Annotated in this window: 48 protein-coding genes and 1 pseudogene (1 of these 49 only partly in view); 24 read left to right on the top strand and 25 right to left on the bottom strand. The window is 65.8% G+C overall.

The window, feature by feature from the left end; genetic code table 11:
• Nucleotides 1-120: 120 nt before the first annotated feature.
• From dndE to dndB, 4 genes are read right to left on the bottom strand one after another with little or no spacing between them, the layout of a single operon-like run.
• Nucleotides 121-498: a DNA sulfur modification protein DndE gene (gene dndE / locus ABZ880_RS16940; RefSeq protein WP_361262701.1), complete on the bottom strand. Its 378-nt coding sequence runs from the start codon at nt 496-498 to the stop codon at nt 121-123.
• Nucleotides 488-2,485, bottom strand: coding sequence for a DNA sulfur modification protein DndD (gene dndD / locus ABZ880_RS16935; protein ID WP_361262698.1), 1,998 nt, complete (start codon nt 2,483-2,485; stop codon nt 488-490). The genes dndE and dndD overlap by 11 nt, the downstream gene beginning before the upstream one ends.
• Nucleotides 2,472-3,989 carry a DNA phosphorothioation system sulfurtransferase DndC gene (gene dndC / locus ABZ880_RS16930; protein WP_361262695.1) on the bottom strand — a complete coding sequence of 506 codons (1,518 nt, stop codon included), beginning with the start codon at nt 3,987-3,989 and terminating at the stop codon, nt 2,472-2,474. The genes dndD and dndC overlap by 14 nt, the downstream gene beginning before the upstream one ends.
• Nucleotides 3,986-5,116, bottom strand: a complete 1,131-nt coding sequence (gene dndB / locus ABZ880_RS16925; RefSeq protein WP_361262692.1) for a DNA sulfur modification protein DndB — start codon at nt 5,114-5,116, stop codon at nt 3,986-3,988. Before dndB ends, dndC begins: the two co-directional genes overlap by 4 nt.
• 83 nt (nt 5,117-5,199) lie before the next feature.
• Here dndB and dndA point away from each other — a divergent pair, with 83 nt between their 5' ends.
• The gene (gene dndA, locus ABZ880_RS16920; protein ID WP_361262689.1) at nt 5,200-6,342 is read left to right on the top strand and encodes a cysteine desulfurase DndA; all 1,143 of its coding nucleotides are present in this window, start codon (nt 5,200-5,202) and stop codon (nt 6,340-6,342) included.
• Here the strand turns inward: dndA and ABZ880_RS16915 are convergent.
• The 4 genes from ABZ880_RS16915 to ABZ880_RS16900 form a co-directional block, all read right to left on the bottom strand.
• Entirely contained in the window at nt 6,334-7,785 is a 1,452-nt protein-coding gene (locus ABZ880_RS16915; RefSeq protein ID WP_361262686.1) for a DNA phosphorothioation-associated putative methyltransferase, read from the bottom strand. The two genes, dndA and ABZ880_RS16915, sit on opposite strands and share 9 nt — an antisense overlap.
• A gap of 201 nt (nt 7,786-7,986) precedes the next feature.
• Nucleotides 7,987-10,227 (bottom strand): hypothetical protein, encoded by a 2,241-nt coding sequence (locus tag ABZ880_RS16910; RefSeq protein WP_361262684.1) that lies wholly within the window; start codon nt 10,225-10,227, stop codon nt 7,987-7,989.
• A gap of 239 nt (nt 10,228-10,466) precedes the next feature.
• A complete protein-coding gene (locus ABZ880_RS16905) occupies nt 10,467-10,979 on the bottom strand; it encodes an NUDIX hydrolase (RefSeq protein ID WP_361262681.1) in 513 nt (170 codons plus the stop codon).
• Nucleotides 10,976-12,277, bottom strand: a complete 1,302-nt coding sequence (locus ABZ880_RS16900; protein ID WP_361262678.1) for a helix-turn-helix transcriptional regulator — start codon at nt 12,275-12,277, stop codon at nt 10,976-10,978. The genes ABZ880_RS16905 and ABZ880_RS16900 overlap by 4 nt, the downstream gene beginning before the upstream one ends.
• A gap of 198 nt (nt 12,278-12,475) precedes the next feature.
• On the opposite strand from ABZ880_RS16900, the gene ABZ880_RS16895 reads away from it, so the two are divergent.
• The 5 genes from ABZ880_RS16895 (at nt 12,476) to ABZ880_RS16875 (ending at nt 16,177) form a co-directional block, all read left to right on the top strand.
• The gene (locus ABZ880_RS16895; protein WP_361262675.1) at nt 12,476-13,051 is read left to right on the top strand and encodes an ATP-binding protein; all 576 of its coding nucleotides are present in this window, start codon (nt 12,476-12,478) and stop codon (nt 13,049-13,051) included.
• Between the two features lie 138 nt (nt 13,052-13,189).
• Nucleotides 13,190-13,375: a hypothetical protein gene (locus tag ABZ880_RS16890; protein WP_361262672.1), complete on the top strand. Its 186-nt coding sequence runs from the start codon at nt 13,190-13,192 to the stop codon at nt 13,373-13,375.
• A gap of 11 nt (nt 13,376-13,386) precedes the next feature.
• Nucleotides 13,387-14,601, top strand: coding sequence for a cupin domain-containing protein (locus ABZ880_RS16885; protein WP_361262669.1), 1,215 nt, complete (start codon nt 13,387-13,389; stop codon nt 14,599-14,601).
• Nucleotides 14,598-15,320, top strand: a complete 723-nt coding sequence (locus ABZ880_RS16880) for an aldo/keto reductase (protein ID WP_361262665.1) — start codon at nt 14,598-14,600, stop codon at nt 15,318-15,320. The genes ABZ880_RS16885 and ABZ880_RS16880 overlap by 4 nt, the downstream gene beginning before the upstream one ends.
• Nucleotides 15,321-15,343: 23 nt before the next feature.
• On the top strand, nt 15,344-16,177 hold the full coding sequence (locus ABZ880_RS16875) for an aminoglycoside phosphotransferase (protein WP_361262662.1): 834 nt from the start codon (nt 15,344-15,346) through the stop codon (nt 16,175-16,177).
• A 197-nt stretch (nt 16,178-16,374) separates the two neighbouring features.
• Here the strand turns inward: ABZ880_RS16875 and ABZ880_RS16870 are convergent, their stop codons facing one another.
• A complete protein-coding gene (locus ABZ880_RS16870) occupies nt 16,375-16,929 on the bottom strand; it encodes a histidine phosphatase family protein (protein WP_361262659.1) in 555 nt (184 codons plus the stop codon).
• A 711-nt stretch (nt 16,930-17,640) separates the two neighbouring features.
• Between ABZ880_RS16870 and gltX the strand changes: the two genes are divergently transcribed.
• Nucleotides 17,641-19,008, top strand: a complete 1,368-nt coding sequence (gene gltX / locus ABZ880_RS16865) for a glutamate--tRNA ligase (RefSeq protein ID WP_361262745.1) — start codon at nt 17,641-17,643, stop codon at nt 19,006-19,008.
• 49 nt (nt 19,009-19,057) lie between these two features.
• Here gltX and ABZ880_RS16860 read toward each other — a convergent pair whose 3' ends face one another.
• The 9 genes from ABZ880_RS16860 to ABZ880_RS16820 form a co-directional block, all read right to left on the bottom strand.
• On the bottom strand, nt 19,058-19,582 hold the full coding sequence (locus ABZ880_RS16860) for an NUDIX domain-containing protein (protein WP_361262742.1): 525 nt from the start codon (nt 19,580-19,582) through the stop codon (nt 19,058-19,060).
• Nucleotides 19,583-19,595: 13 nt separating this feature from the next.
• Nucleotides 19,596-20,657, bottom strand: a complete 1,062-nt coding sequence (gene add / locus ABZ880_RS16855) for an adenosine deaminase (protein WP_361262656.1) — start codon at nt 20,655-20,657, stop codon at nt 19,596-19,598.
• Between the two features lie 72 nt (nt 20,658-20,729).
• Nucleotides 20,730-22,010, bottom strand: coding sequence for a nucleotide sugar dehydrogenase (locus tag ABZ880_RS16850; RefSeq protein WP_361262653.1), 1,281 nt, complete (start codon nt 22,008-22,010; stop codon nt 20,730-20,732).
• Between the two features lie 2 nt (nt 22,011-22,012).
• Nucleotides 22,013-22,477 carry an NUDIX pyrophosphatase gene (locus tag ABZ880_RS16845; RefSeq protein WP_361262651.1) on the bottom strand — a complete coding sequence of 155 codons (465 nt, stop codon included), beginning with the start codon at nt 22,475-22,477 and terminating at the stop codon, nt 22,013-22,015.
• A 14-nt stretch (nt 22,478-22,491) separates the two neighbouring features.
• Nucleotides 22,492-23,754 (bottom strand): DegT/DnrJ/EryC1/StrS family aminotransferase, encoded by a 1,263-nt coding sequence (locus tag ABZ880_RS16840; protein ID WP_361262648.1) that lies wholly within the window; start codon nt 23,752-23,754, stop codon nt 22,492-22,494.
• A complete protein-coding gene (locus ABZ880_RS16835) occupies nt 23,751-24,701 on the bottom strand; it encodes a phosphotransferase (RefSeq protein ID WP_361262645.1) in 951 nt (316 codons plus the stop codon). Before ABZ880_RS16835 ends, ABZ880_RS16840 begins: the two co-directional genes overlap by 4 nt.
• 8 nt (nt 24,702-24,709) lie before the next feature.
• Nucleotides 24,710-26,404, bottom strand: a complete 1,695-nt coding sequence (locus ABZ880_RS16830; RefSeq protein ID WP_361262641.1) for a carbamoyltransferase C-terminal domain-containing protein — start codon at nt 26,402-26,404, stop codon at nt 24,710-24,712.
• Between the two features lie 5 nt (nt 26,405-26,409).
• Nucleotides 26,410-27,492: a hypothetical protein gene (locus tag ABZ880_RS16825; protein ID WP_361262639.1), complete on the bottom strand. Its 1,083-nt coding sequence runs from the start codon at nt 27,490-27,492 to the stop codon at nt 26,410-26,412.
• Nucleotides 27,493-27,497: 5 nt separating this feature from the next.
• Nucleotides 27,498-28,787, bottom strand: a complete 1,290-nt coding sequence (locus tag ABZ880_RS16820; protein ID WP_361262636.1) for a radical SAM protein — start codon at nt 28,785-28,787, stop codon at nt 27,498-27,500.
• Nucleotides 28,788-30,281: 1,494 nt separating this feature from the next.
• Here ABZ880_RS16820 and ABZ880_RS16815 point away from each other — a divergent pair.
• Nucleotides 30,282-31,514: an XRE family transcriptional regulator gene (locus ABZ880_RS16815; protein WP_361262633.1), complete on the top strand. Its 1,233-nt coding sequence runs from the start codon at nt 30,282-30,284 to the stop codon at nt 31,512-31,514.
• Between the two features lie 64 nt (nt 31,515-31,578).
• On the opposite strand, the pseudogene ABZ880_RS16810 reads toward ABZ880_RS16815, so the two are convergent.
• From ABZ880_RS16810 to ABZ880_RS16785, 6 genes and pseudogenes are all read right to left on the bottom strand, one after another.
• Nucleotides 31,579-31,719, bottom strand: a pseudogene (locus tag ABZ880_RS16810) (GNAT family N-acetyltransferase); the annotation flags it as partial.
• 766 nt (nt 31,720-32,485) lie between these two features.
• Nucleotides 32,486-33,040, bottom strand: a complete 555-nt coding sequence (locus ABZ880_RS16805) for a flavoprotein (protein WP_361262630.1) — start codon at nt 33,038-33,040, stop codon at nt 32,486-32,488.
• Nucleotides 33,041-33,045: 5 nt separating this feature from the next.
• The gene (locus tag ABZ880_RS16800; protein ID WP_361262628.1) at nt 33,046-34,278 is read right to left on the bottom strand and encodes a helix-turn-helix transcriptional regulator; all 1,233 of its coding nucleotides are present in this window, start codon (nt 34,276-34,278) and stop codon (nt 33,046-33,048) included.
• Between the two features lie 264 nt (nt 34,279-34,542).
• Nucleotides 34,543-35,277, bottom strand: coding sequence for a haloacid dehalogenase-like hydrolase (locus ABZ880_RS16795; protein ID WP_361262739.1), 735 nt, complete (start codon nt 35,275-35,277; stop codon nt 34,543-34,545).
• Between the two features lie 93 nt (nt 35,278-35,370).
• Nucleotides 35,371-36,072 (bottom strand): 2'-5' RNA ligase family protein, encoded by a 702-nt coding sequence (locus ABZ880_RS16790; RefSeq protein WP_361262625.1) that lies wholly within the window; start codon nt 36,070-36,072, stop codon nt 35,371-35,373.
• A gap of 22 nt (nt 36,073-36,094) precedes the next feature.
• Entirely contained in the window at nt 36,095-37,393 is a 1,299-nt protein-coding gene (locus ABZ880_RS16785) for a helix-turn-helix transcriptional regulator (protein WP_361262622.1), read from the bottom strand.
• A 466-nt stretch (nt 37,394-37,859) separates the two neighbouring features.
• Between ABZ880_RS16785 and ABZ880_RS16780 the strand changes: the two genes are divergently transcribed.
• The 6 genes from ABZ880_RS16780 (at nt 37,860) to ABZ880_RS16755 (ending at nt 43,862) form a co-directional block, all read left to right on the top strand.
• Nucleotides 37,860-38,054, top strand: coding sequence for a hypothetical protein (locus ABZ880_RS16780; RefSeq protein WP_361262736.1), 195 nt, complete (start codon nt 37,860-37,862; stop codon nt 38,052-38,054).
• Nucleotides 38,055-38,280: 226 nt separating this feature from the next.
• Nucleotides 38,281-39,297, top strand: a complete 1,017-nt coding sequence (locus ABZ880_RS16775) for a hypothetical protein (protein WP_361262619.1) — start codon at nt 38,281-38,283, stop codon at nt 39,295-39,297.
• An 83-nt stretch (nt 39,298-39,380) separates the two neighbouring features.
• On the top strand, nt 39,381-40,916 hold the full coding sequence (locus tag ABZ880_RS16770) for an amino acid permease (protein WP_361262616.1): 1,536 nt from the start codon (nt 39,381-39,383) through the stop codon (nt 40,914-40,916).
• A 95-nt stretch (nt 40,917-41,011) separates the two neighbouring features.
• Nucleotides 41,012-42,355 carry a glutamine synthetase family protein gene (locus ABZ880_RS16765; RefSeq protein WP_361262613.1) on the top strand — a complete coding sequence of 448 codons (1,344 nt, stop codon included), beginning with the start codon at nt 41,012-41,014 and terminating at the stop codon, nt 42,353-42,355.
• A gap of 110 nt (nt 42,356-42,465) precedes the next feature.
• Nucleotides 42,466-42,810: a LuxR C-terminal-related transcriptional regulator gene (locus tag ABZ880_RS16760; protein ID WP_361262610.1), complete on the top strand. Its 345-nt coding sequence runs from the start codon at nt 42,466-42,468 to the stop codon at nt 42,808-42,810.
• Nucleotides 42,807-43,862, top strand: a complete 1,056-nt coding sequence (locus ABZ880_RS16755) for a phosphotransferase (protein ID WP_361262607.1) — start codon at nt 42,807-42,809, stop codon at nt 43,860-43,862. Before ABZ880_RS16760 ends, ABZ880_RS16755 begins: the two co-directional genes overlap by 4 nt.
• Before the next feature lie 138 nt (nt 43,863-44,000).
• Here the strand turns inward: ABZ880_RS16755 and ABZ880_RS16750 are convergent, their stop codons facing one another.
• On the bottom strand, nt 44,001-44,477 hold the full coding sequence (locus tag ABZ880_RS16750) for an SAM-dependent methyltransferase (protein WP_361262604.1): 477 nt from the start codon (nt 44,475-44,477) through the stop codon (nt 44,001-44,003).
• 387 nt (nt 44,478-44,864) lie between these two features.
• Here ABZ880_RS16750 and ABZ880_RS16745 point away from each other — a divergent pair, with 387 nt between their 5' ends.
• The 10 genes from ABZ880_RS16745 to ABZ880_RS16700 form a co-directional block, all read left to right on the top strand.
• Entirely contained in the window at nt 44,865-46,754 is a 1,890-nt protein-coding gene (locus ABZ880_RS16745; protein WP_361262601.1) for an ABC transporter ATP-binding protein, read from the top strand.
• Between the two features lie 44 nt (nt 46,755-46,798).
• Nucleotides 46,799-47,374: an NUDIX domain-containing protein gene (locus tag ABZ880_RS16740; RefSeq protein ID WP_361262599.1), complete on the top strand. Its 576-nt coding sequence runs from the start codon at nt 46,799-46,801 to the stop codon at nt 47,372-47,374.
• 324 nt (nt 47,375-47,698) lie between these two features.
• A complete protein-coding gene (locus ABZ880_RS16735; protein WP_361262596.1) occupies nt 47,699-48,073 on the top strand; it encodes a hypothetical protein in 375 nt (124 codons plus the stop codon).
• On the top strand, nt 48,063-48,494 hold the full coding sequence (locus ABZ880_RS16730; protein WP_361262593.1) for a DUF6093 family protein: 432 nt from the start codon (nt 48,063-48,065) through the stop codon (nt 48,492-48,494). Before ABZ880_RS16735 ends, ABZ880_RS16730 begins: the two co-directional genes overlap by 11 nt.
• Nucleotides 48,494-48,922 (top strand): HK97 gp10 family phage protein, encoded by a 429-nt coding sequence (locus tag ABZ880_RS16725; protein WP_361262590.1) that lies wholly within the window; start codon nt 48,494-48,496, stop codon nt 48,920-48,922. Before ABZ880_RS16730 ends, ABZ880_RS16725 begins: the two co-directional genes overlap by 1 nt.
• Nucleotides 48,919-49,362: a hypothetical protein gene (locus ABZ880_RS16720; protein WP_361262587.1), complete on the top strand. Its 444-nt coding sequence runs from the start codon at nt 48,919-48,921 to the stop codon at nt 49,360-49,362. Before ABZ880_RS16725 ends, ABZ880_RS16720 begins: the two co-directional genes overlap by 4 nt.
• Nucleotides 49,363-49,493: 131 nt before the next feature.
• Nucleotides 49,494-50,129 (top strand): hypothetical protein, encoded by a 636-nt coding sequence (locus tag ABZ880_RS16715; RefSeq protein WP_361262584.1) that lies wholly within the window; start codon nt 49,494-49,496, stop codon nt 50,127-50,129.
• 2 nt (nt 50,130-50,131) lie between these two features.
• Complete coding sequence (locus ABZ880_RS16710) at nt 50,132-50,686, top strand: hypothetical protein (protein ID WP_361262581.1); 555 nt, start codon at nt 50,132-50,134, stop codon at nt 50,684-50,686.
• The gene (locus ABZ880_RS16705) at nt 50,629-51,027 is read left to right on the top strand and encodes a hypothetical protein (protein WP_360822697.1); all 399 of its coding nucleotides are present in this window, start codon (nt 50,629-50,631) and stop codon (nt 51,025-51,027) included. The genes ABZ880_RS16710 and ABZ880_RS16705 overlap by 58 nt, the downstream gene beginning before the upstream one ends.
• Nucleotides 51,028-51,060: 33 nt before the next feature.
• Nucleotides 51,061-51,794: the start of a phage tail tape measure protein gene (locus ABZ880_RS16700; protein WP_361262579.1), read on the top strand. The gene runs 3,535 nt beyond the window's last position; 734 of the gene's 4,269 nt are visible here — the first part of the coding sequence; it begins with the start codon at nt 51,061-51,063; its stop codon lies beyond the right edge, outside the window.

Raw genomic sequence — 51,794 nt, 5'->3', positions numbered from 1 at the left:
CCTCCCGTATCTCCCCCCCCACCACCCCTCTGTTGGTCTCCTGGTGCTCGGGCCCAGCCGGCCTCCCCGGTGCGGGGCCGGGGCCCCCCCGCTGTCCCCCCCGCCAGCCCCTTGTCCGCGCTAAGCGACTGCGAGCGAAACGAAGTCGCTGATACTCCTCAGATCGCGCCGCCCGTGGAGAAAGCCGATGCCGCGGTGGATGTGGACGATCAACGTTCGGGAGACGACCTCGTCCGTGGGCTCTTCGTCGTCTGCGAGGCAGCGTTGCTTGAGAAGGGCGAGGTATACGTCCCCGTACGCCCCGGCGAACGTCTTCCAGCTCATCTCGACGTTCGAGTCAGTGACGATCTCCTTCACCAGCGGAGTCGAGTCGTCCTGCAGAGACAGTGCGAGAGCCCAGCGGCACAGGACATTCCAGTGTGTGATGCCGGTATGCCGCTTAAGCCAGACGAGTTGATCCTTGGCCGTCTGCGAGAGGCGGATGGTCTCAAGCGACATGTGCGGCTCCCTCGGTCCACCAGTAGCCGGGTTCGACGGTAGTGGTGAAGGTCTTGTCGTCATGGACGAGCGTGTAGGTGTGAGAGAGATACGGCTTGAGGCGCCCCAGCAACTTCTCGTCGATCTCCTCGTCTGTGGACAGCAGCAGCACCTGACGTCCGGCCTCGGGGAAGTAGCGGTCCACCAGGTGCTCCCGGTGCTTGCTGTCCAGGCGGCCCAGTGGGGTGTCGATGATGCTGGGCAGACGGTTGCCTGCCGTCTTAGCCAGGCCCCACAGGAGAGAGACGGCAAGCAGCTGGCGTTCGCCAGCACTCAGTCGACCAGGGTCGATGGCCTCGCCATCCGGGCCCGTGAGGACGAGCGCGAACTTGTCCTCTGTGTCGATGGTGATATCACGGATCAGACCTTGCTTGCGCATGAGCGTGTTGAAGCTCTGCAACACAGCGACTTCGACGTTCTCGATGTGATGGGCGAGGAGATCCACGCCGAGCTGCTCTAGGGTGCCGCGCGCCTTGCCCGAGTACTTGACCACTCGTTCGAGCCATTTGGAGCGCCACTCCGCCGTGTGGCGAGAACTGTGGGCGCGCTTAAGCTCTTCTTTCAGCCGTCCGCAGCGAGCAACAGCTTCATCGTGAAGGCTCTCGTTCCGCTCGAATTCCGCCCGCGCGACAGCCAGCCGCTCGATCGCGATCTTTCGATCTTCAACGAGCCCACCGATGAACTCGTCGTCAGGCACAGCATCGACCTGCTGCTGGGCGACTTCGAGATCCTCGGCGAAGTCAGCAGCCTCCTTCATGAGTTCCTGCGCCCGATCGGCGGATGTGGCCAGAGCCTGCTCCAGTGCCGACAACTGCAGCAAGGCGTCATGGGGCAGGTCGAGGTTGTGTTCCAAATCCGCGGCAGCTGCACGCTTCTTGCGATCACTCGTCAGCTTCCGTTTCAGCACGGAGCGGGCACTCGCGGGCAGCTCGTCAATGATCTGCGTAATCAGCCACTCGTCGCGCTCTTCCAGGACTCCAAGGAATCGTGAGGCGTCGTCGGCCTCCCTTTCCCGCTTCGCCTGCTCCTTCACGCTGTTGAGCTGATCTTGCAGGAGCAAGAGCGGCAGCGGGCCCTCTGCGAGAGCTACCAGGGCCTTGTTCGTGGTGGCCAGCTGGTTCTTGATCCGGTTGCGCTCGGCCTCAAGTTCCTTTCTGCGCTCGTACTCCTTGCCGCCAGCGTATTCAAACTTCTGCTCGATTTCATCCAGGGCGACTTGGCGCTGGAGAAGCCCTGAGCGAGCCGCCGCCATCCGCTGATGGGCATCAGACGCGGCTTGAGTTGCCTGCTTGAGCTCCAACTCCTGCTTCTGGATCTGCTCCAGGACGTCTTGGTCGGCTTCGGACAGCCGCTGGCGGTTCTCAAGAGTCCTAAGTAGCTGCCGAAGCCGTTCTACGGCACTGACGCCGAGGAGGGAATGGATGGCCGATTCGATGACCCTGGCGGCGCTGCGCGGGTCGGCAAGCTCTTCGATCTTCTCGCCGTCGAAGAAGAAGAGAGTGGATACGTCGAGCGGTAGGATGGTCTCAACATGATCCGCCCAGTTCTCTGTATGCGTGCGACTGAACTCGCCGTTGACCAACACGGTCAGGAACTCGCGCAATGTTTTACTGCCGGTGAAGTACCAGTTCCTCACTACGCGGTAGTAGTGCTCCTCGTTCTCTACCGTGATCGAGAATTCCAGTGCGATGGACGCGCCTTCGGCGGGGTCAGCCTCGCGGTTGATGCACTGCTGAAGGTACTCGTTATAGGGGCGATTGCCGCGGCCACTGCAGTCCGCCTTAGGCCCGTAGAGTACGAGCTGGATAGCATCGAGAAGTGTGGTCTTCCCGCAGCCGTTCAAGCCACCGATTAGGACGATGGGGCGACCGGGCTCCGTTCGGAGGTCGAGCCGCTGCTCGCCTCGGTAAGCCCCAAAATCGTGCAGCGTAACGTTATGAAGGTGCATCGGTCTCTTCGTCCAAAGTCAGTGCCTGGGGCTGGTCGGCGGCCTCAGTTCGGACGCCACTCGCGGTAATTGCTTCCTTGAGTTGCGCGAACTCCAGGGCGTCCTCCTTGTTTTCGTAGAAGCCCTTCTGGATTACCTTCTCAAGCGCCTCGTAGAGGCCTTTTCGGCGAGTCTTGGTCCTGTACTCCCGCTCAACAGCAAGTAGTTCGCGCACCATGGTGAAGTGAATTTCGTCATCGCCGCAGATCTTACGGAGGAGATCGATCTCGTTCGCGCGGATGACCAAGCTCTGATCGAGGTCCTGGCCCGGGAACTTCTCTCCGGTTTCCTCCTCGTAGATCCGGGGGAGGATGTCTTCCACCTCGTGCTTCTTGAACACCCAGATCCGGCGGATTTCGTGGAGCTCGCCCATCGTGATCAGCTCGATGTTGCGAGCCTCCTCCGGGCCTTCCTTGCGGACATGTGCCTGTGCGCGAAGCAGCTTCCGCAGCCAGTCCTCGCGAGCTTTCTGGGTGTAAGGACCCTGGATGATGCGGTCGTTGAACAGTTGCACGCGACCGTTCATCCTGCGGAAGTCCCGTGTCTCCTTCTCCGTCGATACATCGTCCAGCTCGTTCCGAAGCGTGAGGAGGGGCCGCATCCACTTCTTCTGCTCGGGGTCATTCTGGATCATGGCGGTCATGGACTTGTCCTGGTCCACAAGCGTGCATGTCCAGCAGCCGAACCGGCTGTCACCACAGGACGGGGTGGTGTCGTCCACAACCAGCGGACATTCGGAGTCGCTGGATGCCCCCTGATACATGGTGAGCAGATCCTTGTTCTTGTAACCCCATGGATTGGCCTGCTGCATGAGGAAGGCCCAGACCTCGTCGTTGGTCCAGTCCTCGATAGGGCTGTACACGAGCGAGTTTGGGAGATTGCCGTTGGGGGACAGGCGGTCACGCACACGCCGCTTCTCGTGCTTTGCCATGGCTCGGGCACGTGCCTGGCTCTCTGCCTTGCGGATACCGAGGACGAGAATGGCTTCACCGTGACGGCGTACCACCTGGCGGATGAACCGGTTCGACGGCTTGATCTTCATCCGCTCGGTGCACCATCGGAACTTCGGCCGAGGGGCCGGGTATCCGCGGCCAATCAGGTTGACCCAGAAGGTGTCCTCCACCTTGGGGGTGAGCCGGTGCGGTTCGATCGGCAGGCCCTGCTCCTCCGCCGCCTTCTTCATCGTCTCAAGCGACTGTGACACCCAGGCGGCGACAATCGGGTTTTCAACGAGAGTGTCTGTGCTGATCACATGCACTGGTTTGCTGCGCTGTTCGGGCGGCAGCCCCTGCAAAGCAAGCCACACCAGTTGGAGGACGGCGGTGGAATCCTTTCCGCCGCTGTAGCCGATGACCCAAGGCACCTCGTCCGCGGTGTAGAGCTCACGCACTTCATCGGTTAGCTCGTTCACGACCTCGGAAAGGCCCCGGCCCTGGAAGGCCACGGGACGTGCCACGGTGCTCATGCATCTCCTCGTACGTATGCGTCCTCTACACGCTGTTCTTCGGGGCTGAGCCGAAGGTCCATGTGGTGTCGGAGGTAGTTCACAGTCAAAGTCAGGTTCTGGTGGCTCTTCGACACGCGGCCACCCACGAGTGCTCGGCCTTCCCAGTCGGTGTTGCTGCGTGTCCAGTCCACGGACTTCAAGCGGGCCAACTTCGGCTTCCACGCTTTGGGAGCGTGTGCGTTCCTCAGGAGGGTGTTTCCGATCCGTCCTAGGGCATGCAGTGCGATGCCATGGCTATGAATGAAGTCGCGGCGCACTTCGGGGGCCGTCAACTCGCGGCGGCGTACCAGAGACCATTCCGGGATGGCCGCGTCAATGGCCTCCCAGTACTGCTCGGCGAGTGTCTGTGCTTGGTCCTTCTTAACCTCAAGTCCCTGAAGAAGGGACTGAGTTGCGTAGTAGACAGCACTGAGAGTGAACAGTTTGCGGGACCGTTGGGAGAGAGTGCTGTTCTCCATCTCCACGTGTCCCTTGAAGATGGGCGACTTCATCGCAAGCAGTCGGGTGATGATGGCCAGGTCGTCTCGATGGTCGTAGAGCACGCCGATGGACCGGGCGGGACGGACGGCATGACGGTTGAGGTCTGCGAACATCTGCTGGCAGCGGGCGAGGCCGGCATCGTGGAAGAAGACGACGGCGATGGTCTCTTCGCCGAGGTCCGGGTTCTCCTTCAGTGCCTGTTCGATCGCAGCTCGACGGTGCTGGCCGTCGTTGATGAGGAAGCGAGCGGCCATGGGGATGCGGATCTGCCCTGCGCGCATCCCCACACCGGAGTCAGAGATGCCCTCGAAGTGCATCTCGCCGTCCACGGACGCCGTCAGCGCGCTGAAGACGTAATCGTCCGGATTGTCCACGATGTACCGAGTGAGGGCTGGGAGTCTCCCCTTGTTCAGCACCCGTTGCGCGCGGACTTCGGGGGCCAGCTCGTCTTCATCGAACAGGAAGATCTTCGGAATGAGACGAAGCGGACACATGGACACGTAGAACTCGCGCCCTGCCTGGACCCCTCGGATGGCTGGAAAGATGTACTCGAAGCCTGAAGAGGTGGCGGCGTCTGCGAGTTGCGAAGGTGACTGTGATCCCACCTGCGCAACGGTATCGTACTTGTACGTCAGGGATTAGACGTACAGGGTATGCAGGAATAACGCACAGAGGTGTGGTGGGGCTAGTGGTGACGTATCTCGATGCGGCAGCGACCACGCGCGTGGACCCGCGCGTGGCCGAGGTTGTCCTGCACTGGATGACCGAGGAGTTCGGCAACGCAGGCAGTCGCACCCACGAGTACGGCTCCCGGGCGAAACGTGCCGTGCAGCAGGCGCGTCAGTACCTAGCCGGCACGTTCAACGCCGAGGTGGACGAGCTGATCTTCACCAGCGGCGCGACCGAGAGCAACAACATCGCCCTGCTGGGTCTGGCCCCCCACGGCGAAGAGACCGGCCGACGTCACATCATCACCTCGGCAATTGAGCACAAAGCGGTTATCGAGCCTCTTGAGCACCTACAGACACGGGGCTTCGACGTCGACTTCATCGAACCCGGCCCGTCAGGACGCGTCAGCGCCGACGCCGTGATGGAACGCTTGCGTCCGGACACCCTGCTGGTATCGCTCATGCACGTCAACAATGAGACAGGGGTCGTGCAGCCTGTCGCCGAGATCGCTCACAAGCTGCGTGAGACCTCCACATACATGCACGTGGATGCAGCACAGGGCTACGGGAAGCTGACCGAGGACCTCACGGCGCCGATCGACATGATCAGCGTCAGCGGGCACAAGATCGGCGGACCCAAGGGCGTCGGAATGCTCCTTGCCCGCCACCGCGGCTGGGACACCCTGCCCCTCAAGCCCATCATGTTCGGCGGCGGCCAGGAGCGGAAACTGCGGCCGGGCACCCTCCCGGTTCCGTTGATCACGGGGTTGGCTGAAGCGGCGAAGATCTTCCACAAGGAACACGCCCAGTGGAGCAAGGAAGCGGCTGCCTTCCGCGCTCGCCTCCTGGACGCACTCGCGAAGATCCGCTTCCGTATTAACGGCGACCAAGACCACACGGTCCCTCACATCCTCAATCTGACCTTCGACGGCGTGGACGCCGAGGCGCTCATTGTGATGCTGAAGGACCAGGTCGCCGTAGCGACGGGCTCCGCGTGCACGAGCGCCTCCTACACCCCCAGCCACGTCCTGACCGCCATGGGCCTGCCTGAGGAAGTGGCCTCCAACGGGCTTCGCCTGTCGTGGTTCCCCAGCCAGACGACGGACCTGGACCCCATCGAGCTGGCAAATGCGATCATGCGCTTGCAGCCGGACTCAGCTTGATCGGTCAGGCCCTGCCCGCCGGACCAGACGATGCCCCCGCAACTCGCGCCCACAGCGGAGGAGCTCGGCCTCCCAGCCGTTCTCCGTACCGATGAGGTGAGGGTGCTCGTACAGCCCCGCCTTCACCTCTGCCGCCGTGAGTCGTTTGTAACGCTCGACGGCCGGATCGTCGGGAGCCAGGAACTCGTGCTTGCGGTGCAGTAGCGGCCGGTTCTTGGATTCGGCGTATGACGTGTGCGAGGTCTCGAGCGTTTTGAGATCTACCTGGTACGACGACAGGATCCGCGGGTGCGGGTCGGTGTCGAAGTCGGGGTAGTCCAGCCAGCTCACGGCCCGTCCCTGGTGACGCAGCTTGGCCACGGTCCAGTCCTGTGGGCGGCCGGCCGCGATCGAGGCACAGTGCTCGTACAGGCGCAGGATGGTGGGCATGTGGTGGAGCGCGCGCTGGTGCACGTACAACGCGGTCGGGGTGAGCTTCCCGACCGCGGAGGCGTTCATGGCTCCGCGGAGGTACGCGTCGTCGCGGAGTTTCAGCAGAAGGCGGTCGGATCGCTGGCATGCCTCCTTGTAGGAGGTGAAGAAGGCGCGGACGTCGAGCTGGACACTCAGGGGGAGGCTGCTGAAAGGGCCGCGGCCGTTGAAGAGTTCGACTGCCAGGAAGAGCAGCGTATTGAGCGTGGTTCGCTTGCGGCCCTCCTCGACCTTGGCTTGCTCGGCGGAGTCCCGGACAAGGCGGCGCAGTTCATTGGGGCGTAGGTGGCCGAGAAGCTCAGCCATCGGCTGGGGCACTTCCTCCATACGGGGAAGGCGCCCGCGCCGTTCCACGTGGTCGACCACTGCGGCGATCGCCGAGGTCGTGTCTTCGGAGGCGAGCCACTCTGCGTCGGGAACGATCCGTTGAGCGAGGTAGCTCAGCCGCGCCGTCTCATCCTTGAAGGCGTAGACAATCCCTGGCACCGCGGAGACAGTCCGTACGCCCGTTACTTCTTCGACGTAGTTGCGCAGTTCGCTCGCCCCGAAGAGGTGCTGGAACGTTTGCCGGCTGGTGAGCAGGCCGTCACCGAACGCCTCACCGCGGACCTTCGACTTCTCCCAGGTAAGTCGTGCTGAGGCGACCAGGACTGTCCCCGCCAGTTCCCACGCTGCCTTGAGCGTCTTTCGCCGTTCCTGTGGATCTTCGATGACGTTGAGGACGTAGGTAAGAAGAACAACGTCCGCGGGCTCCAGTGTCGTCTCGGGCAGGTAGAACGGATCCCAGCCAACGGCGCGGTAGTCCAGCTGCTGAAGGGTGCGCACGTCACCACCGCGGCCGCAACCGTAGTCAAGGAGGGTGCGTCCGGGGAGTACCTGCCTGTCGATCACCGCCTGTCTGGCAGGCACGGAGAGGCTTGTGCGGCTGATGGCGGTCAGTCTGCGGTCGCTGTTCCATGCCTGCTGCTCCATGCTCACACCCTTGTACAACTGGGGGACACACGGAGGGTAACGTCGGGCGGGCCTAGGCTTGGCGGCAACTCGGGACCGGCTGCTGGCGACGGGCATCGATGTCTACAAGCCTGGGCAGGTCAGTCTCCGACAGGCTCGCCACCCACAGCCTGCGGCGGTGTACTTCTGTGTGGACTCGCGGTGTCGGTTCGCCCCACGTGCTCAGGCGGAGTCCAGGTCGTCGAAGATGCTCCGGCTCACAGCGCCGTCGCTGCTCGCCTCTTCGCTCTCCTCCTCTTCGAATCCCCCACCACACAGGGGAGGTGAGTACAGGTAGGTGTGGAGTACGTCTTCGGTGGACGAGAGCTCAGCGGAGGCATCGGGGTGGTCCTCGTAGGCGGCGCGGTATGCGTGCACAGCGGCCTCGTAGTGTCGCGCAATGTAGAGCCAGTCTTCTTCAGACTCCCATTCGATGGTGCTTCCCGGGTCCTCGATCACGTCCGCTAGCTCGGGGATGACCTCGCGGAAAACTCGCTCTCGGAGCTCCTGGTACTCATCTGATGTGGCGAGTTCAGTGGTTGCGGACGTCTTTGCCCAGTCGAAGTCGACCTCGAGATGGATGGGGAGGGATGCGGCGTTCTCTGTGATTTTGACAACGGCAGACCTCCGTTCCTTTTCCAGGAGGAGCCCGGCTCCCCATAGGCGAGCCAAGAGCTTGATGCCAGTTGCCCCGAAGCGAAGCGTGTCTTCATTGGTGAACTTTCCGATGATGTCTCCTCTCAACTCTGCGAGCCTCAGCAGGAAGACGGGGCTGCAGCATGAGGAGAGGAACTCGGCAAAGTCCGCAGACTCGCAGAGAAGACGAGTGCCGTGAAGTTCCGAGATTCGGTTGATGAGGAGGTTGTGGCATACCTCCGGGATCACGACGGTCTCGCGTGAGACGTCTTGTTGGCCGCCACAGTCGACCATGGTGAACAGTGCTCTTTCGGTCAGTCCGGAGATAAAGATCTCGACCAACTCGCTGTTCTGGCCGATGTGTTTCGCCAGGGCGTGCGCCAAACTGGGATGGTAGAACTTCCATCGTGGACTGGTCTGAGTGTCGACCCTGAGGAGGAAGGACCCGCTCAAGCGGCCAAGGGCCTGAGTCACTCCGGCCTTGGTGCCCCCTATGAGATCCATTGCTTCTACCTCCCGCGAGGTGAAGGCAATAGGTGATTTTAAGCCTTCGCCGGCCATGTACACCAGGCGCAAGGCCGAAAGCGAATCTTGATCCAGCCCTCTGAGTACCTCACAGAGATGGTCGATGGGATTCTCGAAGAAGTCCAGCAGTTGCCGCTCCGATCCACTCTCAAGTCCGGATGACAAGTAGGTGCTTCCCAGCCTCCTGGCTTGCTCGGGTGTGAAGGATGTAGATCGAGCCGCGACGTGCAGATGGTCCTTAATTTCCGTGAGGAAGCTCTTGGGCTGGTCTCCGTGCCGTAGATGATTGTAGAGAATCTGCTCCCTTTCTCTCACCGTCAGGCCATGGGGGGACAGGTCCACCCGGCGATCGAGGAGTTCCCTTGCGGTCCCCTTGAACTCGCCTCGTGCGGCTTCAAGGATGTAATCACGGCTAGTGAAGACAAAACGAGCACCGTTCTTGATCGCAGTTCGCATCAGCCCGAAGCTGCGAACCCACTTCTCGGTAGACCGGGCATCGAACCTAAAGACGCCGAACGCGTCGTCAACCCAGAAGAGCTGGTCTGGCTCGTGCGGATTCCACGCCTCGCGGAATTCCTCAGGTGCGTCAACCCTGATGACGGCACTCCCATAAGCATCCACCGCACCGATGGCAAGAGCAGCCGCAGTGATCGACTTGCCAGAACCCGCCCCACCGACCAGGATGGCGAACCCATGATTATCCAGATATTCCATGGCCTGTGCGTAGAATTTGGTTCGTACGAATGTGGCCAGACTCTCGTCACCCAGGTGTGACAGGAAGGCGTGCGCTTGACTGTACCGTCTTTCGTCAAGAATCTGAGTCAGGTCACCCAGCCCGTATACCCGCGGGATATTTCTGCGTAGACTCACGCTGCTAGTTATCATTTCCTGTATCCAGGTCCCGCTCAGCACGAGCGCGTGCTTGGCTCCGGCGGCCTGGAACATTTCGCGCATCAATCTCTCGCTGCCTGCCGTGACGCGCGCATTAGTCATGAGAACATAGCTTGAGCAGATTTTGTCTGCTACCAGCTTGCTGATTTTATTCACTTCACCGGAAACATCCGATGGTTTCAGCGTGTCCGACTCGTTCTGAACAAACTTGCATTGAATGACGAAAGGCCCTTCCAGCCTGCTGGCGCCCGTGCCCCCGAAGGGCGCTGGAGCCTTGGGATCCGCCTCCCAATCACCGTAGAAGGCGCCATCACGTCCACCGTCGCCGCCTTCGGCGAAGCTCACCACGGTCGGTCCCAGGATCTCTCGCATGATGGCCAATGCGAGATCCTCGAACGCTCGCCATCCAAGGGTGTGCAGCCGATAGTTTGGGCGAGCGAACGCCTCTCCGGGATACCGGGCAGAGTGTGAACTTGTCATGCACTAAAGGCTACTTGGGAGCGCCCTCAGTGGTGGCGGGAGCCAGCCGATGCCACTGGGGCCAGAAGCGGTGATTCGCTTGCCCGCTTGCAGAAGGTGGTGAGGAGATACGGACGGGGAACGTGGCGGGGCTACCAGGGGGATGTGCCGTTGCGGAGGTAGCGTGGGCGGCCGTCTGTGAGGGCGGCGAGGGCTGCTTCGAAGCGGCGGGTTAGGCGAGGCCCCAACACTGTTGCGGCTTCTGTGGGGGAGAAAAAGGCGAGTTCTGCAAGTTCTTCGTCGTGCGGCCGGAGGGCGCCCGCCGCTGCATCGTCGATGATGCCGCCATCGAAGATGAACGCCAGCTGGTCGTCCCACGGCCCGTGCGGCCCCACCCAGTCCACGACCAGCTCTCCCCGCAGGGTGACGGGGAGCCCCAACTCCTCCTTCAGCTCGCGGACTGCTGCGTCCTCGGGGGGTTCGTTGGCCTCGACCATGCCGCCCGGCAGATCCCATGCGGGCTTGTACGTGGGGTTCACCAGCAGCACGTGGCCTTGGCCATTGCGCAGCAGGACATCGGCGGAGACGCGCTTGCGGGCCTGGGTGGCGTTGCCCTCGGCCAGGTAGGCGTTCCAGGCGGCTGGGTCTGCGGGTGTGGGCCTCATGGAAGGGTGCCTCCGCTGTGGGGCGTGATGATGTCGGCCAGCAACAGCATTCTGGCCCGTGCCGCGTCATCGAATCGAGCCAGGAAGTCCCGCACGAGTGGGTAACCCCTGTGGGGCTCCAACATGCCGCGCAGTTCGTCGAGTTGGTGGACGACTCGGATGGAGCTCAGGTTGGGGCTCGTCGTTAGCAGGGCGAGCCCGAAGTGGACGACGGCATCCAGGTCGGCGCGATGGACATGAATGCCGACGAGGGCGATGCGGCTCAGTGCCAGTGATCGTGCCCGGCCATCCTCGCGGAGACTGATGGCTCGCTCGGCATGGGCGAGCGCCTCGTCGTACCTTTCAAGATCTCGCAGGACCAGGGCGGCTTCACTCGCGAGCGCGGCGGCGTCGAACGGGCTGATCCACGGGTGTTCCGCCTCCACCGATGTTTCGAGAACCGCGTGGGCCGTGTCGAGTGCGCGCACCGCCGGGGCGTGCTGCTGCGAGGCGGCGAGGGCACGGGCATGCATGGTGTGCAGTCGAGCCGTCAGCGACGGGATCCTTGGGCCGTGAGCCACATTCTCGAGGCCAGTCCGAGCTAAGTGTGCCGCCTGGGCTGGATCACCTGTCTGGAGGGCGAGATGGCTGCTGCTCGCTGCGATGTTGGCCGCCAAGGTCAGGTCGCTCGAGGTGCGGGCGAGGGGCAGGGCGCGGTCGAAGTGTTGTTGGGCGAGTTCATCGTGGCCTGTGTCGTGGGCCATCCAGCCGGCCATTTCGGTGAAGGCCGCGGCGGCCGCGAAGATCTGGAGCCCAGAGCGGGCATCCACGAGCCGCGGTCCAACGTCGTTGTGCAGATGGCGGACGACTGCTCCGTACAGACGGCCGCCGCCCGCTTGCCGGTCTGCATGGCGGAACGCATCCATGGCGGCCAGGTCGTCACCGTTCGGCGGTGACTCCACAGACTTCTGCGGTGTTGAAGCTTGTGGTTCCCATGAGCGGCGCGCGAGCCCGAGCAGGTGACCGGGAATATGGAGGGCGTCGGCAATCTGCTCGAAGACCGAGAGCTTCTCCACGCGGCTCTTGCCGTTCATGTAGTCGTAGAGCCGCCCCTGCGTGATGTCCACCGCTGCCGCGATGCGGCGGGTGCTGACGCCGCGGTGGTTGAGCAGCCGGAACAACGCCCCCATGTCGCGCTCCGCGCACGCGGCCAGCAGGTGTGGATCACCGAGCAGCCCGGCGACGACCCCGCGTAGATCCTGCTGCTGTCGGCCCATCAAAAGTGCCCCCTCGTAGCGTCTTTCGAGGTTATGACCCATGAGGACGCGGTGACTCCATCTTGGAGTCACTGGCTGGAGTCACATGGAGCCCAGGTGGAGGCGTTGACTTACGTTCTGCCTGCCCGGAGCGAGAGAACCGCAGCGTTCCTGTTCCGGCTGGCTGCCAGATCGGCGGTCCCGCCCCCGTGTCCCCCGTCGGGGACGGGGCCGCCCTCGTCCGTTTCGGAGGCGTCCGCCATGCCTACGCTAGTCACCCGCTTCGACATCACGGGCACCAGCAGCGAGGTTCCTGCTGCCCGGCGCGCGATCGTGGAGAAGACCCGGGCGTGGGGCGTCCCCCTGGACGACGACACTGCCTGCACCGTCGGTGTTGTGGCATCCGAGCTGGTCACCAACGCGGTCGTCCACACCACCGGGGCGGTAACTGTCGCGCTGTACCACCAGCCCGGTCGCCTCCTGATCGAGGTCCTCGATACCAGCAGTGATGCCCCGCTGGCACACGAGGCCGATGTCGAGGAGGAGCACGGCCGGGGCATGGGGCTCGTCGGCGCTCTCGCCGCCCGTACTGGCTGGCAGCACGTCGAGCGCGGCAAACGCGTGTGGGCAGAGATCGCGGTACCGAAACCGCCCCCACTCCTGCGTGCGGCTGTCCTGCGCCGGTACTTCGCGGCGCGATCGGGACCGTACGTCCACCGCGTGCTGCAGCCGTTTCTGCCCAGCCATCGGGCCGAGAAGAGGTACCGGCCGCAGCCCACCGGCCTTGGCTGGCCGGGGCATGACTCGCCGCTCGGGGTCGGGACGCAGGCGGCGTAGGGCAGTTCCTCAGCGTCCGTCGCCCGACCGGTGAGGAGCTGTCGCACCACAGGCACTACGGATGCGCCCGACTCCGTATCCACCCACTGCGCAATCCGACGCCCCGCGCCCGTGGGGCCTGATCGAAGGGAGAACCGCGTGAAGAGCGCCAAGAAGCCGAAGGGCGAGGAACGCACCGGCAGCGATGTCGGCCTGCTACTCGCGGTCGAGGACCTCGCCACAGCACACGACCGCAGCGAGGCGGAGCGTTCCGACATCACCAGCTCGCAGAACAGCGCGGGCGATGACGGTGACAACCGCGACCTGAACCTCCCCAAGGAGTAAGGAGAAGACCCATGGAGCACCGGCTCGTCACCGGTATCGAGAAGGCGCTCGGCTGGGACGGGCCGGGCGCCATGGGCACCCGGTTCGCTCGCGGGCACCTCGCGGATACGGACCTGATCACCCGGCTGATGACCCCCTACCGGCTGCTGGAGATCATCCAGCGCCGTCACCTGGCCAACCCGCAACTGCGCTGCTACGCCGAGGGCGACGAGGTACACCCGTCGACCTTCCTGTCCACCGCCGTCAACCGGCGCAGGCAGGCCGTACAGCAGGCCGACATGGCAGCCCTCGGCCGCATCCTCAACGGCGGCGGGACGGTGGTCCTCGACCATGTGGACTTCTTCGACCCGACGCTGGAAGTCGCCTGCCGGGCGCTGGGCTGGTGGTCGGGCGAACTGGCCTCCGCCAACGCCTATCTGGCAGTCGGCGACACCGACGGCTTCCATCTGCACTGGGACGACCATGACGTGATCGCCGTCCAGCTCTCCGGCGAAAAGTCATGGGAGGTCCGTGGGCCTTCCCGGCCGGCGCCGATGTACCGGGATGCCGAACGGAACCTGACCCAGCCGGAGGAGGTCCTGTGGAAGGGGACCATGCAGGCCGGGGACGTCATGCACATACCCCGCGGCTTCTGGCACACCGCGACCCGGATCGGCTCCGGAAACGAAGGCCACTCCCTGCACGTGACCTTCGGCATTACCAAGCGCACCGGCGTGACCTGGGCCAACTTCCTGTCCGATGCAGCACGCGCCGACACGGACTTCCGCACGGACCTGGAACGCAGCGAAGGCACCATCGACGGCGACGTGCTCACCAAGAAGCTGGCCGCGCTCGCCAGCGAATACACCCCCGAGCGTTACATGGACCAGCTGCGGGCGAACACTCCGCCGGCCCGGCACATGCCGTTCATCCCGACGTGCGGCCCCGCGGACACGGTGGCGGCCGTCACTGAGTTCGAGCCTGTGATCACATCCTCGGACAGCACCGTGCAGGTGATCGCAGGAGGCAAGCGGCTGACGTTCCACGAGCGGGCCGAGCCTGAACTTCGCGCGCTGCTGTCCGGACACCCGGTCCGCCTCGTGAACGGCGGAGAGGACCTCACGACGCTGGCCAGGCATCTCATCGAGGAGGGGCTGTGCGCACCGCTGACCGACGAATCGTCCTGGGCCTATACCGGGCTCGTGCCACCCGTGAACTTCTCGAAGGAGCCCTCAACCTCGGTGTGACGGCCCTGGACACCGCGTTCAACTACCACGGCTTCGGCGCACACCGTGCCCTGGCCAGGGCCGCCGCGGACCTGCTGCCGAGCTTCACCATCTCCACGAAGGTGGGGTACTTCCCAGATGGCCACGACGTGGATCCCAAGCGGCTGCGGCAGGCCGTGGAGCGGACGACTGAGGCTCTTGGCACAGTCCCGGACACCGTGCTGTTGCACAACGCGGAGTGCTCACCCGACGGCTTCGCCGACGCCTGCGCGCTCCTGGTCGAACTCAAGGACGAGGGGCTGTGCCGCGCCTGGGGCATCTCCAGCTGGGATCCGCGCCCCCTCCTCGAAGCCGAACAGGGCGCGCCACGGCCGGATACGGTGATGATCCGGGCCGGGCTCGCGGTCCCCAGCGGCGTACTCGACGCCGGCGAGGAGCTGGCCGCACGATCGGGCGCACAGGACGTGTGGGGTATGGCACCGTTCGGCGGCAGCACCACCGACCCGGTGTGGGCCAAGGTCGACACCTCGCTCTTCCTGGCCACCGGCCAGGAGGCCACACCACTGCAGGCGGCGATCGGAGCGGCCTTCGCGATCCCCGAGGTGTCACGCCTGGCCGTCGGAACCTCCCGGCTCGACCACCTCGCCGATGCCGTCCATGCAAGCACGCTGTCGGCCAACACCGAGACGGCGCAGCAGTATCGGACGCTGCTGCGCCAGAGGGCTACGGTGCACCAGTGAGCCAGAGCGGGAAAGGACCCCGAGTGCAGCCCTCCTTGGAAAACTTGTCCACCGTACCGATTGACGACGTCCTGGACAGTGCCGAGCAACGACTGGGACGCCAGCTCAAACGCCAAGACGGCCACTACAGCAAGTACAACGGCAGCGCCGGATTCCCTACCGACACCGGGACCTGGGTACGCCTCGCATGGCGTCGCCCCGACAAGCTCAACACCCAGGCATGGACCGGCTTCGAAGCAGCAGCCGCCATCACGGGCGTGCCCCGCCCCGAATGGTTCGCCGCTGCCTCCTGGACAGACCTGAGGAGAGAGGTCGTCTGGCGCATCGATGAGATGACGCGCATGGACGGCGGCGCACTCTCGTCATCCGGAGATATCGGCGCCGATCCCCAACTGCCAGATCAATGGTGGAGCGACCTGCACGCCGCCCTCACCAGCCTGGCCGGCCACACCACCGACCGGGTGTCCATGAGCCAGACGCATCTCACCTCCCGCATCCAGGAGGTGTACGGCGACGAAATCGACACCACGATCACCGACTGGGCCTGCGCCCACGGCGACCTCGGCTACGCCAACCTGTGCGGCCCATCGCTCGGCATCCTGGACTGGGAGAGCTGGGGCATGGGCCCTGTCGGTTGGGACGCCGCCTGCCTGTGGACCGCATCCCTGCCCGTGCCGCATCTCGCCGAGCGAGTGCTGTCCCTCTTCGACGACGTCCTGTCCACGCGAACCGGACGCCTCTCCCGCCTGCTGCTGTGCGCCAACACTGCGAGAGCGTTCAAGCGAACAGGTACTCCAGGGCCGCAGACCGACACAATGACCGCTGTGGCCGAGTCGCTGCTGAGGGAACTGGGCTGACTCGAACTCGGGTCTCGTGCCGTGCCGGCGGGTGGCTCATTCGGGGCCAGGACTCTTCGTGAGGTTGGACCCCTTCCGCATCAGGAGCGGAAGGGGTCCTGCGTGCTGGGAGTTGCTGCACAGTTGGTCGAGACCGACCCGCCTTGTCCACAGCGAGGCGCAGTTCGGTCATGCGAGCGGTTCAGTGCTTAGAGGCCCTATTGAAGGTGTGCCTGCGATGCGATGTCCACGACGGCCGTGCCGTCGAGCGTGGTGATCGCGCAGGAGGGGACTCCGTCGTGCAGCAGGCTGTCCGGCAGCACCTCGTCACCGACGAGTGAGCGAAGCAGGTCCACGGTGACCCCGCCGTGGGTGACAATCGCGACCGGCCCGCGTTCCGCAGCCAGATCGGTCAAGCACGAGAGCAATCGCGCGCCGGCGTGGCGCGATGAGTCTCCGGACCGGGGGACGAAGTCCCGGTCCTGGACCGTTGCTGCCCAGTCGGCGAGAAACTCTTCGATGGGCTGGTCGTCGGCCCAGTTCATCCGCTCACGCAGGCGCACGTCCTCCTGCACCCGAATGCCGCTCGCGGATGCAATGAACTGCGCAGTCTCGCGGGCCCGCCGAAGCGGGCTGCTGAACACTGCGCGCAGCCCGACATGCCGCAGCCACTCTGCTGTGCGGGAAGCCTGCTCCCGGCCGAGCGTCGTCAAGCCCGGGTCACCGAGCTGACGCTCCTTCTCCGCGTGCTGCACCAAGTAGAACGTCGTCACAGGCGCAGCCTGGCGCATCGGCCACGGATACAGCCAGTGGAATATGGCGAGCAGTAGGCAGTTGGCCTCCGACGCCCGGCCCGGGGTGAGGCGTATGAACCCGAACGGTTTGGTGGCGGCCGCGTCGGCCGCCCAGACGCTGCGATAGGGAAGGTTCGGGCGACTGGTGTCCTGGGAGGCCCTTGGGACTGTGCCGATTCCCACGGCCTCGCCCGGTTCTGGTGCTCGGTCCTTGACTACGAGGTGCAGGACGAAGGCGACGGAATTGTCACGGGTGCTCCCACAAGACGAAGAGGGCAGCTGTAACACCCGCCGTAGCCAGACCCGCTTTCTGGCCAATCTCAGGTCGGCGCTGCGTTTTGTGCGGCGCCTCTTCTTGGTCGGCATCAAGCATCCCCTCGTTTGTCGTTCTGCTTGGGATCGTCGGAGTACAGGCCGGTGCTGCCGACATGTCCTTTCACGCCACGGCTGGAATCCGGCGCCAGCCCAGTGGGGGCACAGTCCGACACGAGGCTTCCCTGTGCGAGGGCCGGCCGACCGGATGTACTCAGCAAGCCCGTCAGCCCTGGGCCCTCCCCGCTGCAGATTGCAGTCCGTAGCGCCACGGCGGCAGGTCGAAAAGGTGCGCCCAAGCACCCGGCGGCTATCGGTAGCCTTGCGCGCATGTCTACAGCCTCCACACGCGTGCGCTTCGCCCCGTCCCCGACTGGAATGTTCCATGTTGGCGGGGCCCGGTCGGCTCTCTACAACTGGGCCGTCGCACGACAGTCCGGGGGCAAGTTCGTCCTGCGTATCGAGGACACCGACACTGCCCGCAACAAGCCCGAGTGGATCGACGGGATCATCAGCGCACTCGCGTCCATCGGGATCTCCAAGGACGATCCCGCGTTCGAGGGCCCCTACTTTCAGTCGCAGAACGCGGACCGGCACCGCGAGGCCGCTCAGCAGCTTTATGCGCAGGGCCGTGCGTACTACTGCGACTGCACCCGTGAACAGGTGCAGGAGCGGACCGGCTCGCAGCACCTCGGCTACGACGGCTTCTGCCGGGACCGGGTCCTCGAGTACGTGGTGGGCCGGGCGCTGCGGTTCCGTACGCCCACTGAGGGTGAGACGGTCGTCGTGGACTTGATCCGAGGTGAGCCGTCCTTCCCGAACTCTTCGATCGAGGACTTCGTCATCGCCCGTGGCGACGGCTCGCCGGTCTTCTTGATCGCCAACGTCGTCGACGACCTCGACGAGGGCATCACCCTGGTCATTCGAGGTGACGAGCACCTGTCGAACACGCCGAAGCAGCAGCTGCTGTGGGAGGCGCTCGGCGCGAAGCCCCCGGTGTGGGCGCACCTGCCCGTGATCGTGAACGAGAAGCGGCAGAAGCTGTCCAAGCGCCGTGACAAGGTTGCCCTTGAGGACTATCTCGCTGAGGGCTACCTGCCCGAGGCGATGACGAACTATCTGATGCTGCTCGGCTGGGGCCCGGGCGATGACGTCGAGCTCCGCCCGTACGAGGAGTTGGAGCAGAAGTTCCGCGTCGAGGACGTGAACACCTCCCCGGCCTTCTTCGACATCAAGAAGCTGACCGCGTTCAACGGCGAGTACATCCGCGCCCTGCCAGCGGAGAAGTTCGTCATGGCCTGCGAGCCGTGGCTGCGGGCCCCTTGCGCCAACTGGGCGCCCGAAGACTTCGACCAGGTGGCCTGGGAGGCGATCGCCCCGCATGCCCAGACCCGCTTGGCCGTGCTGTCGGACATCATGGCCAACGTCGACTTCCTCTTCCTGAAGGAGCCGGTGGAAGACGAGGCGTCCTGGGCCAAAGCAATGAAGGGCGACCCTGTGGCCCTCATGGCCACGGCCCGCGCCAAGCTGGAGACGGCCGACTGGACCAGCCCCGAGTCCCTCAAGGAGGCGGTCCTGGCCGCCGGCGAGGAGCACAGCCTGAAGCTGGGCAAGGCCCAGGCCCCGGTGCGCGTCGCCGTCACGGGCCGCACGGTCGGCCTGCCTCTCTTCGAGTCCCTGGAGGTCCTCGGCAAGGACCGCACGCTGGCCCGGATCGACGCTGCCCTGGCGAAGCTGGCTGGCTAACCACCTCGTGATCAAGGTTCCCTCGTCTGTGTATCCGCCGCGGGTTGCCTCACTGCTGAGTGTCGTGTCGATCGACACGGGCGAGGCGCTCGGTCGTGGATGATCGAGGTGAGTCGGCAGCGGAGGGCCTCGTCGATCCGTGCTGTCGCTGCTCATCGTGCTCGGGGCTGTCGTCGTACCCGTGGTGCTTGCGGACGAGCTTCCAGGCACCACGGTTGCTGTCCCAGAACAGGGCCTCGGTGACGCGGGCCGGCGGGAGCCACTGGTGGTTCTGGTGCTCATGCGGGTTGATGGTCACCGTGGTGTCCGGTGTGCTGGCGGTGTAGAGGGTCTTGCTGATGGTCAGACGCGGGGAGCTGACGACGGTCAGGTCGGTTGCGATCTCGGTGAGCTGGGTGTCGGTGAGTTCCAGTCCGGTCTCTTCGCGGATCACGCGGAGGGCGGCCTGGAGCGAGGTCTTGCCATTTTCGATGCCGCCGGTGATCGGCTGCCAGAATGCTTCGTGCTTGCCCGGCCGGGCCGGTACCTGGAGGAGGAGTACGTCCTGGCGAGGGTCAGTTATCCAGCACTCGATACTGCGTTGGTTGTCACAGACTCCAACCCGAATCGTGCGGGAATTCGGGGCAGGGGCTGCTGGGGGTTTCGACGCCGGAGGCGTCGCTGGCGTCTCGTTTCATCCAAGCCTCGATTCCGGTCAAGGTTTGTGCGATGAAATCGGTGGGCGCGCCGGACGATTGGATTGATGTGCTCGCCATCGCGGCCAGTTGTTGGTCTGTCATTGACAGTTGGGTTCGGGCGATCTGGTATTCCGTGAGCACGCTGGTATTCAGCAGCAGCGGGTCATCGGAGCCCAGGGAACATGGGACCCCGCTTTTCAGGAGGCGCGGTAGGGGATGTTCTTCCATGTGATTGACAACTCCCAGAACACGGTTGGACGTGAGGCACACGTCCAAGGTGATCCGGTCGGTGGCAAGCTGTTCCATGAGCGCCGGTTTTTCGACGGCGCGGATTCCATGGGCGATCCGGTCGGGAGACAATGTGTCGAGTGTGCTGCGGATGCTCGGTCCGCCCATGAGTTCCCCTGCATGCGGGGCGATGATAAGTCCTGCATCCCGGGCGATCGTGAAGGCTTCACTGAACGCCCCCGGAGGAGTGGCCGCCTCATCACCGGTAAGGCCGAAGGCCACAACGCCGCGGCCGGCATAGTCGGCGGCGAGTCTCGCGAGGACAGCGGCATCTCGCGGATCGCGGTTGCGGCTTGCGCCGAGTGTGAGTCCGAAACCGACGCCGATGGGTCTGCCTGCCGCAGTTCCGGTGTCCAAAACGAGGTCAAGCACGTCTTCGGCCGAGCCGAGTGCGGGCGCATAGGTCGTCGGATTGAAATGTGGTTCGATCCAAACGGCCCCTGAGGCTGCCGCGTCCTCGACGACCTCTCGTACCAGGCGCCGCATGTCACTTCGTGTTCGAATCAGCTTAACGACGGCACGGTAACAGTGCTGGAATGCATCAAATGAGCGATAGCAACCGACCTGCGGCTTTGGCTCGGCATAGGTGCTTGCCAGATCCGCGAGGGTTCCTGGCCGCATGGCGCCCTCGAGGTGGAGGTGCAGGTCGGCTTTCGGCAGGTTCGCGAGGGTGCGGTCATTCAAGGCGATATCCCTCGTTGTTGAGAGTGTGGGGCATGGCCATGTCCTCGAGATAAGAACAGGTCGGACCACAGGTCACAGGCGTTCGACGTTCGCGCCGCTCAGGCGTGCTCGGCAGTCCAAGACGTACGGCGCGTGGTCCTCGATGAGCCGGAGATCGAACGCATCGTGGTCGGTCAGCAGGACGACCGCGTCGGAGGTCGCCGCATTGTTCGCGGTGAGCTGGGAATAGCGCACTCGTGCATCGAGGTCGAAAGGTTCGTCGACATGAGGGTCGACAATCTCAATTTGCGCTCCGTGTTCGGCGAGAAGCCGGGCGATGGTAATCGTCGGCGAGTTCCGCATGTCGCCGGTGTTGGGCTTGTAGGCCATGCCGAGCAGGAGGATACGTGAGCCGTTGACCGGCAGGCCCTTCCGGTTGAGAGCGTCGGTCAGGCGCTGCACGATATACGCGGGCATCGCGGAGTTGACCTCGTCGGCCACCTCGACCAGCCGCAGTGCCCGGCCTGTCTGCCTCCGGACTTGCCAGGACAAGTAGGCGGGGTCGACCGGAAGGCAGTGCCCGCCGACGCCGGGGCCCGGTGTGAAGCGCATGAACCCGAATGGCTTGGTGGAGGCGGCATCGAGTGCGGCCCAGATGTCGGTGTCGAGTTGTTGGGCGTGGACGGCGAGTTCGTTGACCAAGGCGATGTTGACTTGGCGGAAAGTGTTCTCCAGGAGTTTCGCCAGTTCGGCGTCGCGCACCGCAGCGACCTCGACGACGGTGTCGACGAGGCTCCGGTAGAAGTCACCCACGGCTTTCAGAGACGCATCGTCTATCCCGGAGACGATCTTCGGCGTGTTCTGGAGGGTCCATATTCGGTTGCCGGGGTCGATCCGCTCGGGACTGTAGCCGAGGTGGAAATCCTCGCCCGCCCGGAGCCCGGAAGCGGCTTCCAGTACGGGTCTGAGAACGTCGTCAGTCGTTCCCGGGTATGTGGTGGATTCCAGGATGATGACGCAGCCCGGCTGAAGATGTGGGGCGAGTGCCAGGCCGGCATGCTCGATCGCGGAAAGATCTGGTGCGCCGTCGCGCAGCGGCGTCGGAACCGCGATGACTGCGACCTCGAATCCGGCCAGGTCTTCTGGGCACGTGGTTGGTGTGTAGAGCCCGTTCGCCAGAGCTGTTGCGATCTGCTCCGCCGGCACATCAGGGCTCAATGACTCCGCGGCCTGCAGCCGTTTCACGCGGCCTGCGTCGGTGTCGAACCCCACGACCTGGTAGCCGGCTTGCGCTGCCCGGATGGACAGCGGCAGGCCGACGTAGCCTTGGCCGAGTATCACTGTGCGCAGCGGTTCGGAGGATACGTCGGCCACTGTCACTCGACCGGTCGGGGCAGGTCGGCGGCCAGCAGACGCTCGTGAACCTCGCCCAAAGCTGTGCGGTTGCTGTCGAATCGCAGCAGCTCGCTGGCCGCCTTGTAGTCCAGCCACTGTACAGCGGTGTGTTCGTCACAGAGCTTGATCTCGATGTCGGTCAGATCTGCGGCGAACGAGTACTCAGGCACAACGTAGGTTCCCGCCGGCCAGCTGTTCCGATCGGCGAAGAATCGTGCTGGGATGCTGGCGGTGGTCTGCAGTGGGTAGAGCGCGACTGTCCGGTCGAGGCCGAGTTCTTCACGCGCCTCGCGGACGGCGGCCTGCTGCGGGCTCTCGCCTGACTCACCGCCGCCGGCGACTGCCTGCCAGACGTCCATGTCCTGGCGGCGCAGAACAGCGAATTCGATCTGCTCGCCGACCCGGCGGAACGGTACGACGAGGACTTGGAATGGTGCTCGGGGCATGTGACTCTCCCTGGTCAGGAATCGGACGGAACACGGGTCGTGGCGCGCTGATGCTCCGCTTCGCGGAGTTGGCCGCAGTTGTCGCGGATCTTCTCCACTGCACGTACGACATCAGCGAGTTCCGACGGGTCGTCGAGCAGCATGCCCGACCCGGCGGCTTGTCCGAACAGCACCAACCTGGTGCAGGCAGCACGGGCCTGCTTACACGACACGGTCCGTGAGTGAGCGTGGTCTTGAGCTGCGGCGTCGGCGTAGATCGGCTCGTCGGGACAGGCGATGAGGTCGCGGAGACCGACGGGGATGCCTTCCGCTTTCAGCGCGGCGCGGAAGGAACTGGCCGACGTGCCGAATGCTTCGGGATCGAGGGTGAACGCGAGGGAGAACCGGCCGTGCCTGGTTACCCGCGGGTCGAGATCGGCGGGTACAGGCCGCAGCCCAGGCACGCTGGACAGCGCGCTGGTGAGGAAGGCCGCGCCCTTCGTCTTCGCTGCGAGCTGCTGGTTTAGGCGTTCGAGCTGGACGCCCAGTATGGCGGACTGAAACTCACTGAGCCGCAGGTTCCAGCCCAGTTCGGGGTGGTGACCGGTGACGCCGAGGGGGCGGCCGTGATCGCGTAGCGATGCGATACGTGCCGCAAGCTCGCCATCTCGTGTGACGACCGCTCCGCCCTCTCCGGCGGTGATGTTCTTGGTACTAGCGAAGCTGAACACGCCGACTCTGCCCAGCGATCCGGTGTGAGCGCCGCTCCAGGTGGCGCCGAGAGACTGGGCGCAGTCCTCAACGATCGGGACACCGTGTTCGGCAGCGATGAGCCCGAGGCGGTCCATGTCGGCCGGGTGCCCGCCCAGGTGAACGGCGATGATCGCCTTCGTCTTCTCGCTGATCGCAGCTTTCGCGGACGGGGGGTCGATCGTGTGGGTATCAGGGTCGATGTCCGCGAACACCGGTACACCGCCGAGCACGGACACGGCGGTGGCCGTCGCCACGTAGGTCATGGCAGGGACGATGACCTCGTCACCGACCCGGACCCCCAGTGCTCTCAGCGCGATCATCAGTCCAGCCGTGCCGCTCGAGACCACCGCCACGTGCGGCACGTCGAGGTACTCGCCGAGCGCCCTTTCGAACGCCTCACCCTGTGATCCGCTGTGGATCCCGCCCCATCGGCGACTGGCGAGGACACCGGCAAGCGCACCGAGTTCTGTCTGGTCGAACTGTGGCCAGGGCTGGAAGACGCGGGTTCGTATGGGCTGCCCGCCGTCGAGGGCGAGGGTGGTCACGGCTGAGCCTCCTCTGCGACCCCGCGTAGGAGGCCGCTGTGCTCGATGAACCAGGTCAACTGCTGGTGGCGAGCAGCCGCGAAAGCCGGCATGCCGCGGATCTCGCCCTCGGGCGTGGTGAAGGTGCGCGTCTCCGCCGCCTGAACGGTGAGGTACAGGTCGATCATGATGGCACGGTCCGTAGCGGGGATCGGAGCGACGGCGTGGTACGCGTTCAGATAGTCCCGGAACGTTGAGCCAAGCAGCGGGGCGGACAGTCCTGGGCTGATGCAGGCCATGAAGGCCCGGACGATCTCATAGGGCCGCGGGAAGCGGGAGACTTGATCGAAGTCGATGAACAGGCGACGGTCCGGGCTGCGCGTGATGAGCAGGTTGTCGAGGCGTGCGTCGCCGTGCACCCAGCTTCGGGGCACGGCAGCCAGTGACTGCGCGTCGAGCCCGAACTCCGCGAGGATCTTGATTCGCCAGTCGATGGCTTCCCGGCTGGCTGCATCGTGAGTTTGCCGCCGGATCCGCTCCAGGTCTGCCGCGGGAGGGTCGGGCAGTTGAAGGAAGTCCGCGCAGCGGCCCTGCGGGCTGAAGCCATCGAAGTGGCTGTGCAGAGCGGCGAGCGCGGAGGCAAAGGAAGCCGGCCCAGCTCGCTCCGCGTGATCGACGTACTCGGCCACGGTGTACGTGGCGTCATCGACCTGGGCGGTCCACTGGTCATCTTGTGTGAGCCGCAGGGGCGGGGCGAGGCCGGCCCGGGAAGCGTGCTGATGTGCCTGAGCCGCGAGTTGAACGCGTGCCGGGTCGTACCGTCGGTTGAACCGTTTGACGACAAGCAGCCCCTGGGCCGTGGGAAGCACGGCGGACTGCCCGACATGCCCGCCGGGAAGCAGCCGCGCAGGTCCGCTCGCCTGTAATCCGTACTGGCGCAGGCACGCGGACAGCTCCGTCGTGCCCATCGTCGTAGTCACTTGGTCAGCACCCGATTCCCCATGACGAGCAAGTCCAGCCCCGAAGAATAGAAGGTGCGGATCGCATCCTGGGGGCTGCACACGATCGGTTCCTCCGCGAGGTTGAACGAGGTGTTGAGGACCGCGCCGACGCCGGTCCGGTAACGGAATCTCGTGATCAGCCGGTGGAAGAGAGGATTGGTGTCCACGGTCACGGTCTGCGGTCTGGCGGTGCCATCGATGTGGACCGCGGCCGGGATGCGGTTCCGCGCCTCGTCCCGCACCGGCAGCGTGCGCTCCATGAAGTACACCGCCAACTCCGGGCCGAAGTAGGTGGCGAAATCCTCGGCGAGGACGGCCGGGGCGAAGGGCCGCCATGGCTCCCGGAACTTCACCGCGCTATTCACCTGGTCACGAATGCGCACGCTGCGGGGATCGGCGAGGATGGAGCGGTTCCCCAGCGCACGCTGCCCGAGTTCCATGCTTCCCTGGAACCAGCCGATGATCTTCCCCTCGGCCAGCGCGTGTGCGGCGGCATCGGCCGGATCGTCCACAGCCGGCGCCCGCAGCTTGGCCAGGGACAGCGCCTCGTCGATCGCGGTCTGCTCAAAGGAGGGGCCGTAGTAGTTGTGCGTCATAGCCGGACCGCGCTCGGCCTCAAGCAGAACGCAGTGCGCGTACAGGGCCGCGCCGATGGAGGTGCCGCTGTCATCGGGGCAGCTTGAGATGAAGACCTCGTCGAACGGCGTCGAGGACATGATCTTCCCATTGAAGACGGAGTTCATGAACGTCCCTCCGCCCAAGGCGACTCTGCTCAGCCCCGTTTGCTGGTGCAGGTCGGCGAGAAGGTAGTGGAGGGCGTCCTCCAGCACATGCTGGACGGCTGCGGCGATGTCATGGTGCCGGGCGGTGATGGGTTCATCCGGTCGTCGCGGCGGCCCAAAGCGGTGGACGAACGCCTCGCTGACGGCACCGCGAGAGGGGCGAAGGTAGTAGCCGAAGTAGTTGAGGTCGAGGCGGATCGTGCCGTCGTTGAAGTCGATGAGGTCCCGGAGCAGCTTGTAGGCGGTGCTGTTGGGGTCTCCGTAGGCGGCCAGCCCCATGACCTTCCACTCGTCCCGGTCGATCCGGAAGCCCAGATATTGGGTGACTGCGCCGTAGAGCAGTCCTACCGAGTGGGGGTAGGGGATGGTGTCCGTCGTGGTGAAGGTGTTGCGGTTCCCGACGGCGCGCAGCGCGGTGCAGTCCTCGCCTCGGCCATCGACGGTCAGGATGGCGGCCGACTCGAAGGGGGATAGGAAGAAGGCGTTCGCCGCGTGCGCATCATGGTGATAGACGTAGTCGATGTGCAGCGGCTCACCGGCGGTCTGCAGGATCTGCGTGGCGCACCCTTGATACGGCGCGTCCAGCAGAGCGGCGAGGTTGTTTGGAATCGAGTAGAGCCCTTCGGGATGCCAGCGGGCGCGTCCGGCATAGCGGCCGTCGGGCACGCTCAAGTCGATCGTCGGGTTCGTGCTCACCGCGATCCGGTCCACGCCGCGGAGACCGTCGGGGACAGTGGACAGGCAGTACTCGATCGCGCGGGCGGGGAAGTCGCGTGCGTGCTTGCGCCGGGTGAAGCGTTCTTCCGCCGCTGCCGCCACGACGTGTCCGTCCTCGATCAGCGCGGCCGAGGAGATGTGCAGATCGCTGGCGATTCCGAGAATGCGCATCTTCCTCATCCCTCCACCGACACGCGGCACACTAGGTCTTCGATCACTCGGCTCGTCAGCGGGCCCGCAGTTGGCGGCTGGACCAGCCGGTATGTGGGAACCTCCGGGATCCGCATCTCGATCTTGCTCGTCGGGCCGGCCAAGGCCGCCTGCTGGGGGAAGACTTCGGCGGGACGACGCAGCAGGTTGTGCGTCCACAGCGTCCGGCGTTCGTCCTCGTTGAGCCTCTCCAGACGCGGTGTGACCGCGTCTGGATCAAGGCACGGTTCGATGGCCACGCCGAGACGGCATCGAGGCATCACCGTGCTGTCTGCTGCGGCGGCCAACTCCTGCGGGCGTATCCCCAGACGCGTCTCCAGGTCATCGCGGTGGGCTTCGACGCCGCCGAACCGCTGTGACCACCGGCGCATGAGAAAGGCCCGCAACGAGCTATCGCCCAGTGTCAGCACGCTGCCCGCACGGATCCCGATCTGGATGGGGAAGCCGAGAGCGTCCACGGCGTCCGAGTCCGTGTCTTGGACGAGGGCGAACTTGTCGTTGCTCACAAGGAGCGCCCCGAGGCTGTCCAGGCAGTGCAGCAGCAGCGTCGTCTTGCCGGCTGTCCGCCTCCCGACCAAAGCCACGCCCACCCCGCGCAGAGTGAAACAAGCGGCGTGGAAGAACGGACGACCGTCCCCAAGGAGTGCGCGGAGTACGAGCGCGCGCAGTATCCGGACCGCCACCAGCTTGGGCTCGTCACTGGTGGCTGCCGCCAGGAACAGATGGACCGTCGAGTGCGTGTCATCCACGAAGCAGACCGTGTCCGGCGACGTGGGCAGAACCGCTCGGCGCAAGGGCGGTGTGAGTCGGGCGTCCTTGACCGAGCCGATCAGTTCTGGGTTCACCTCATGAATGACAAGCCGTGCTCCGACCCGGGAACCTCCTCGTGCGAAGAAGCCCTCGGTGTACCAGGCCACGTAGTCGATGACCGGTGACGGCGCGATGATCTCAACCCTAGCCATCATGAGGCCGAAACGGTCTCGGCGAAGGGAAGCAGAGGGGCGACGTGCCCAGGCGTCCAGATCGTTGACCGACAGGCTGTCCTGCACGGATGTCACCTCTCGATCAGGTAGGCACCGCCGTTGACCAAGTCGGCCACGTGCCCCTCCAGACGATCGATGCCGCTGGTCGCCACGACCTGCTTGGCTTCTGCCAGGAGTCGATTCGACCGGTTCTTGAACGGGTCGCACACCTTGGGGCAGATCACCGGCAGCTGGCTGCGCAACTCTCGGCGCAGCTGGCCCTCCCAGACCGCCGCGAAGGACTCATCCAACGCGCTCCCGTAGCTGAAGCCGCCAGGCCGGGGGTGGTAGTTACACGGGTACAGACACCCGTCCGAGCCCACCGCGGCCATCAGATCGGTGATCGAGCACGTAGAACACGTCCGCGCCATCTCGGCAGTCTGGCCGACCCTGTGGATCTCAAGCAGCCGGAACGTATCGGTCGTCAGGTCACTGCGGATCTGCTCGATTAGCCGGGAGGCATGGCTCGCCTGGTCGGAGGTCAGCGGACGTTCGCCGGAGTTGTCCTGCTTCAAGCGCAAACTGTCAGCGCCTGCTTGACGGATCAGACGGGCAGCCGTGTACACCTCGTGGTAGTTCTCGGGATACATGACGAAGGAAGTGTTGATCTCCACTTCCGATCCGGTTTCGGCTCGGCGCTGCACCAGCCGAGTCAGGTTGGCCATTGCCCGCTCGAACATGACCTTGCCGGCCTTGCGGCCGCCGTACTTCAGGTCGGCGTAGGTCTCCGGTGTGCCGGCGTCGATGCTGATGTGCACGTATCCCGCTGGGAGCAGAGCTTCTATGCAGGCGTCGTCCATCAGCACGGCGTTGGTGAAGATCCCGTAGCGGATTCCGCGCTCGGCCAGGAGGGCGAATGCCGGGATCAGTGCCTTGCGGGCGACGAGGGGTTCGCCGATCAGTCCGGAGAACGACACCGCTTCCACTTTGAAGACATCGGAGCGGTCTTCGCCGCCCTGCCGGTAGGGAGCCTCAACCTCGTAGCCGACGATGTCGCCGATCAGCTTGAGCATGTTCTCCGGGCTTGCCAGCTGGTCCGGGAGTCGGTCCACCGCGTCCTTGGCCGCGTCCAGCATCACCAACTGCTCCCGCTGCTCGTCCCAAAGCTCCAGTGGGACGTGGTCTCCGATGCACCAGGCGCAGCGCAGATTGCATCCGCTCGACGGATGAATCAAGACCTCGTACGGGGGAACAACCGCCCCCTGGGACACAGCGGCGAAGCGCGCCCAGTGACGCCTGAGCACGTCGAGTTCATTGAAGCGACCGGGCAGGTCGCTGCGGACGAACGGAGCGAGCGGATTTGCCTGCACCACATTGGACATGCGAGAACTCCCGGGCGTTGTCGGTATTGGCCAAGATTCTGTGACGAGTTGGCGACTCCATGACAATTCACCACGAGGGCCGCACTGGTCGATGCCCGCTTGGGCCGCCGCCGGGTGCACGGGCGGCGCAGACCGGGCGTGCACGTCGTGGTCTGTAGTTATCGATGACCCCCCTTCCTGTCGTGACCCCGTCACTCAAGTCGCTCCCGGCGCTTCCGGCGAGAGCAGGAAGCGCCTGGCAGAAGACCTGGCCCAGAACGTTGTGCGGCAACGGGCCGGGGTCGGGCAGCTGCTCAAGGGGCATCAACGGGTGGCGCCCCTGGCCGACGCACCGCCGTCGCCACGGGCCAGGCATGGCAGGGCGGTTCGTGGACGAGTGCCGACGCGTGGGCGTCGCGCTGGACTCCGTCATCATCGGCATGCGCCACATCGGCGGCAATGGAGATACGCGCCGTCGCATCGGCGTCCGCTCCGCCCCGTACGGGGAGGGAGGACCGTCTTCTCCCAGCTCTGAGGCATGATCGGTTCTTCTCCCGTCGGGGGCGATGAAAGCGGCACGGAGATCACCTTGGCGGAATCCCGTGCCATATCTGGCGCGAGTTTGCCTCCACTCCTACATGGCCAGGAACGTGAGCGACAACGACTATCTTCACGGACGTGGCGGTTCAGCGCGCTGCGGCAACTTTGTCTGGCCTGACAGGAGTTGGCACATCACGCCTGTGATATCACTCTGGTAATGCGTCGCACCCTGAAGGCGCACGCCAGGCTGGCAAGCCGAGGTCGGCACCGGCTCGGCAGGCCAGAGTCGCCCTAGTCCGTGACTGCAAGACCAAGCCAGTGAGCTCGAGTGGGGCCTGGAGGCCATCGAACATGCAAACGATCTTGTCGATGTTCGTGAGGCGACGCGCACCCGACTCCAGCATCGACAGGAACCCCTGACTCAATCCAGTTAGCGTGACCATGTCATCCTGGCGGAAGTTGCCGATCTCTCGTACGAGGGTGCACAGAGTTCCGAAGTCGCGAGTTGCTAGCGCCTCCTGGACTCGCGCATCTGTCCATACTTCTGGCGGCACGCGAAGTGGCACCGGGGGCGAGTCGCCAGAGGTCCGAGTGCATCCACTGCAGCGGGCCTCACGGTTGTAGCGGCTGAGACGACAGCCGCACCGAGAGCACCGACGGTCGCGCTCGGCGATCACACCGGCCCCGGCAGTGCGCTCTCTCGACACAGTCGTCATCCCCTCGTTGTCGTCAGCCAGGCATGCTTGCGTTGAGTCGGCAACATTCGCTCCCCTGGCAGCAGTCGCGAGCTCAGGCGGGGGACGAACGACCTCCTCTCGATCGACACTCTGTAGCCGGATGGTTACCTTCGAAAGGGTGGACATGGGGGGCACTCTTTGTGTCCCCCTCTGTCCTCACGGTCTGCAGGTGTGGCGCGAGGCATACGTGCAAGACTCGCTAGACAGGGACGCCCGACGGCTAGGTGGAAGGCACGACATGATCGACGACCGCCCCGGCTGGGCGCGACGCATGGAGTCCGAACGTGCGGCTCGCGGCTGGAGCCCTCTCGATGCTGCCCGCGCCATGCGTGCTCACTCGACCGATGAGCTCCCCGATGAACGGACACTGGCGCGATCCTGGCGCCGCTGGGAGTCCGGCGCGGTCGAGCCCCGGGATCACAGGGCACTGATCGCGGCTGTTTTTGGCACGACCACCCACGCGTTCTTCCCCGTGGAACACCGCCGGGACGGAAACGCCGAGGTGCAGGACGTTTCAGGTATGGACACCGTTGAGATCGTGGCCCGGCTGCGGGCTTCAGATGTCGATGAGGCCACCTTGGACGCGTTGCGCATCACGGTCGACAGACTCTGCACGGAGTACGCCTACATGCCAGGCGACCAACTGCTGGTCGAGGGCAGGGCATGGCTCAACCGCGTCGTCAGCATGCAGCATCAGCGCCTCACGCTCGGGCAGCACCGTGACGTTCTCACCCTCGCGGGGATGTTGACCTTGCTCGTCGGCTGCGTGGAGTACGACAGTGGCGGCCCGACACGCACTCATGCGGAGGCCACCCGGCAGGCTGCACTGTCGATTGGGCGCGAGGTCGGGCACGCGGGCATTCAGGGGTGGGCACATGAGATGCGAGCGTGGTTCGCGCTCACGACCGGCGACATGCGCGGCGTCATCTCCGCAGCCGACGCCGGCCTCTCTGTTGCCCCCAACGAGTCCGTAGCTGTGCAGTTGCTCGCCCAGAAGGCCAAGGCATGGGCCAGGCTCGGAGACAGGCGCCAGACGGAAGTGGCGCTCGACGCTGGCCGCACTCTGCTTGAATCCATGCCTTATCCAGAGAACGTGCAGAACCATTTCGTAGTTGATCCGGGCAAGTGGGACTTCTACTCCATGGACTGCTATCGCAAGGTCGGTGACAACCAGATTTCTGAGACCTTGGCTCGCGAAGTCCTGCGAGCGGGGGTGGACTATGACGGGCGGGAGCGTTCCCCGATGCGCAACGCCGAAGCCCGGATCACCCTGGGCGTCGTTGCAGCCCGTGATGGAGATCTAGCAGCCGCCATCACTTACGGCGAGCAGGCATTGCGGGGCGACCGGCAGTCGCTGCCCTCGCTGAGTATGGTCGCCGGTGACCTGGACGCAGTCCTCACCCAGCGATACGACGCTGATCCCCAGGCGCGGGAGTTCGTTCAGCACATGCGCGCTCTGGGCTCGCGCTGACGCTGCTTGATCATGTCGTCACGCAACGGATGACGAGACCCTCTGCCTCTCGGCGGCGGATCCGCTAGAAGTCGTGCACGGCGAAGTCGGTGACTGGGCGGTGCCCGATCCGCTGGCAGAGGCCGTTGCTGGTGGGGTTGGCCAGGTCAGCGAACAACAGGACCTCGGCCGCGCCCGCCGCCGCTCGGCTCGCCGACGCTGTGGCCCGTCTTGTCACTGCGACCCGGCCCCCGCGTCGTGCGTTTTAACTCACTGCGGCCGTCCGGGGCTCTCTGCAGTCATTACGCGGGCATGGGGAGATGGCGATACCCGGCTGACCGCAGGGAGGTCACTTATTTCCGGACTTGCCTGTGGCCGCAATATCGGGCCTGTGAGTTCGAGGGGGACTTTCAGGCCGGCGAGAAGTTGGACGATTCTGTCTATGTTTGTGAGGCGACGCGCGCCTGTTTCAAGCATGGACAGGAATGACTGACTCAATCCAGTCAGCATGACCATGTCATCCTGCCGTAGTCGTCCGAGGGTTCGCACCAACGTGCAGAGTCTCCCGAAATCCCGCTCTGCGAGGGCTAACCGGACTTCTGGCACTTCCCAGACATGATCGGGTATGCGAAGGGTTGCCGGAGCCGTTACCTGCTGCCCGCGAAGACAGGCGCTGCAGTAGTCCTCCCTGTTGTATCGGCTCAGTTGGCAGTCGCACTCGCTGCAGCGACGCGTGCGAGAGGCAGTCTCGGGTGCCCCAGCAGTGCGCAGTCCTGACACAGGCATCCACTCCTCGGTGGGCTGGATTCGGTGACGTACGCCGCGACGACCGCAGGAGGACGGCCGCCCTGTGCCCGTCTCCCATGTCGTGGCCGCCCGCTGCCTCACCAGCGCAGTCGGTAGTGCACCCAGGCTGGCCCCAGTCGAAGCGAAGGACCCGGACAGACTGTCCGGGTCCGATTAGGCACGGGATGAAGCCTATTGATTGAACGTCAGAAAACTGCCCGCTCCGCCTCGGCAAGTACGGCTTCCCACGGGTACCGGCGGCCTGGCATCCCAGCCCGCGGCTCGGCGAGCGGCCACATCTCGTCCCCGCAGATCAGCCGAACACCCGCGCCGTGCAGGGCTTTGATGTGCCCCTCCCAAGCAGGGTGGCGGGCGTGCGCGGCGTTCACCCGCGGCCATACGACAACCGACAAATCGAGGGTCCCGATCGCCTCGTTCACCTGCGTCAACGCCTGGTTGTCCGAAATGCCCAAGGCGAGCTTGGCAACGGTATTGGCGCTCGCAGGGGCAACCACGTAGCAGTCCACCGGAGGGTGCGGGCGGGAGTCCCCGGGCAGACGCGACTCGGTTCGTACGGGCAGGCCCGTCAGCTCCTCAATCCTGGCGGCCTCTCCGCTGGAGCGGAGCCACTCACCTGCTGTCGGCGTGAGCGTGACCGCGACGGTCCACCCGCGCTCGAGGGCGGGTACCACGAGTCCCGTCCGCACCTCCTCGACTCCGCCAGCGCCTGAACCGACGACGCCCAGCACCTTGCCCTGCATCAACCTCATTGCACCGCCCTGCACCGTTGGGCCATGGCCAGCAGCTCGGACGAGTGTCTGCCGCCAGTGACCGGAGCCTGCTTCCTCAGATCGCGAAGAGTCTCCCGTACCCGCGGATTGTTCCGCACGAGCTGCGGCGACGTGCGCTCAGCCTCACGTAGCTCGTTGAGCGCGTCGTCGACGCGTCCACTGAGGCATAGGGCGCGGGCGTAGTCGATGCGGTGGGACACCGCGCGTTCCGGCGGCATGCGGTCGACGTCGATGCGCCCGTGGTCGATGACGTATGGGATGTTCTCCAGGTCCAGTTCGATGGAGACTCGGTGCAGTGCGACGTTCGTCGGGCCGAAGCAGGTCTGCCAGTAGTTCTCGTCGGAGCCGAGCCGATCAGCCAGCCTGGTCGCTCTCTCAAGCAAGGAACTGGCCATGGGCCTGTCCTGGTGGCGCGCCGCAGCCACTGCCGCGCGCAGGTGGATCATCCCGAGCAGGCTCAGGGCGGCGGGATCGTCCTCGTCGACCTGACGCGCAAGCCAGGCTGCCGCGGTGTCGCCCAATTCGAGGGCGTCCTCGTAACGCCCGTTGGCCAGGAGCGCATGCGTACCGGAGCGCGCAGCAGAGGCGAGTGACAGTGGATCCTCGGACTCGTCGGCGGCCCGCATCGCACGTTCGGCCGCGAGCCACGACAGGTCCGACTCGCCAATCTTGGCGAGTGCCGTTGCCGCCAGATGATGCGTGCGCGCGGAGACCACGAGGCCGCGCCGCCGTTGATCGCCGTGGGAAAGGTCTTCCAGCTCCTGGGCGGTCCGGAGCAGACCTGGGAGCGCGGCGATGACGTCCCCGAGAACGCCTGCTTGATAGTGACCCCAGCTGCGTTCCACGAGCATCTGGGCTTGCTCCGTGCTGGGAAATTGACTCTGTGCTGTCGGCCCGAACAGCAGCTTCGAAAGCCGGCGGGGGCTCATCAACGCATCACGGACAGCGGGCACGTCGTCCATGTGCTTCTGGTCGTCTTCCATGAGGAGGGGCTGCCCCATAAGGTCACCGAGAGGGACGCGTAGCACTCGGGCGAGCTCGGCGAGCTTGTCGATCCTCGGAGCCTTCCGGACACCTCGTTCGATCTTCGACAGCCAGTCGGCGCTACGTCCAACGAGTCCTGCGAGCACGGGCTGCGTGTAGCCACGGCGCTCGCGGTAGAACGCGATCCGCTCTCCGATGCTGAGGTGATCTCCGAGACCTCGCATGTGGGCTGCCTCCCGACTGTAGGTCTGCAATTCACGGTAGCGGCCAACCAGATCCCGGGATCAGGGAGTGATTCGGGTAGGTGGTGCCAGCCTCAGCATCCGGTCCCGGGGCCAGCGTGGGCCGGACACTCTGTCCGGCTGCGAGAGGCTCGGTGGATGCCTGGGCTGCACTGGAGACCTGAGCCCCGCGACAATTCCCGGACCGCCACGCGCAGAATCGGGGCGAGCAGCCTCCATGGACGGGAGAAGGCGGGAGCCGCCTCTCTAACCGCGTCGAACCGTCACGTACTCAATGGACGCACAAAGTTTGGGCAGAGCTTCAAGGCTGTCGAGGACGATGTCGGCACCAGCGGCGGCAAGCTCGTCTCCCGTGGTCTTGCCCGAGACCACCCCGATCACCGCAGCGCCACCCCCAAGGCCGGTGCGCACGTCCTCAAGGGAGTCTCCGATGATCACGGTGTTGGCGCGAGTGAAGACGGTCCCATACTTCGCCTGCGCGCGCTTCTGCGCGATGCCGACGAGCGCAGGGCGATGGTCGTCGTCAGAGGCAAACCCGCCGATTTCCGTATCGAGGTAAACGTCAAGGTTGAAGGCCGCAAGCTTTAGCAGAGCGTTCGGCTTCAGGTTGCCGGTGACGGCCGTCGGTACCCAGTGCTCGTGCTCGTGTACGACCCGGAGCGCAGCCTCCGCGCCCGGCATGAGGACGCCCTCGCTGCGGAGGTCTTCCGTGTGGGCTGCGAGCCGTTCGGGCAGCAGCTTCACCATGCACGGCAACAGTTCGGGGACCGCAGACTCTGGTACACCGTTGTCCAGGAGCGAGGAACGGATGGCGAGAGGCATGGTCACGCCGGTGCCGCGCGCAGGCAGACGCTCGGCGGGGCGGCCGACGACTTCAGCGAAAGTCTCGCGGTACACCTGACGGTCGATGTCTCCGACGTAGAGCAGGGTGCGGTCGATGTCCCAGAGGATGAGGGTCTGCTGTTCTGCCGTGTCCTTCAGTTCCTTGCTCCCGTCTCATGGCAGCCTCGCTGTTCACAGCGTGGCGACGAGTACAAAGACCCGCTGCCGCGCTGGGCCCGACAATCTCTGTCGTCAGCGCAAGGGCAGCACGGCGAGGGTGCGCCATCGGTAGGCGCGATCTTCGCGCCGTAGTTCCACCAGCTCAACCTGTCCGATTGGCACTGTGATGGCGGGTAGGTCATGCAGCGGCCTGATCGCCTCCCGCACCGTGTGCGCGTCCAGGGTGCGGTTGCAGTAGGCAATGCCTATGTGCGGGCGCAGGACGGAGGTCGGCTTCTTCAGCGGCAGTCCGCACTGATCGCTCGTAAGCGACAGGGCGCTGTGGAGGTTGATGAGTGGGGTCCAAGGGGCGACGCTGTAGCGGATGGCCCCGCGGGAAGCAGCCATCGGGATTGCACTGATGGTGAAGGCATCGGGAAGGCGGGCTGCCACTCGGTTGCGGAGCGCGTGAAGCTGGGCTGCGCTGACCTCGTTCGCGAGGCCGATCCGCCCCAGGGTCAGGTGCAGCCCATCCTCGCCGATCAGGTTGAAGTCGAGCGAAGCGAGCCGCTGCTGGCAGGACAGCATCTGCTCGGTCAAGGCTGCGGCATCGGCGAAGGTGAGCATCCAGTAGTAGGCGCGCGTGGATGCGTGCCAGCCTGGCCGGTCCCAGTGGTTATTCATCCGATCAACGGTGGCGAAGGCAGCCCAGTCGTGCGCGGCGATGATGCGGGGGTCATCAGTGCTGGACGGCGGGACGGCGGGAAACGCGGTGGGGCTGGCGGTCAAGAGCACTGGCGACCCCTCTCGCTCGCGACTATCCGTCCGAGCGTGTCATCTTGGCAGATTCAGCCACGGCGCGGGTCAGCGGGGAGGAGCGCCACACCCGCAGGGCTTCCCTGTAGCTGCGTACGGCCGGCAGGTCGCGCCACTGGTTGGTGCGCTCAGCGAGTTCTCCGGCGCGCTGGACCACGGACCGGATCGGCGGCCCACCGCCGGCGTCAAGAACTTGCTGTCCGAGAACCATGGCGTGTTCAACGTCAGGTCGTGATCCAGTTAGGAGGGCGGTGGCGACATCGAGACGGACCAAGGCTCGGCTCCAGTCGGAGTCGGATTGGGCTACGAGCCCGTCGATCTGCTCGGCGTACGCGATGACTTTGGAGGTGTCGCCGAGCGCAACGTGGGCGGTGGCGGCGTTGGCCAGGGTCCGGGCCACGCTGTAGGGGGCGAAGGAGATGCACGAGGTCAGCCCGTCGGGCAGCACATGCTTTCCGCTGAGATCTTCTGCCTGGGCGAGGGCGCGTTGGGCGCTCGTGGCGTCTCCGAGTTTTCCCAGGGCACGGGCGCTTCCGTTGGCCAGAAGGCGAATGGCTTGGGGGCTATGCGGATTGATGTCTATGCCCGCCTCGGCCCAGGTGAGGGCATCGGCGAAGCGCCCAGCGTAGTAGGCGCTCAACGATCGCGTGCCCAGTGCCCACATCATCAGATCTGGGTCGTCGATCTCAGCCGCGAGCGCGTGGGCCTCTGTGCAGTACGCCTCCGCCAAGACCTCGCGTCCGGCGTTCACGGCCATGTAGCCAAGAAGACCGGATGCCTGCGCAGCCAGCCGGAATAGGGCTTCACGCTGCCTGGGTGGCTGCTGTTCCTCCAACAACGGTTGAAGGTACGTGCGAAGTTCGGTCGCGACCGACACTAATTGGTGTGGACCTTCTTGTTCATAGCGATCCACGATGTCCATGATCTGCTGCTCCAGCATGCACAGCGTTGCCGGATCCACCTGGGACGAGGTGAGGGTGTTCAGCCGCTTGGCGATCTCGAGCGGGCTTTCCCACTCAGCTTCGACGACCGGAGCGTGTTGAACGCCGGGACGTGGGAAGGGAGTGAGTTCTGGTGGGACGCCGAGGCCGGTAAGGAACTCGACGATCTTGTCGATATTGGTGAGGCGCCGGCGGCCCGCTTCGAGCATGGAGAGGAAAGCTTGGCTGAGTCCGGTGAGCTGGGCAACGTCCTCTTGGCGCAGCGATCCACGCTGGCGGATCAGGCGTGTCGCATTACCGAAGTCCCACGTAGATAACGCTCGTTGAACGTCAGCGTCCCGCCACACGTGTTCGGGCACGGAGGGAGCGGCTGGGGTCAGACTGCATGAGCGAAGGCATGCCGAACACAGGGTTCCCGAGTTGTACTGGCTCAGTTGGCAGCCGCACCGTTCGCAGTGTCGCGGCGACTGCGCAAGCACTCCTGCCTCCCCGATGAACTCGGACCTGCTGGTCCAACTGCCCCTGGTGAAACCGCGATCACTCCAGTGATATCACCTGGGCAATGTGCGCACCGCGCGTTTTCCCACCACTCTGGGGTCTCCCGCAGTGCACAGCACCGCCGAACCGTCCGGGAACGGATCTTTAGGGCGCCTGCCTGCTGCTCGCGCTGCGGGATCACCTGTCCCTGATCTCGGCCACCGGAGTGCAAGGTGTTTTCGGCCTTACGTGTACGGATGGATCAGCCCTTGCCACGGATGCCCCAGTGGGATCCGGCGGCGCAGCACCGATCAGGCCGTGGCAGGCACCTCCGCCTGGAGGCCCGTTGTGGTCGTTAGCTTCTCCGCCGTTGTGCTCCTGGGCGTGATCGTCTTCCTCCTCGTGAAGAAGGCGGGCCTGAACGTCGTGCACGGCATCGTGTGCATTCTGTTCGGCTTCTTCCTGGCCAGCAGTGATGCTGCGCCGACCATCACGGATGGCGTGCAGGGTGCGGTCGAACTGATCGCGAAGATCGACTTCTAAGCCGACCGTTGGGGCACGGGCGAGCCAAAGGCTCTCCCGGCGGCCTTCCAGCTTCAGCCTCTCGTAAGCCGCGGGCGGAAGCCCCCGACCTGCCAAGGACTTCGATGTCGCTTATCGCTACTGCGGCCAATCGCCTCCCCTTCCACCGCATCCCGAGGGCCGGGGTTGCCCGTCTGTTTGGCAGCATTGCGGAGTCGGCGCTCCATGTCTGTCCGGGCGGTCGCTGATGCGCCCGGTGTATCACCCCGCTGGCGCGGATGACGACCTACGCGTTGCGCTGGTTGAACTGCAGGCAGGTCGTTGGAGGGCTGCTCGGGACCTGATACGCGGCACGCAGGCCCATTGGACACTTCGGACTTCACGCACTCAGGTGCTGGCGGTCGCTGCTGCGCGCTCCGATGTGGTCGATGTGTGGCTGGCTGAGGAGCCGGACAGCTACGACGCCCAGGTGATGCGGGCACGGGTACTCGCCGAACGCGCTCTGCGCGCACATCGCCAACAGCACCCGGGGGTGGCGGACCTCGAAGCCGGTGCGCGGCATACGGCACTGTTGGCCGCTCGCCGCGCGCAGCAGGATCCCGTGCCGTGGGTATGTCTGCTGGCCTTGGCGCAGATCGACTCCCGCCAGGTGCTGCGGGAGCATCGTGAATGGTCGTCGGAGCCGATGCTGCCGAGCGGGCCGTGGGGGCTGCTGCACGAGGTCAACCGCCGCGACCCGTACAACCGCGAAGCCTTCCACCGGGTGCTGCAGTTCCTGCTTGCGCGGGAGGCTCCCCGGGCTGCGTCGTTGGCTGCTGTCTTTGATTTCGGCAGGTGGGTGGCCTCGTGGGCGCCGGTCGGCTCGCCGCTGCTGCTTCTGCCGGTGTACGCGCAGGTGGAGCAGTGCCGACAGCAACTGGCGAATGGACGGGTCGATCCATTGTGGAGGCGGCAGTGGGTGGAGGAGCCGACGCTCACCTACACGCTCAAGGCCTTCGCTGAGTGGTTCCTGAAGGCGGACCCGCACTTGCGGTCCGTGGCCGACATGAGCCACCTGGCATATGCCTTATGGGTCAGCCACAACTTCGTTGAAGCGGCTGAAGTTTTCGCCGCCACGGAGCCTTACGCGTCGCGCGAGCCATGGGGCTCGGTGGCTGAAGGCCCCTCGACGCTGGACTTTGGTGAGGCGCTCTTGCTCCGGGCGCGAAGGGAATCGTTGTCCTTCGCCCGTACACACGGGCCACGCGTCGGCCCGCATCCCTGACTGCTCCACGGCAGCAACTGGTTGGCATGAACCCGACCATCGCACGCTCTTGATTCCGTCCCTCGTTTACTGGAGGTTGCTTCATGTTCCGCTCAGGCCCGAGCCGTCAGCGTGCTGGCGGCAAAGCCGATGACGTGTACTTGCGTGAGCTCGGCTACGAGCCAGTGCTCACCCGCCGCATGGGGCCGTTCGGCAACTTCGCCATCAGCTTCTCTGTCATCAGCGTCCTGTCCGGCTGCATGACGCTGTACGGCTTCGGCCTGGGCACCGGAGGCCCGGCCGTGATGATGTGGGGCTGGCTCGCCGTCGGCCTCATGGTGATGCTCGTCGGCGCCGGGCTCGCGGAAGTGACGTCCGCTTACCCCACCTCCGGCGCGCTGTATTACCAGGCCGAGCAACTCGGCGGGCGCAAATGGGGCTGGTACACAGGCTGGCTCAACCTCCTCGGTCTCCTCGGGGCGATCGCCGGCATCGACTACGGCGCCGCGCTGTTCACGGGCGCCTTCCTGAACCTGCAGTTCGGCTTCGTCCCCACGCCGGGCAAGATCCTTGCGATCTACGTCTGCATCCTCGCCCTCCACGCCACCCTCAACCTCTTCGGTGTCCGGTTGGTGAGCATCCTGAACGCCATCAGCGTGTGGTGGCACCTGGGCGGAGTCGCCCTGATCGTCGGCGTGCTGGCAATCGTGCCCGCCCACCACCAGGACCCGTCCTTCGTGTTCGGCGAGTTCGTCAACGACACCGGCTGGTCCAGCTCGCTGTACGTGGTGCTGATCGGGCTGCTGCTGGCGCAGTACACCTTCAGCGGTTACGACGCCTCCGCACATCTGTCGGAGGAGACCACCAACGCGCAGGTCTCCGCCTCCCGCGGCATCGTGCGAGCAATCGGCTGGTCGTGGCTGGCCGGGTTCGTGCTCCTGGCCGGGCTGACCTTCGCCATCCAGGACTACACCGCCACCCAGGCCACTGCCACCGGGGTACCGCCGGCGCAGATCTTCCTCGACGCCATAGGGCTGGCCGGGGCGAAGGCCCTGCTGCTCGTGGTGATCGTCGCGCAGCTCTTCTGTGGCAACGCAGAGACCGCTGCCGCCAGCCGGATGGTGTTCGCTTTCTCCCGGGACGGTGCCCTGCCCGGTTCGCACCTGTGGCGCCACGTCGATGCCCGCTCCGGCACGCCGACGCGCGCTGTGTGGCTGTCGGTCGGCGTGGCCGCAGTACTTGCGCTGCCATCGCTGTACAGCCCCACCGCGTACGCCGCGGTAACCGCGATCAACGTCATCGGGATCACGCCCGCGTACGCCATTCCGATCTATCTGCGGGTCCGTAACCGTCACCGCTTCCAGCCAGGTCCGTGGAACCTGGGCCGCTGGGGCGTACCGGTCGGGGTGGTCGCCGTCGCCTGGGTGACCTTCGTGACCGTGCTGTTCTGCCTGCCCCAGACGCGCCCGGACTCTGGACTCGTCTCCGTGACCACGTTCAATTACGCACCCATCGCCCTGCTGGTCGTGCTCGCCCTCGCGTCCGTGTGGTGGCGCGTCGCGGGACGCGACTACACGGTGCCGGCCGCCGCAGCCGACGCCAACTCGGGCATGGCGAAGATCCAGGAAGAGGTCGTGTGATGACCCACCAGTCCGCAACTGCCGGAACATCGTCACACCGCAGCGCCGGTTCTCAGGCCGAGGCCGCGCCGATCTCTGCGGATCATCGCGCCCGCGTGTTCAGCGTCGAGGAGCTGCGCAGGGCCGTCGGCGGGGGCCTGATCGACACAGTGCTCCTTGCCGTGCCGGACCTACAGGGGCGTCTCAAGGGCAAACGGTACGGGGCACGGCACTTTCTCAACCGCGTGCTCGACGGCGGCGCGGAGATGTGCGCCTACATCCTGGCCACGGACCCCGACATGACCCCGGTCGACGGATTCGCCCTCACCTCCTGGGCGAGCGGCTACGAGGACCTGCGCGTCGAGCCGGATCCGTCGACGCTGAGGATTCTGCCCTGGATGCCGCGCACCGCCCTCATCCTCGGCCACGCCCTCGGCCCGGAAGGTGAGCCCATCGAGGTCGCTCCCCGACAGATCCTGCGCCACCAGCTGACACGCCTCGCCAGCCACGGTCTGCACGCCCAGGCCGGCCTGGAGACCGAATTCGTCCTCTACCGCGGCGCCTACACTCCGACCAGCAGAGTCGGCCTCAACGGGCTCGTGTCGGTAACCGTCGACAACCTGGACTACGCACTTGACCACCCCCCGGAGTACGACCGGTTCTTCCGGCGCCTGCAGGGCTCACTGTCCAAAGCTGGCATGCCCGTGGAGGCCATCAAGACGGAAGGCGCCCCCGGTCAGGTCGAGGTCACCTTCCCCTACGGACCGGCGCTATCTGCCTGCGACAACCACGTCGCTTTCAAGCACGCCGTGCGCACCCTGGCCAGCCGCTCCGCCATGACCGCTACGTTCATGGCCGCCCCCCAGACCGGTGTCGCCAGCGGACTCCACCTGCACATCTCCCTCACCCGCATTGGCAACCCCACGCTCGCCGACCCAGCTGGCCAGCTCTCCGAGACCGGCACGCAAGCGGTCGCCGGACTGCTCGCGGCCCTGCCCGGGCTCGCCCCGCTGTATGCGCCGAACACCAACTCCTACAAGCGATTCACGCCAGGCTCCTTCGCCCCCACCCGCATGACCTGGGGGCCGGACAACCGCACCTGCGCCGTACGGATCGCCGGCCACGGCGCGGGACTGCACCTGGAAGTCCGTCTCCCCGGTGCCGACGCGAACCCCTACCTCGCCCTCTCCGCCGCCACAGCCGCCATCGTCCATGGCATAGAGCAGCGGCTCACCCCGCCACCGCCCTGCACCACCAATGCGTACGAGACCGTGGACGTACCCCTCGTGCCGCTCACCCTCGACCAGGCCCGCTCCGCCTTCCGGCACAGCCCCGTCGCCCAGGAGGCGTTCGGCAAGGACGTCGTCGAGCACTACGCCCACCTCGCCCAACTCGAGCTCGACCATCACCGCGGCATCGTCACCGACGCAGAACAGGCCCGCTGGTTCACCCGCGCCTGATCCACGCTGCCAGTGACCAGGCCCGGACGAGGAAGCCCTCCATCGCCGGTGCTGGCCGCCCCGGTAGCCAGCCAAAACCCGGGCGGGTTGAAGAACGAAGAAGGAAGAGCATGTCTGCACACCCCAGTGCGGTTCCTGACCGGCTGCCCCCGGCACAGGACCGGGTCCTCCACAAGATCGCCAACGGTCTCGACATGGAGGCGACAGCCCTCGCCCTCAACATCACGCGCGGCACGGTGAGCGTCCAGGTGTCGTCCACGAGCCGTCGGCTCGGGGTGAGCGGCCGCGCTGCTCTCACCGTGCTGCGCGACTCGGCCTTCAGTGACGTCACCGAGACCGTCATCCCTGTGCGCCGAACGTGGAGCATCGAGTACGCCGCAGGCGATGTGCTCACCGAGGACAATGCGTTCACCGTGCTCACCGCCCTGCGGCATTCCTCCCTGGAAGGACGATGAGCGAGATGGACACGGACTGGAACGAGGAATTGGTGGCCGACGTGCTGGGCGACCAGTACGGGATCGCCGTCGAAACGGTCGAGATGGTGCCGATGGGCACCGACACCATTAACCGGCGCGTGCTGACGGCCGACGGCCGCCGGCTCTTCGTGAAGGAGTACGGGGCAACCGTGGACCTCACGGCAGTGCGAGCGGCCTGGGACATGGCGGAGTACTGCCGCGCGGCACAGCTTCCCGTGCCGAGGGTATGGCCCGACCAGGACGGCAGTTTCGTCGCGGTGGCCGAAGGAAGTGCCTGGGCGGTGGTCGATGAAGCTCCGGGTCGGGTGGCCACCTCGGCGATGACGGTAGCGCGAGCCGAACAGATCGGCATGGTCCTGGGACGTATGCACCGAGTCCTGGCCGCCTATCCGCTGCCCCAGCTACGGCAGCACACACGGTGGCGAACCGGTTCGGTCGAAGACGCCATGGTCAAAGCTGGCGCCGTGCTGGCGGCCGCCAAGCGGCAGCAGCACCCGGACGTGGTGCTTCTGAGCCGCGAACTCAACCAGCGATGCGATGACTTGCGCGCAAACGTGGACGGACTACGAGCGGGGCTTCCCGAGGAGTTCGTGGAGCAGGCTGTGCACGCCGACTTCACCCGCACGAACATGCTCGTCCTCGCCGATGTCGTCACCGGTGTCATCGACTTCCGCGGAGCGAGGGCATTTCCGGCCTGGGAGCTGGGACGGGCTGCCTTCGATCCCCGTACGGTCGCCACCAGCGACCAGTGGGCTGACTGCGCTCTGGTGATGATTCAGGCTTACCGATCTGAGAACCCCACTCTGCCGTTGGCCGACGTCGTGGCGTGCGTACGTGTTGCGCTGCTCTACATGCTGTTCAGCTTCTACGGCGCGGTCACATCCGAGTACGGCCTGCCTGCGGAAGCGGAAGCGGACCTGCAGCGGCACTGGCACGAGCGGCAGACCAGCATCCGCCGATTCCTGGACTGCTTTGCCGATCTCGAAGATGTGCTCCGCTCCTCCACTGAACGACCTGGAGGCCGACCGTGATCGATGCGTGGCACTGGCTCGTGACCGGCAGCTCTTGCCCCGGCCACCCGCAGGGTCTCCGGAACCGCGAAGCCCGCCAAGGGGTTGCACGAAAGGGTGCTGAAGGTGGCATGTTCCCGCGCTGAAGCGCGCGCTGGCTCAGTCTTGCGCCTGGCCCCAGTAGTCCGACAGCATCTCGGCTGGCCACTTCGGCTCCCGGACTTCGCCACGGGGACCCATTTCCGCGAAGTATGGCCCCAGGTCGTAGACGGGGGTGCCGTCGATAGCGTCGAGGTCGGTGACGTGCAGGTCCAGGCCGTCGACGTTGAGGAGGCGTGGGAAGGACTGCGCGAGCTGGTTCGGGCGACGATGGTTGCGGTGCACGAACGTGCCGGTGGCCGGCCACCGCGGGTTGTTACGAGGGCTGCGTGCATGCAGGGCGACATCGCTGGGAGACGCCTTGTGGAAGTGCCAGACGACCAGCAGGTGGGAGAACTCCCCAAGGCCACGTACCACCTCGAGTGGGAAGTCGCTGTTCAGTCGGATGATCGCGCTCCCGCTCCAGTGGTCGTCGGTGGCTTCGGTACGCCCCCCAACCACGATGCCGATGGGCTTGATCTCCAGCGACTGAGTCATGTGCTTTCCCCTTGATCCTCGTCGTGACGCCGTCAATCTACGGGGGCCAGACGGGCGTCAGCTCGTGCATCGAAGCTCGGCGATGGCCGGGAACTGACCGACACGCTGCCGTGGCCCTCACGTTGGTCATCACGCCGTAGGGCGACGGAACACGGTGGCCCCTCTGTCAGGAAACCTCAAAAGTCACAACCGCCACAGGTGTCGGCGATTCGGCCAACTTCGGTCGCCCTGACGGCCGTACGTCACCACGACCACGCGTTCGACGCCCCCAGATTCCAGGCCTGTGCGTCGTCCGAAATCGAGCACGTTCGATTCGCTCGCAGCCTCGTTGAGCCTGGCACCGCGACACCGCCCAGGTGCCGCAACAACCGCACAGGAGGGACGCAGTTGACCGCCACTGACACCCCGATCGAAGCCCCGCAGACGCCCCCTCCACCACCCCCAGCGACCATCTCGTTCGAGAGTAACTACGGGAAGAACCCGCTGGGAGAGGCCACCTTCACGGCCATGTGCGCCCGGCTGCCCAGCGTGTTGCGGCAGACCGCACAGATGGCCTGGGCCATCGACCGGCTTGCCGTCATCCTGCTCCTGGCGTGCCAAGTGCTCACCGGCCTCGCCGCCGCCGTAGTTCTGGCATCTACGGCAAGGGCCATGCAGCACCTCGTCGGCGACGAGCCCGTGTCCGAACGGCTGCACGCCGCCCTCCCCACCCTCCTGGTCATCACGGCAGCGGTCGCCGTTGGCCGAATCTCCAGCGCGCTGTCCTCCTACTGCGACGGCCGAATCAGCCCCGGCCTTATCACCGCAGCCGACACCGCCTTGGTCGAAGCAGTCTGCCGCGTGGAAGCCTCCGCCTACAGCGAAGACGGGTTCGCCAACCGGCAGGAAGCTGCTGAAGTCGGCGTCTCGCGCACCACGATGATGGTCAAGGACGCTCAGCGGTTCACCGCCGCCTTCGTCCGCATGATCGCCGCCAGCGGAGTCCTCGCGACGCTGCACCCCCTGATGCTGCCGCTGCTACTCCTGGCTGTCGTGCCCGCCGGCCTCGGGGCCGTGCTCTCTGCCCGAGTCGACTACGAGACGCACTACGCCAACGTCGGCGACCGCAACGTCCGAGGCATGATGCGCTGGTGGGCCACCACCTCCCGGCACGGGGACGAAGTCCGCGCCAACGGCATGACCGACTACATCGCGTACTGGTACCGCACTCTGTCCAAACGCATCGACCAGCGCACCCTTACTGCTGCTCCCTGCATGTTGCGCATCGTGCTGGCCACCTCGGCACTCGGCGGCATCTTCCTCCTGGCCACCTGGGCCACCCTCGCCTGGCTTGCCGCCACAGGACGCCTCGACCTGGCCATTGCAGCCACCGCTGTCGTCGCAGTCCAGACCTCCCTGGCCGCCTTGTCCCAGCTCGTCATCAACGGCGCCGCGCTGTTCCACACCTCCCTGTACCTCGCCGACATGCGCTCCTTCCTCGACCTCGCCGCCGAGCGTGCCCCCAAGCGCGGCAAGGTGAAAATCTCCGCACCGGTCGAAGAGATCCGGCTGGAGGAAGCGGTCTACTGCTATCCCGGGAAAGAACGGCCTGCCGTCGACCACGTCTCCCTCACCCTGCGCCGAGGCGAGATCCTGGCGATCGTCGGCGAGAACGGCTCCGGAAAGTCCACCCTCAGCCGACTGATCACCGGAATCCTCCTACCCGACAAAGGCCGCGTGACCTGGGACGGAGTCGACCTGGTCTCTGCTGACCCGAGCAGTGTGTGGGCGCACACCGGCCTGGTCCCGCAGATCTTCGCTCAGTGGCCCCTGCGCGCCCGGGAGAACGTAACGCTCGGACAGCCCCGCACCTTCAACGACTACCCCGTGTGGGAGGCCATCGACGCCGTCGGCATGCGCACCGCGATCGAAGAGCTGCCCAAGGAACTGGACACACTCCTCGCCCGAGAGTTCTTCGGTGGCTCCGAACTCTCCGGAGGGCAGTGGCAGAGGTTGGCCTGCTCCCGTGCGCTGTACCGACGCTCACCACTGTTGATCCTGGACGAGCCAACCTCGCAGATGGACCCGCGAGGCGAACACGACATTTTCGAGGAGATCAAGAGCATCGCCGCCGACCGCATCACGGTGGTGGTCACTCATCAACTCGAAAACACCAAGATCGCCGACCGGATCATCGTCATGCAAAACGGCCGGATCACCGAAGAGGGCCGATACGAGGAACTCGCCAACGGCGGCGGGCTCTTCGCAGAACTCCTCGCCCTGGCCAAGGACCGCTGATCACCCGACCAAGCCCATGCGCCTCGCCCTATCCAAGGAGTGAAGTGACCCACCAACCCGAAGGCGGCTGGACCCGCCATGGCCACCTGGAGCCCGTGCGTACCCAGGACTTCTGCATCAGACGGGACGACGTCACACGGCCCGACGGCAGCCGGACCGTGTTCGAGTACCAAGAGATCGGGCACGGCGCGGCCAGCGTCGCCCAGCGTGGAGACGGAAAGATCGCACTCGTCCGCGTCTGGCACTACCTGCACGGCGGCACCCTCAACCTCCCCGGCGGAACGATCGAGCCGGGAGAAGACCCACAGGAGGCGGCTCGACGCGAACTGGAGGAAGAGGCAGGCGTGATCGCGCAGCAGTTCACCCCTCTCACCGTGACACGCCTGCTGAACCGCTCGACCGTACGCCTTCACCTGTTCGCGGCGATGGATCTCACCCCGGGCGAACGGAAGCTCAGCAGCAACGAGAACAGCATGACTGTGGAGTGGTGGGACCTGCAAGACGCAGTGGCCGCCGCTACCGACGGCTCCATCACGCTGGCTGGCGGGGCACTCGGAGTCCTGCTGTTCGCAGAGCACACGCGTTCGGGACGTCTGGGGGAACTGGCGGGGGAGAGGTGATCCCGCTCATCGGTAGGCGGACGTCGCTCCTGTGGTGAACGCTCGTCGTAGCGGGCCTGCGCCGCGCCCCTGAACGAATTGTGTGAGGAGGCCGGCGCAGCCGCCCGCGAGTATGGCGGCGACGATGGCGCCTGCTGTGTTCTCGAGCGTGCTGATGATGACCGCGACGCCTACGGTGCAGGTGACGATGATCCCAAGTGGCCTGGTGGGCATGCGGTACCACCACGGCGTGCCTGCCCCCTTGGGAGCCTCCCTCTCAACGTGCCGGATCGCGTGAGCATCGTACTGACAGGGCTGTCCGACAGCTCTTCTAGCGTCGGTTGGATGGATCACGACAGCGACGAGACCTTGCACAGCGTGCGGATCAACGCTCGCGGCGCGAAGGCCGCGATCGAGATTGATGGGCAGCGCGTGGACCCGGGAGCCCTGAGCGGCTACACGGTCACCCACCGAGAGGGGGAGTCGCCACAGGTTGTCCTGTACTCGGGGGACTATGCCGAGTCGACCTTCGAGGGCCTTGCCCGTGTTTCCGTGGCAGACATGCCTGACCCTGGCCCGGCTGCCGCGGTCTTCCTGTCGGCGATCGATGCCGAGGAGCTGGAGCGGTCCGCGCTGGCCAGGCCCGACCTCGGCACCGGCCCGCACTCCCTGACGCAGGCGATGCTCATCCAGCTCGTGGAGTGGGCTCGTGGCCTTTGACGTGGAGGGTGCGCGTCGGGTTGTCGACCGCATCCTGGACGACAAGCTCGAAGTGTGGCGGGACGGCGCCGGCCGCGCGGACGATGTGCTGGACGAAGCCACCGGGCAACTCGTGTCCCCGACACCTGACGAGTGCTTGGTCTGGGACGGGCTCGGTGCGGTGATGCCCGTCGGCCGCCCGGCCATCACCCAACCCGTCGGCGGGGCCGTTGCCGTCGAGCCGCCGACCACCGACTACCAGGCCGTGCTACCCGTGGGCGTACCGGCGTTGAGGCGCGACGACGTGATCCGCGTTGCTGGTTCAGTGCGCCCCGGAGGCCCCCGCGACCCGATGCTGCTCGGGCGCCGGTTCCGCGTCTCCGACGAGGCGGTCGGCACCTACAGTGTGGTGCGCATCGTGCGGGTCCAGGTGATCGACTGATGGCCGCAGCGAACCCGCACCCCAACGCCCACCCGGATGCGACCGCGTTCCGGGACCCGATCGCGCTGGCCACCGCGCTGGCCCGGATGGGTCCGGCGGCCCGCGCCCGTACGCGGACGATCACCCGTCATCACGCCATGCTGCTGCGGGTCCGTATCCAGCGGAGCGCGAGCGGCAGGCCCGGCCCTAACGTGATCACGGGGCAGTACCGCGCCTCGTGGGACGTGCGGATGCGGACTGGCGGCGGCGAGGTCACCGCCGAGGTTTTCTCCGATGCGCCACAGGCCAGGCGGCTGGAGTACGGGTTCGTCGGCGTGGACTCGATCGGTAGGCACTACAGGCAGCCGCCGTTCCCGCACGTCGAGCCCGCGTTTCGGCAGACCGAACCGGCGTTCATCCAGGCCCTGGCGGACGGAGTGCTGCCGTGACCGCACGTTTGCCGGTAACCCGTGCGCTCGCCGCCCTGGTCGAGCACACCACCGGCCGCCCGTGCGGCATCGGTGAACTCCCGTGCGTGCAGGGGAAATCCGGCTGGGAACCCGCAGCCGCCCCGTACACCGTCCTCGACTCGCTGCCCGCCGAGTTCAGCGGACCGCCCCTGTGGGACTGGCACGCGGACGCGTCCTGGTCCTACCAGGTCACCTCGGTCGGAGAACGGGGCGACCAGGTCGAGTGGTTGGCCGACCGCGTCCGTGCCGGCGTCGTCGGCCGTACGGACGGCCATTGGACCCACGACCTTCTGATTCCCGAAGTGCGGGTCATCGACCGGGAGTTGACCTACGACGCCGGTGGGGAACCCTCAGTGTCCGCGGCAGGCGCTATCGTTTCCTACGTGCAGCGGGTCACGATCACTGTGACCCCGGCATGAAGAATTGCTTCTTCTGATCCTCACCGCGGAGGCCCGCGCGGACGCTAGGCCCCAGGCCAGGCGAACCCCCTTTGAACCTCAAGGGGCAGGGCCTCGGCACGGGACGCTGCCCCAGAAGTGGGAGCGGACCTGTGTCCACGAGCACGAAGAAGACCCAGACCCGATTTCTGCGGCGCGGCATTTCCAAGATCCTGTGGTCGAAGGATCTCAACGACCCGAAGTACCCCAGCCGCCGCGAGATCACCAACGCGTTCGGCCTGACCGATGCCGTCTCGGACATCGAGGGCTGGGCGCTGGAGAACGACCCGATCGAGACCCCCGACATGGGCTCGACCTTCAACAGCTCGATTCCGGGCAACGACAAGGCGGAGAACTCCAGCCTCACCTTCTACGAGGATCGGTTCTCCGACGACATCGAGCAGCAGCTCCCCAAGGGCGCCAAGGGCTACATCATTCTGCTCCGCAAGGGCGACCTCCCCGGTTCCCGCTCGGTCGACGTGTTTCCCGTCCAGGTCGCCACCCGCGCCGCGACCTACTCGACGGGCAACGAGGCCGCCAAGTTCAAGGTTGACTTCACGATCACCGACGAGCCGTCTCTTGACCGTCCGGTGCCGCAGGCGCACCCCCGGCCGCTGCCGGACGAGGACTGCGACGACGACCACGGTCACGGCCACCACGACGGCGACCACGTGGACGTGACCGTGGTCAGCACCACTAAGACCAAGACCGAGGCGACGGTCCGCGAGCACGACGCCGATGAGGGCTGATCATGTCGCGCCCTGCCCAGGCCAAGCGCCCGTCCCCCTCCGCCACGACGGCGGAGGGGGCGTGGTCGGCCAAGATGGAACGCCTCCGCCGCCGGGCGCGCCCGCAGAACCGGCTGCGTATCTGTGACGACGCCGAGCTGCGCCAGCGACACGACGACGCCGAGCAGGCCGCCCGCCGTACCCGGTTCGTCGCCGAAGCCAGCCCCGGTGACGAACTGGCCGAGCGCCAGGCCGCCGAGGCCGACACGGCACGCGAGCAGGCCCTCCAGGCGCTCGATGCCGCCTCGGAGTTCCTGATCTTCCGTGCGCTGCCGCGCCCGGTGCTGGAGGAGCTGATTGCCCAGCACCCGCCGACCGAACAGCAGGCGGAGGAGGGGGCGATCTTCAATGCCGACACTTTCCCCGCCGCGCTCGTCTCGGCGGCCTCCGTGGACGGCATGAGCCGCGAGGAGGCCGAGGAGCTGCTGAACGGCTGGTCGGCGCCGGACGCGAACGCGCTGTGGGACGCGGCCTGGCAGATCCAGCAGGAGAGCCGGGTCGAGCTGGGAAAAGGCTGAGCCGTGACGCCGGCCTGCGCGCGGAGCTGGAGCTGTGCGAGCGGTTCCAGATCCCGCACTCGCAGTTCCTCGGTGGCGACGGCCGCTGGTCCGATCTCGACCGGGCGAAGGCTCTGGCCTGGTCGGAGTGGCAGCGGGCGGTGTGCCCGGAGTGCAGCACCCGGCTGGAGGAGTGGGACCGCACCCGCGGTGGTGACCCCCACGCCTACGTCACCGACACCCTGCGCTGCCCCGGCTGCGAGCTGATCGAGCAGGAACGCGACCACGTCCCGCAGGACCGGTCCGGCTACGGCGTGAAGATCCAGCTCCTCCCGCGCGAGCAGTACGAACAGCGCCCCTGATCCACACCCGCACCACGTAAGGAGGCCGCCGCGGTGGCCGGGTTCACCCTCACGGTCGCGATGCGCGCCGAGGTCCGCGACCTGATCGCGGGAACCCGTGCTGCCTCCGCACAGATGCGGACCCTGGGGGACCGTACCGACGCCGCGAACCGATCCCTGGCCCGATTGGATGCCAACGGGGCTCGCCTCGCCTCGCAGTTCGCCGCGCTGAATCGTTCCGCCCGCGGTGCCGTCGGTGAGCTGAACCGGATCACCGTCCGCGCCGGGGCCGCCCGTGCGGCGCTGCGCTCGGCGGGGGACGACGGCGCACGGTCCATGTCCCGGCTCCAGCGGGCGACCGCCGGCGCCGGACGGCGCGGCATGTCCGCCACCAACATGCTCGCTGGTGGCGGCCTGCTGCTCGGCGCGGGCGAGATGATCCAGGAAGGCAACCGCTACCAGAAGCAGATGAATCTGTTCCGGGCGGTCACCTCGGCCACCGCCTCGCAGATGAAGCGCGCCTCGGTCGTGGCGCAGGAACTCGGCAACGACCTGTCGCTGCCCGGCTCGACGGCGGCTGACGCCGCCGAGGGCATGGTCGAGCTGAGCAAGGCCGGTTTCAGGGCCGACCAGTCCATCGACGCTGTCCGGGCCTCGCTCCAGCTCGCCTCGGCGGCCGACGTCAACGCCGCCACGTCGGCCAAGTACCTGGGCGACATCATGGACCAGTACGGTCTCGGCGCCGACCAGGCGGCACGCGCCTCGGACACCCTAGCTGCCACGGCCAA

The organism is Streptomyces sp. NPDC047043 (assembly GCF_040644055.1).
GTDB lineage: Bacteria > Actinomycetota > Actinomycetes > Streptomycetales > Streptomycetaceae > Streptomyces.
Note: the sequence above shows the minus strand (reverse complement) of the source record. Positions and strands in the feature narration are given on the sequence as shown.

Coding starts and splice junctions, on each gene's coding strand:
- ABZ880_RS16760 (WP_361262610.1), top strand. CDS start 42,466: ATGTCTGCACACCCCAGTGCGGTTCCTGACCGGCTGCCCCCGGCACAG.
- ABZ880_RS16915 (WP_361262686.1), bottom strand. CDS start 7,785: ATGGAGCAGCAGGCATGGAACAGCGACCGCAGACTGACCGCCATCAGC.
- ABZ880_RS16770 (WP_361262616.1), top strand. CDS start 39,381: ATGTTCCGCTCAGGCCCGAGCCGTCAGCGTGCTGGCGGCAAAGCCGAT.
- ABZ880_RS16905 (WP_361262681.1), bottom strand. CDS start 10,979: ATGAGGCCCACACCCGCAGACCCAGCCGCCTGGAACGCCTACCTGGCC.
- ABZ880_RS16755 (WP_361262607.1), top strand. CDS start 42,807: ATGAGCGAGATGGACACGGACTGGAACGAGGAATTGGTGGCCGACGTG.
- gltX (WP_361262745.1), top strand. CDS start 17,641: ATGTTCCATGTTGGCGGGGCCCGGTCGGCTCTCTACAACTGGGCCGTC.
- ABZ880_RS16725 (WP_361262590.1), top strand. CDS start 48,494: ATGGCCGCAGCGAACCCGCACCCCAACGCCCACCCGGATGCGACCGCG.
- dndE (WP_361262701.1), bottom strand. CDS start 498: ATGTCGCTTGAGACCATCCGCCTCTCGCAGACGGCCAAGGATCAACTC.
- ABZ880_RS16775 (WP_361262619.1), top strand. CDS start 38,281: ATGCGCCCGGTGTATCACCCCGCTGGCGCGGATGACGACCTACGCGTT.
- ABZ880_RS16710 (WP_361262581.1), top strand. CDS start 50,132: ATGTCGCGCCCTGCCCAGGCCAAGCGCCCGTCCCCCTCCGCCACGACG.
- ABZ880_RS16895 (WP_361262675.1), top strand. CDS start 12,476: ATGCCTACGCTAGTCACCCGCTTCGACATCACGGGCACCAGCAGCGAG.
- ABZ880_RS16845 (WP_361262651.1), bottom strand. CDS start 22,477: ATGCCCCGAGCACCATTCCAAGTCCTCGTCGTACCGTTCCGCCGGGTC.
- ABZ880_RS16885 (WP_361262669.1), top strand. CDS start 13,387: ATGGAGCACCGGCTCGTCACCGGTATCGAGAAGGCGCTCGGCTGGGAC.
- ABZ880_RS16750 (WP_361262604.1), bottom strand. CDS start 44,477: ATGACTCAGTCGCTGGAGATCAAGCCCATCGGCATCGTGGTTGGGGGG.
- ABZ880_RS16820 (WP_361262636.1), bottom strand. CDS start 28,787: ATGTCCAATGTGGTGCAGGCAAATCCGCTCGCTCCGTTCGTCCGCAGC.
- dndD (WP_361262698.1), bottom strand. CDS start 2,485: ATGCACCTTCATAACGTTACGCTGCACGATTTTGGGGCTTACCGAGGC.
- ABZ880_RS16815 (WP_361262633.1), top strand. CDS start 30,282: ATGATCGACGACCGCCCCGGCTGGGCGCGACGCATGGAGTCCGAACGT.
- ABZ880_RS16910 (WP_361262684.1), bottom strand. CDS start 10,227: ATGCGAGAGATCCTGGGACCGACCGTGGTGAGCTTCGCCGAAGGCGGC.
- ABZ880_RS16735 (WP_361262596.1), top strand. CDS start 47,699: ATGGATCACGACAGCGACGAGACCTTGCACAGCGTGCGGATCAACGCT.
- ABZ880_RS16835 (WP_361262645.1), bottom strand. CDS start 24,701: ATGGGCACGACGGAGCTGTCCGCGTGCCTGCGCCAGTACGGATTACAG.
- ABZ880_RS16830 (WP_361262641.1), bottom strand. CDS start 26,404: ATGCGCATTCTCGGAATCGCCAGCGATCTGCACATCTCCTCGGCCGCG.
- ABZ880_RS16800 (WP_361262628.1), bottom strand. CDS start 34,278: ATGCGAGGTCTCGGAGATCACCTCAGCATCGGAGAGCGGATCGCGTTC.
- dndC (WP_361262695.1), bottom strand. CDS start 3,989: ATGAGCACCGTGGCACGTCCCGTGGCCTTCCAGGGCCGGGGCCTTTCC.
- ABZ880_RS16900 (WP_361262678.1), bottom strand. CDS start 12,277: ATGGGTCATAACCTCGAAAGACGCTACGAGGGGGCACTTTTGATGGGC.
- ABZ880_RS16805 (WP_361262630.1), bottom strand. CDS start 33,040: ATGCAGGGCAAGGTGCTGGGCGTCGTCGGTTCAGGCGCTGGCGGAGTC.